The following is a 57,671-nucleotide window of genomic DNA, read 5'->3' as shown; positions in this document are numbered from 1 at the left end:
GTGGCTTGTGTGCTCGCGCCGTTGTTGCAGGTTCGCGTTGAGCAGCGTTTCGCCAGCCACCCTCTGTTCGTAGCGGGCGCCGCATTGTGGCCGGTGGCCGGCTTTCTATTGTCGTTCGCGCTGATTGCCAGCCGCGAGACAGTTCCTTTTCTTTACTTCCAGTTCTGAGGTCAGTGGCCATGACTGCTCCGTCTGCTGTACCGCCTCCGCCCAGCGAACTGGCCGTGCGCACCTGTGGCGTGGCGGGAATCACGCTGGTGGCTTTCATCGGCGTCGGATTGCTGGCCTCGTGCATGCTGCTGGCCAGCGGCAAGGTCGAGTTGCTGCCCAACCCCCTGACCCTCGATGCAGCGCTGCATGGCGAGGTGACTCACAAACTGGCCAAGCAGCTGTCAGGGACTTTTCTGGCGCAGCGCGCAGCGAATATCGAGCGTGGCGCAAGCTGGTTGCTGTTTCACGACACCGGTCCGCGGGTCCGGCAGGGGTGTCCGGGCTGGCTGTTCCTGACCGATGAATTCAGGCTCAATCGCGACGCGCAGGCCAATGCGCAACACAAGGCGCAGGCGGTCATCGATGTGCAACGCAGCCTGAAAAAGCGCGGCATCGACCTGCTGGTCGCCGTGGTGCCAGACAAAAGCCGCATTGCTGCAGCCCAACTGTGCGGGCTTTATCGCCCCGAGGTGCAGCAGGCCCGTGTTGTGCAATGGACCAACAGCCTGAAGGACGCCGGTGTCGATACGCTGGACCTGACCACTACCCTGCAACCGCTGGGTGACACAGCCTACCTGCGTACCGACACACACTGGAGCGAAAGCGGTGCCAACGCGGCCGCCAGAGCGCTGGCACTGCACCTGAGCAAAGCCGGCTTTCAGGCCACTCCGCAACGGCAGTTTCAAACCAGCACCGCCCCGATTGCCGAGCGCCCCGGTGATCTGGTGCGTTTAGCGGGTCTCGACTGGCTACCGCTGTCGTTGCAACCCGCGCCGCAAAGCGTAGCCGCCACGCAAGTCACCGAGCTTGCCAGTGAAGCAGCGTCAGGCGGCGACAACCTCGACGACCTGTTTGGCGACAGCAACCTGCCCAGCATCGCCTTGATCGGCACATCGTTCTCACGCAATTCGGGCTTTACCGGTTTTCTACAGCGCGAACTCGGCGCACCGATCGGCAGCTTCGCCAGGGACGGCGGCGAGTTCTCGGGTGCAGCCAACGTCTATTTCGACAACCCGGCCTTTCGCCAGACCCCGCCAAAGCTGCTGATCTGGGAAATCCCGGAGCGGGATCTGCAAACGGTTTATGAGGTGATCAACCTTCGGCCATAACGCTATCAAATTCGCACCTGACGCTATCGAACAACTGGCTGCCCTGTATCAATCTCATTTCAAACGCGGATCAACCACAAACTCCAGCTCCTTGGCAGTTGCCACAACGGCCAGGAATTCCGGGTGCTGGACGTTGAGCAGGTAATTCGATTCACGCGGGATGATCACGCTGGGCACGGCCAGTGCCAGGCTCTGACCCGAGGCAAGCCAGTCGTCGCCGAACGAGGCTGTTGCCGGTGGTGCGGGCTCTTCGCGCCAGTCGGGAGGCAGGGTGTCCGGCCGTGCATTGAGGATGTGCTCTTCGCCAATCCGCAGCTCAAGCATCGCGTAATGCCGGGCCACGCCAGCGTTGCCCAGGTGCACCAGCACTTCCAGCAGCGCCAGCGATTCGCTGCCTGCGCAGTACACACAGGCGTTGCCTTTGCTGTTCCAGCGTCCGCCATAGAGCTTGGCGCCTTCACCGTCGAACGCCTGAGCCAGCCATTTGCGCTTTACCAGTCGATAGACTGCAATCACGCCACGACACCGTGTTCCAGCCGACCGATCAGGTCGAGCACTGCCTGCGCCTCGGCCGAGGTAGCGAGCATTTCCAGCGGCCTGCGATTACCCAGCCCATAGACCGGGTTGGCCAGCCACAGACGGGTCGCTTCGGCATCGTCTTCGAACAGGTCCAGCGCCGCTTTGTAAACCGCTGCCAGGCGGAACAGACGATCGCTTTCCTCGGCATTGAAGCGGCGCACCTTGAGGCGTCGCTGCAAGGTGGCGGGAGCGATGCCCAGATGCTCGGCCAGGGTCGAGCGGTTCAGGTCGGTGTAATGCGCCAGACGCTCGAATACTTCATACGGCAAACCGTCGTGCAGCGCCGAGTACAGGCGCGTGCCACGGGCCGGAATACCCAGATGCTGCCAGAAATCGTCCTGCCGGGGCAGGGCCGGATGGTAGTCGCTTATGGGCAGAGACATGGACACACCTGTCTATCGAGTGATTACTATTAAATCTATCACTTGATAATAGGCTGGTTTGGGTGGTCGCGGTAGTGATTTGCAGCAACAGAAAGCGACTTAAATTACAGAAACTGCAAACATCGCCGACTTAAGGCTATAGGTTTAGTTTGAATGTTGCTGAGCGAGCGTTATAGGCTCAGTGTCAGTCGATTTCGATAGTGCTGTCGAACGTATACGTGCTGTCCGCCGTTGTCAGCCTGATTTTTTTGCAGTGAGAACCACACGATGTCCACGCTTGCACTATTGATATGCGATGACTCGAACATGGCGCGAAAGCAGCTGTTGCGCGCCCTGCCTGCTGATTGGGATGTATCGGTAACGCTCGCTACCCAGGGGCAGGAAGGTCTTGAGGCCATCCGTAAAGGCCAGGGCCAGGTGGTGCTGCTCGACCTGACCATGCCGGTGATGGACGGTTACCAGACCTTGACGGCAATTCGTGCCGAAAACCTCGACGCCAAGGTGATTGTGGTGTCGGGTGACGTGCAGGACGAAGCGGTGCGCCGGGTCATGGAGCTGGGCGCGCTGGCGTTTCTGAAAAAACCTGCCGACCCGGACGAACTCAAGAGCACGCTGGAACGCCTGGGCCTGCTGGGCAAGCCGGCCGCGTCACCCGTTGCGCTGCCGGCCCTCAACAATAAGGGTGGGGTGATCAGCTTTCAGGATGCCTTCCGCGAAACCATCAACGTTGCCATGGGCCGTGCTGCGGCGTTGCTGGCCAAGGTGCTGGGCGTGTTCGTGCAGTTGCCGGTGCCCAACGTCAACATGCTCGAAGTCGGCGAATTGCACATGGCGTTGGCCGATGCCCATGCTGATCAGCGTCTGACGGCGGTGTGTCAGGGCTACATCGGTGGCGGCATTGCAGGTGAAGCGCTGCTGATTTTCCATGACTCGGAAATATCCGGCATGTCGAAACTGATGGGCGACGATAACTCCGACAGCTCCAACATGGAGATGCTTCTGGACCTGTCCACGATCCTGATCGGTGCCTGCCTGAGCGGTATTGCCGAGCAGATCGACATCGCGTTTTCGCAAGGCCATCCACAGTTGCTGGGCGCGCAGGGTGGCATCGACGAGCTTATCCGCATCAATCAGCAACGCTGGAAAAAGACCCTGGCGGTTGAAATCAGTTACAGCGTAGAAGGCCACAACATTCATTTCGATCTGTTGATGCTGTTCACCGAAGATTCGGTCGAGCTGCTTACCAAAAAACTCGCCTACATGATGAGCTGACCCATGAGCAACGCTATCGAAATCAACGAGCTTCATTGGTTGCTGGCCGTCACGCAGAACATTGACGTAGGCATTGTGGTGCTGGACCTGAACTATCGGGTGACGGTCTGGAATACTTTCATGGAAAACCGCTCTGGCGTGGTGCCTTATGTGGCCATCGACAAGACCTTCTTCGAGTTGTTTCCGGAGGTCAACCGCCAATGGCTGAGCAAGAAAATCGATAACGTCGTGACCCTTGGCACACCGGCATTCACCATCTGGGAACAGCGGCCGTATCTGGTGCGCTTCAAGAATTACCAGCCGATTACCGGGCACGAAGAGTTCATGTACCAGAACACCACGCTGTTTCCGCTGCGTTCAACCACCGGGGCGATCAGCCATGTGTGCCTGGTGATCTATGACGTCACCGACGTGGCAGCCAACCGCAATCAATTGCAGGCAGCCAATGACAAGCTGCAGCAACTGTCGGGTGCTGAACAAAAGTAAACGGCTGTCTGGCTCGTTGGGGCAGCAAAACCGCACTGCGGGCTTGATCCCGCTCGTGCTAGGATCGCGATTTTTCCGCTGACGCTCAGGGACATCATGCGACCTCAAGCCACCCTCACTGTTTTGCCTGTCGAGCGCCCGCTGGTCGGGCGCGTCAGCCCGCCGGGCTCCAAGTCGATCACCAACCGCGCATTGTTGCTGGCCGGGCTGGCCAAAGGCACCAGCCGCCTGACCGGCGCGCTGAAGAGTGACGACACCCGCGTGATGTCCGAAGCACTGCGTCTGATGGGCGTGCAGGTCGACGAGCCGGATGACAGCACCTTCGTGGTCACCAGCAGCGGCCACTGGCAGGCACCGCAGCAGGCACTGTTTCTCGGTAACGCCGGAACCGCAACGCGCTTTCTGACCGCTGCACTGGCCAACTTCGAAGGCGACTTTGTGGTCGATGGCGACGAGTACATGCGCAAGCGCCCGATCGGCCCGCTGGTCGATGCCTTGCAGCGCATGGGTGTGGAGGTCAGTGCGCCCAGTGGCTGCCCGCCGGTGGCGATCAAGGGCAAAGGCGGTCTGGAAGCCGGACGTATTGAAATCGATGGCAACCTGTCCAGCCAGTACGTGTCAGCGTTGCTGATGGCCGGAGCCTGCGGCAAGGGCCCGGTCGAAGTCGCCTTGACCGGCAGCGAGATTGGCGCACGTGGTTACGTCGACCTGACCCTGGCGGCCATGCAGGCCTTCGGCGCCGAGGTTCAGGCCATCGGCGAAACCGCCTGGAAAGTCTCGGCCACTGGTTATCGCGCTACGGACTTCCATATCGAACCGGATGCATCGGCGGCCACCTACCTGTGGGCCGCCCAAGCATTGACCGAGGGCGATATCGACCTCGGCGTGGCCAGCGACGCATTCACTCAGCCTGATGCCCTGGCCAGTCAGATCATCGCAAGCTTCCCGAACATGCCTGCCGTGATCGACGGTTCGCAAATGCAGGACGCGATTCCGACGCTGGCGGTACTCGCCGCCTTCAACCGTCAGCCAGTGCGCTTTGTCGGCATCGCCAACCTGCGGGTCAAGGAATGTGACCGTATTTCAGCACTGTCCCACGGCCTGTGTGCCATCGCGCCGGGCCTTGCTGTAGAGGAGGGCGACGATCTGCTGGTGCACGCCAACCCGGCGCTGGCAGGCACCACGGTAGACGCATTGATTGACACCCACTCCGACCATCGCATCGCCATGTGTTTTGCGCTGGCAGGCTTGAAGATTGCCGGTATTCGCATTCTCGACCCCGATTGCGTCGGCAAGACCTACCCGGGTTACTGGGATGCACTGGCTTCGCTGGGGGTGCGTGTTCAGCGCTGAGAGCAGCTATGGAGCCGTTTTTCAGATCCCGAAGAACGGCTGCATCATCCGCGCCAGCAGCCCGTGAAAGCGCAGCCTTGATTCTGTCGCCAGTACGCAGATGCATTCCCGGTCAGGGTAAGCGATGGGCTGGTGCTGGATGTGGCTGTCCAGATCGGCCACATCATTGAGCGCGAACGCTCCCTGTATGTCGTGATACGCGCCCTTGAGCACCATAGTCATCTCGCCGCTTTCATGGCTGTGCACCGGCATGCTGACGCCGGGGGCGATTTTCAGCAGCATCAGGTTGCCTTGTTCAATACCTTGCGCACGTACTCGTTGCACGCCAGGAACCAGTGTCTTCCACTTCAGTGTGCTCAGTTGCCGACCGAAATGCGCGTGCATGCAGACAGGCAGCAAGTCCGGGTCCTGATTGGCTGCCGGCGTCGAATACATTGCCGGCTCAGCGCCCGTTTGCCGTTCATCGAGGCGCGCCAGCATTGCTGACCTGCCCTTGAGCGGCACCACGCTGCTGGTGTGCTGCTGCATCAATACACCGCCAATCTCTTCGGCTTGCCTGAGTCGCGCACGGCACTCGGCACAGCGTTCAAGGTGCGCCGCAGTCACCACCGCAAGGACCTGCGACAGCGCCCCTGCTGCATAGCTGACCAGCGTCGCGTCATCCGGATGATGTCGTGGGCTCATCATGATTCCTCTATCCGCGAACGCAATTTTTGAAACGCCAGGCGCAGGCACGATTTCACCGTGCCCAGTGGCATACCAAGGCGTTCGGAAATTTCCCGATGGCTGAGCGCTTCAAAATAAGACATTCGCAATACCCGGGCCTGATCGGTGGGCAGGTTCTGAATGGCAATGTTCAGTTGTTGCTCCTGGCGCTGGCTGTAATCGAGCGTTCGATCTACCGGGGCCTCCAGGCGCTCGAGTTGTTCCAGCGAATTCTGCACCTGCACCCAGCCGCGGTCCTTGCGCACGCTGTCGATGTACAGGTTGCGGGCGATGCGAAACAGCCATGTCCCCAGGCTGGCCTTGGTCGGGTCGAAGGAATCGGCCTTGTGCCACAGCTTGAGCAGCACTTCCTGCACCAATTCTTCGGCTTGCCCCTCAGGCACATTCAGCCCGGTCAGATAACGTAACAGGCGCGGCGCGAAGTGATCGTAGATGCGCATGAAGCTTTCGCGGTCCCTCTGGCGGGCCACGGCGGCGACTTCATCAATCCAAAGTCGGGTTATTGTCGATTCGCTGTGAGGGGGGGACAAGTGACAGAAGGTCCTGAGACTGGCAGTAGTGCGCATGATCCACCTTCTGATCACCATTGTCTGGTTTTGGTTCGCAATGCAGAGGTGTTACGCAACGGGATGGGGAGTGGATCACAGGATATGACGAGCGGCGTGGAGGAATTTTACAGGTGCTGCCATGACAATGACCACGGGCCAGTCATGCAGACAGTCGCTGTCATTTCTGCCAGTAGCGCTATGAGCAGCTGGCTGCTTAACCTGTGATCTGGATGCTATCAAGGTCAGGGAGACCATTATGGACACTCACGTTGCACGTGCTTCATCTACGCTGGCCAAGCTGGCGTGTGTACTGCTGGTTATCATTTGTATGGGGCTTCTTTTTGCACCTTGGCGAGCTCAGGCTGAGGCTGTAAATCTGGTTACCTGTACAGGAACCCATACTACAAACTGGTCGCCAGGATTGACCAACACCAGTAAGACGATTGTTGTATCGACGACGAGCAGTTGGAACCCGTGTGTTTCGCTCTCATTCCCTTTGGTTACCAGCGCTTCGTCCAGCGAAAGCTTCCAGTCTACGTTTTCCTGCAAGTCGTTACTGCTACCAACGTCCAGCAGAACATGGGTCATTAGCTGGAGCGATGGAGTCACCAGCACTTACAAATTCAACGCGACGATCAATAATATTGGTACTTTGAACACGACCATTGTTGGTGTCGGGACAATTGTGGATGGCCGTTATAAAGGCGCCAATGCGACAAGTACATTTTTACTTGGCAATCTTCAGTCAACGTTGGACAACAGCTGCGACACCGACACCGGCGTTACCCTCGTCAGCGGTCTTTCAACACTGTTGATTACCCCGTAACGAAAGGCATGGAGCATGCACGCATAAAGCCTGCTACAAGGGCTTGTAGTGCAGACTGACCCTCAACTCCATCGACTCGCCTTGCCGCAACAGCTTCAAACCAGGATGCCCAGGCAAATGATGGGCATTCACCGGGTGGCTGACCGGCTCGAAGCAGAAGAAACCCAACCCCGGTGGGCAGAACACCAGAAAGTAGTCGCTGCCAGTGGCCTGACAGTGCAGTTCATAGCCCAGGTCCGGCTGGCTGATGATGCTGTGGCCGTCCCAGCCGGTGAAACCGTTGTCCAGTCGTGCTTCAGGCAGCGTATTGCTGTGCCGGAAGTCCCACTCGGCGGGTAAGTCCTGCAACTCGGCAGGCAAGCCAGCGTCGTCGCACATCCATACCTGCGCAGCCTTGGCCTGCAAGCGTGTGTGGGGCGTGCGCGGCAGGTAAGGGTGCAAGCCCAGCCCGTGCCAGGCGGCACGACTTTCCAGGTGGGTGGTGGTCAGTTCGATGCTCAGCTTGCCGTCTTGCAGGGTGTAGCGCAGTTGCGCGCGGTAGGCGAACGGCGTCTGGCTGTCGAGTTGCAGGCAGACCTGCTCTGCGGTCTGCTCGATAACACTCCAGACCTGTTGCCAGGCGCTGCCATGAATCGGCAATGGGTCGTTGGCGCTGTTGGCGGCCAGTGCGAGCCAGCCATCCGGCGTGTCGAAACCGCCGTTGCCTATCCGGTTAGACCAGGGTGCCAGCGGGTAGCAGGCCAGTCGGCGAGGTGTACCGGCAGCCAGTGCCAGTTCGTCGCTCGGGCGCAGCAGGGGGTGCCCGCTGGCCAATACGGTCCAGTTGACGATACTGCCACCGATGTCGGGAGCCAGAGTGAGGCGGGTCAGGCCATCTTCAAGGGTCAGTACGTTCGCGGGCATGATGCAAAACCTTCTTGGATGATGGGCTGGATGGTTGAGAGGCAGATGGCGTGGCGCGCCGCCAGGTCAGCAGGACGATACCGCTGACGACGATCAGCCCGCCGATGACCTGGCCGCTGCTGAGTAACTGATCAAGAATCAGCCAGCCGAACAGCAGGCTCGCCACCGGCTCGATGTTCATCACCGGCGCATTGCGGGCGATGTCCAGCCGCGCCATGCAGATGAACAGCAGCGAAAAGCCCAACCCGTAGAGCACCACCAGACTGGCCAGCGCAGTCCAGCCGATGCGGCTTGACGGCAGATCCACGCCACCGGGCAACAGGCCACTGGCACCGGCCAGCGCAGCCGCCGCGAACACCACGACCATGGTCAGCATACTGCGCACAGTGCCGCGCATGCTGGCCAGTTTGTTGTCGGTGATCCATAGCGCAAAGGCGAACACCACCGCTGCGGTAAACGCATAGGCGATACCTTCCAGCCACTGCGGTTCGCTGCTGCCAGGGTTTGACAGCCGCTGCGGCACATCCAGCGCCAGCGTCAGGCCGAACAGAATCAACGCCATCAGGCCTGCGGCACGTCGTGTGGGCCTTGCGCCGCCCAGTGCCCAGGTCAACAGCGCCAGCAGAATCGGCGAGACGTTGACCACCAGCAATGCCAGAGCCACCGGAATACGTGCTACCGCCGAATAAATGCAAAAACTCTGAGTCGCGATCAGCAAGCCCAGAAGCAATTGCCAGCGCCAGGTGCTGGCAGGAAGACTGAGCTTTTCACGTTGCCAGAGCACCAGACTGACCAGCACCAGCAGGGTGACGCCGGAGCGGCAGAGAATGGCCAGCAGCAAGCCGGTGTCATGATCGAAAGCGATGCGTGCCGCAATGTGGTTGCCGGCAAACGAACAGGCCAGCAATGCCAGGATCAGCACGGCAATGTGGCGGGGGAACAGGGCAGGGGCAGACATACGCAACCAGCCTCCTTGGCTGGACAACAGAGGTGCATACCGGAGCGGTTTCAAGCGCTCCGGTAGCGTTGCAACTGATGACGTTAAAGCACGACGCTCGGCAGCCACAACGAGATGGCGGGAATGTAGGTGACCAGCATCAACACCAAAAACAGCGCGACGTAGAACGGCAGCAAAGCTTTCACGGTGGCTTCGATAGTGACTTTGCCCACCGCGGCACCGACGAACAGCACCGCACCCACCGGCGGTGTTATGAGCCCGATCCCCAGATTGACCAGCATGATCATGCCGAAATGCACTGGGTCAACGCCGACACCGACGATGACCGGCAACAGGATCGGAGTCAGGATCAGAATCAGCGGGGCCATGTCCATCACAGTGCCCAGCAGCAGCAACATGACGTTGATGCACATCAGGATCACGTAGCGGTTGTCCGAAAGGGTCAGGAACGCCGTGGTGATCTTCATCGGGATTTCCATCAGCGTCAGGATGTACCCGAAGCTGGCGGCAAAACCGATGAGGATCATCACGATGGAAATGGTCCGTGCGGCCCGGTGCATCAGCTTGGGCAGATCGCGCCACTTGTAGTCGCGATAGATGAACATGGTGACGAAGAACGCCCAGAGCACGGCAATGGCGGCCGACTCGGTGGCGGTGAAAATACCCGACAGAATGCCGCCGAGAATGATGACCATGGCCATCATGCCCCAGAGCGCTTCACCGGCAATTTTCAGCGCCTTGCGCAGCGGAATCACTTCACCCTTGGGGTAATTGCGCTTGCGCGCGAAAATCATGCACAGGCCCATCATCACTGCGCTGAGCAACAGACCCGGCATGATCCCGGCCATGAACAGCGAAGCAATCGATACCGTACCGCCTGCCGCCAGCGAATAGAGCACCGAGTTATGGCTGGGTGGCGTCAGCAAGGCCTGAACCGAGCCGCTGACGGTCACTGCCGTCGAGAAGTCCCGAGGATAGCCGTTGCGTTCCATTTCCGGGATCAGCACTGAGCCTACCGAAGCGGTATCGGCCACCGAGGAACCCGAAATCGCGCCGAAGAAAGTGGATGCCACAATGTTGACCAGCGACAGCCCACCGCGCACGAAACCCACCAGCACAGCAGCAAAGGCGACCAGCCGTCGTGACATGCCGCCTTCGGCCATGATTGCCCCGGCCAGCACGAAGAATGGAATCGCCAGCAGCGAAAACTTGTTCACGCCGCCTGCAATCTGAATCATCAGCGCATCGGCCGGAATATCGATCCACCAAGCGCCTATCAGGGCCGAAAGCCCCAGCGCATAGGCGACAGGCATGCCGATGAGGATCAATGCGATGAAGCTGCCCAGCAGTATAAAAGCGTCCATTTATGCGGCACCTTCGCTTTCTTCAATGACATCGAAGCGCATCACCGCGCGATGACTCTGGTCGCCCAGAAACAGTCTTTCCAATACGAAAATCAGGGTTACGATGCCGCCGATGGGGATTGGCAGGTAAGTGATGCCGACCCTCAGAAACGGTAGCTCGCCGACAAACTGATTCCACGTGGTAGCGCACAGCTTGAAGCCCTTGAAGATCATGAACAGGGCCACGATTGCCATCAGGATCTGCACGACCACCGAGGCGCTGCGACGCACCTGTTGCGGCATACGGTCCACGGCCATCGAAACGGCCATATGTGCACCGGCGCGGTAACTGGCGGCAGCGCCGAAGAAGGTAAATACCACCATCAGCAAAATGGCCGTGGGTTCCGGCCAGCTGGAGCCGCTGCCGAGTATGTAACGGGCAAAGATGCCCCAAGGGATGATCAGGGTCATGATCAGCACCGACAGACCGGCAATGCCGATGCAGACCCGATAAATCGTGTCGTTGATGCGCAATAGCGTATTTTTCATTGGGCTCACCACTGCGGCGGCGAACGAGCTTTCACTCATTCGCGCAGCATAATCGGACAGGCTTATTGGGCCGCTTGGGTGCCGGGTGCAGCCAGTGCCGGATTGGTCTGGACCGCTTCGATGCGGCTGATCAAATCCTTGTAAGGCGCACCGAATTTGTCACGCACCGGCTGGGTGGCGTCGTAGAAGGCTTTCTTCTGCTCCGGCGTCAGGGTGATGAACTCCACGCCTGCTGCCTTGAGTTTGGTTTCTGCGTCGGCCGAAGACTTGTCCCACAGCGCGCGCTCTTCCATCTGAGCTTCACGCGCGAGCTTTTTCACCAGCGCCTGTTGTTCCGGCTTGAGCTTCTCCCAGGTAGCTTTCGCCATCACGATGGGCTCGGGCAGAATCAAGTGCTCGGTAATCGTGAAGAACTTCGCGTTCTGGTAGTGGTTGTGCTGGAAATAGGTCGGCGGGTTGTTTTCCGCGCCATCGATTACGCCGGTTTGCAGGGCGCTGAAGATTTCGCCAGTGGCCATGGCGATACCGTTACCGCCCATGTCGTTGATGGTTTCGATGAATACCGGGTTGCCCTGAACACGGATCTTCATGCCTTTGAGGTCGGAAATCTGGCGTACCGGTTTCTTCGTGTACAGGTTGCGGGTGCCGCCATCCATCCAGGCCAGTGCGACCATGTTGAATTGCGAGTTGGTGATCTTGTCGAGAATTTCCTGGCCGATCTCGCCGTCGATAATCGTGCGCATGTGCGCTTGATCACGGAACACGAACGGCAGGTTGAAGACGTTGACGTCCGGCACGACCGGGCCGACGATGCCCAGGCTGACACGGGTCATCTGCACGGCACCACTCTGGACCTGTTCAACGACTTCCTTCTCGGAGCCGAGCACGCCGCCAGCGTACATCTTGAAGGTAATCTCGCCCTTGGATTGCTCTTCGAGTTTCTTGCCCATGTTCTGTTCCGCCACGACCGGCGCGTAGCCTGCGGGGTGAACCTCGGCGAACTTGATTTTGACTTCTGCCTGAGCCATGCCTGACACGCAGAAGGCCAACGGAAGTGCAGCGATGAGAAGCTTGCGTTTGAAATCCATGGATATCTCCGATTTTGTTATTTTTGGTCGAGCTATGGGATTTTCGTTGGGCACTGTCAGCCCTGAAACTCGGGTTCCTTCAGGCCTTTGACACCAGGGCGCAAAGCGAACAGACCACCGGCGAATGGCTGGTCGCTGATATCGCCACCCGGGCGAATGGACGTTACGAACAAGGTATCGAGATTGGGGCCGCCAAAAGCGCACATGGCCGGTTTTTTAACCGGCACGACCAGCGAGCGGTCGAGTTTGCCGTTGGGTGTAAAACGGTGGATCAGGCCCGCGTCATTGCCGCAAATCCAGTAGCAGCCATCGGTGTCGATTGCTGCACCGTCAGGGCGGCCCAGGTGGTGGTTCATGTCCACGAACAGGCGACGGTTGTGCGGCGTGCCGCTATCGGTGTCGTAATCGAAAGCCCAGATCTTCTGCACGCTGGGATGCGAGTCGGACAGGTACATGGTCTTGCCGTCCGGGCTGAACGCCAGGCCGTTGGGGACAATGAAGTCCTTCAAATGTGCATCGAGTGTCTTCTGCCCGGCGCTGTAGCGATACATCGCACCTACCACTGCGCCTGCTGCCATGTCCATCAGCATGGTGCCGGCCCAGAAGCGTCCTTGCCGGTCGCATCGGCCATCGTTGAAGCGCATGCCTGTCTGTGCATGTTCGACGCTTGCCAGAAGAGTACTGATCAGGCTGCCGTCTTCGCAGGGCTGCAGATGATAAATGCCGTCTTCCATCCCCGCAATCCAGCCGCCGCGGCTGTCGGCTGCGATGCAGGCCAGCATCTGCGGCGCTTTCCAGCTGCGTACGCTGCCATCGGCGAGGCTCCAGCGCAGTAAGGTGCCCTTTGGAATATCCACCCAGTACAACGCTTGGTCATGTGCACTCCAGACCGGGCTTTCGCCAGTGGCGTTTTGTGCATCTACAATCAGTTCGGCATCCATGACAGGTCGTATCTCCAACGTTCTGCAACCAGAGTTCTGTAGTCGGAAGGGGCTGTTTATTGATCGCCGAAGGGGCCGGAGGCCACAAACGCACCGCCCTGATAAACCATCGCCGGGTCGTCAGCCGCAGGCTCCGGTTGGGCTTCAACCTTGGCGCGGAAAATTTCCGAGCTGTCTTTGGGGGTGTAGTCCAGTTTGCTGGCGAAGCGGTTGTCCCACCATACGGTCTTGTTGTCCGAAACACCGTAGACCACGGTATGACCGACGTCTGGCGTGTACAGGGAGCGCTCGATCAACTGGGTCAGGTCGCCAAAGCTCAGCCAGGTGCTCATCATTCGACGGTTCTGCGGTTCAGGGAACGACGAGCCGATGCGGATGCTGACGGTTTGGATGCCGTAACGATCGAAGTAGAAGCTGGCCATGTCTTCGCCGTAGGACTTGGACAGACCGTAGTAGCTGTCCGGGCGGCGCGGGGAGTGCGCGTCGATGGTTTCGGTCTGCTTGTAGAAACCGATCACGTGGTTGGAACTGGCGAAGATCACACGTTTCACGCCATGACGACGGGCCGCTTCATAGATGTGGAACACACCGCAGATGTTGGCACCGAGGATTTCCTCGAACGGCCGTTCGACTGACACACCGCCGAAGTGCACTATCGCGTCCACACCTTCGATCAGGCGGTATACGGCGTCCTTGTCAGCCAGATCGCAGACCTGAACTTCTTCACTGTCATCTACCGCCGGTGCCATCTCGGCAATGTCGGACAGGCGTAGCACGTTTGCGTAGGGGCGCAGTGTTTCGCGCAATACCTTGCCCAGGCCACCTGCCGCGCCGGTCAGCAGGAGGCGATTGAAGGGAATTTGAGTGGTATGAGCCGATGCCATGAGAAAAGTCCCGATTGTTATTTTTGTCATCTGTTGTCGTATGACTTGCCGAATTATCGGCACCGCATACGCTGATTGTCAACGCGGCCAAAGTATAAAAACGACCTGTGTGCCCGCCTGTGCAGACACATTTGTAACAAGGCAAAACCTGCTCCTGTAGATGGGCTTTCAGGCAGGCTTTGCCACAGGTTTTACAGCAGCGAAATAGGGTAGCTGATGAACACGCGGTTCTCGTCGAACTCGTTGGTGCTGAAGTCGCGACGCAGGCTGGAGTTGCGCCATTTGACGTTCAGGTTCTTGAGCGCACCGCTTTGTACGGTATACGCCAGTTCAGATTCTCGTCCCCATTCCTTGCCGTCGGTGATGTTGCCGGTATGCACATTGTCGCCGCTGATATAGCGGTTCATCAGGGTCAGGCCGGGTACGCCGAGCACTGCGAAGTTATAGTCATGGCGTAACTGCCAGGACTTCTCCTTGGCGTTGTCGTAACTGGAGTTGTAACTGTCGTTGGCCAGCGTGCCGCCGCTGGTGCCGTTGACGCGCATCCACGCCGTATCGCCGGTGAGCTTTTGCAGGCCGACATAGAACGTGCTGCCGCCATAGCGCGCCGAGAGCAATGCGTAAGCGGTCTTGTTGTCGAGATCGCCGGCCAGTTTGTTTCCATCTTCCTTGCCGATGAAGTAACCCAGGTTGGCCCCCAGGGTCCAGTCGCCGACCGGCTGGCTGTGCAGCAGGTTGAAAAACTGCTGCTGGTAGATGTCCTGCAGCTCCGAGTACCAGACACCTACCTGGGTACGCTTGTCGTTGAAGACATACTCGCCGCCGCCGAAGTTGAAGCGATCGGACGTGAACGCGCCTCGGCCGTTCATCGACATGTCTTCCATGCTTGCATCGTTGCGCGGGCTATTGCCGCGGAATTGCCCGCCATACAGCGTCAGGCCGTCGATTTCCTTGGACGTCACCTGGCCACCGCGGAAGGTCTGCGGCAACGAACGACCGTCATCGGAGCGCAGAATCGGCAGCACCGGCATCCATTCACCGACTTTCAGTTCGGTTTTGGAAACCCGCGCCTTGCCTGCAACGCCGAGACGGCCGAAATCATCGGCCGGGCGACCGTCGCTGTGGATCGGCAGCAACTGAGTGCCCCCTGTGCCTTTGCCACCATCGAGCTTGAGCGAATACAGGCCCAGCACGTCAACCCCGAAACCGACCACACCCTGGGTGAAGCCCGACTTGGCGTCGAGAATAAAGCTTTGTGTCCATTCCTCGGCTTTGCTCTGCGGAGCTGCGCTGTTGGGAAAGGCCGGGTTGGTGAAGTTGCGGTTGAAGTACGCATTACGCAGCGTAAGTGTGGCTTTGGTATCGTCGACGAAACCCTCTGCCATGCCGAGCATCGGGAAAATCAGTGTCATGCCGCCAATACCCAGCAGGATGCGTGAGCGGGAAGTGTGAGATGTCATTATTGTTTTGCTCCCTTGTTTATCGAAACCGTCCTCTTTTCTGGCCGCGCGCAAGCAGCAGCCGACACCTTTGAGGATTACGTGATGCCTGTTGCCAGGCATGGCCTCGACCGACAGACGGCCGAGTACCGTTCGCCATGTATCAGCGAATGTTATGAATCTGAAAGGATGTCGGGTGCTGCGAAACTGTCGGAACAGATGAGGCTTCGATAATCGGTGGAGCAGACGTACAGACGAGAGTTTTCATGGTTGGCCCAGTCTTGTTTTTATTTTTGGCGTTATAGGTTGTCGTACAACCGCGGTGATATTTGCAGCGCGGCCTCGGTTTGTCAACGCGCTGTTAGTCGAGGTTTACCGATTCACCTGATTTTTAACCCCTCGTAAGGCAGTGAATGATTTGGACTGAACGCTGTGTGCAACCGGGCAGTCCACCTCATAACCCCATTATTTTTTTGGAGCTGCTGCATGAATCGTTTCACCCAGAAAGTTGTTGTCGTGACCGGGGCTGGTTCCGGGATCGGCGAAGCCACCGCCAAGCGTTTTGCCCAGGAAGGTGCAAGCGTTGTACTGGTCGGCCGTAATCGCGACAAACTCGACAAAGTGGCCACGCAGCTGGCGGGCGAAGGGCATTTGGTCCGTGCTACCGATGTGGCGGACCCCAGCGATGTGGAAGCGCTGTTCAAGGAAGTCGCCACGCATTTCGGCCGTCTGGATGTATTGGTCAACAACGCCGGTATCGTCAAATCCGGCAAAGTGACGGAGTTGGGCGTAGACGACTGGAAAGAACTGATGTCAGTGGATCTGGATGGCGTGTTCTATTGCACCCGTACCGCCATGCCGGCGCTGATCGCCAGCAAAGGCAACATCATCAACGTCTCGTCGGTTTCCGGCCTGGGCGGCGACTGGGGCATGAGCTTCTACAACGCGGCCAAAGGCGCAATCACCAATTTCACCCGCGCGCTGGCGATGGACCACGGTGCCGACGGTGTGCGCGTCAACGCCGTCTGCCCGTCACTGACTCGCAGCGAACTGACTGAAGACATGCTTGGCGACAAGGCACTGATGGCCAAATTCATGGAGCGCATCCCGCTGGGGCGTCCAGGCGAAGCTGAAGATGTCGGCGATGTCATTGCCTTCCTGGCAAGTGAAGACGCACGTTTCGTGACCGGCGTGAATTTGCCGGTGGATGGCGGATTGTCCGCGTCCAACGGACAGCCGCCGCAGGCGTGACTGTCAGGAGTGCTGAAACAATCAAGCCCGGTAAAGACCGGGCTTGATGTCAACGCAGGGTGATCAGATACGGAAGTGGCTGACCATCGTTTGCAACTGCCCGCCAAGGCGTGCCAGTTCGAAGCTGGAGGCAGCGGTTTCCTCGCTGGCCGAGGCGGTCTGCTCGGAGACATCGCGCACGTTGACGATGCTGCGGCTGATTTCTTCAGCGGCGGCGATCTGCTAACTACTTGGAGGCTCTAAGCGCAGGGTGCGGTTTATCCAAACCTTGAGCGCCTTGAAATCAAGGCTGCAACGGGCGGGTAAAGTAGACGAAAGCGACAGGTAAGTTGACACGCACCGGTAAGTCAACGGCCAAAAGCCTACCTTGCTTGGTAATTCGGGTTCATTTTGGATATGCTTCTTGGCCACTAGGTTTCGCTAGCGCACGGTAACGACTACATGATGGGCCACCGTAACGGCTGCATTGCTAAGCGGTCAGACAAAAGCTCAGCGAAGCCGGCTTCCAAGAGTCAGAGTGCTCGAGGGCCTTTCGTTCATTTTTAGGTCGTGGCGGTGAGTTGCAGGCGCACCAGACGCAAGCCTAATAGCCAGAAGCGAGCCATGTCGCAACCAATAAAAATCGCCGAGCTTTTCGCAAGCCTGCCCTTTCAGGTCGGTGCGGAGTATGCTTACAGCCAGCCAATTATAGGGCTTGACGTACCGGGCATCAGTGCTATTTACGGTCTCCATCTCGCCATCTGGCAATTGCGCGATCAGGATCTGCAAAACGATTTCCCGCTCGACACGCTTGATGGAAGGTGCCGCTTTCTAGCTTGGTGTGTGTTACATGGCCGCCGTGAATATGCAGCTCTTCGTCAGTTGACACCGTTCTGGAAAACACTCTCTCAACCTGCCCGCGTGCCTTACAGCGAATGGTCCGGTGGTATTTCGCGCTTCCTGCAACTGTTAATTCATGGGCGCAGCGATCTTGGCATCGATTCTGAACTGAAGACCTCTGATGCACAGCGTGATGCACTTTTTTGGTTTTTCGGGTCTGGTGGCTGGCAGGATCTGGCGATGAGCTGGCAGGATGTACCCGGTTGGCAACGACGCTTTCTGCTGGATCAACCTGATCTGCTCAAAAGCCGTTTCGCACGCCTGCTGTTAGAGAAACGGCCAGACCTGCAGGCTATATTCCGGCAAGATACTGCGGCAGGCCTCGCGGGATTCAAGGGCTGGCTTGACCAAAATGCCCCGCATGAAACGGGACTGCCATTGCTGCAGAAAATCCCGCTCCAGGCATGGCCTGAACACACCGCCCAGTCATTCCAACACAGCAATGAGAGCTTCGGCGTAAACCTGATCGGCTATGCCTTCGGCGAGCTGGGTATCGGCGAGGACGTCCGCATGGCCGCGCATGCTTGCCAGGCTGCAGGCATACCCTTCTGCGTCATCGATTTCGCCCCAGGCAGTAACGTACGCCAGCAGGATCGCAGCATCGCGCAGTGGATAACAGACACCCCTCGCTATGGCATCAATATCGTTTGTCTTACCGCTATGGAGCATCTAAGGCTCTTTCTTACATGCGGTGCCGAACTATTTCGCGGTCGCTACACCATCGGCTACTGGCCATGGGAACTGCACAACTGGCCAGCCAATTGGGAGCACTGCTTCAACCTTATCGACGAGGCCTGGGCATCGAGCCGACATATCGAACAGGCCATGCAACGTGCCAGCCCGGTTCCGGTGCGTTGGATGCCGATGGCCGTTCGCCTGCCCGACGAAGTCGATACCACCAACGCACTGCGCCAGCGAGCACGTTTTGGCCTGCCGCAGGATAAAACACTGTTCGTGTTTTCCTTCGACGGAAACTCCTTTATCTCTCGCAAGAATCCGCTCGGCGTTGTCGAAGCTTTTCTGCGAGCTTTTACCAGCGCAGATCAACAAGTCGGTCTGGTCATCAAGTGCATGCGCCCTGACCCAAAAAACTCGATCTGGAGGCAAATCCAATCTATCGCCCAGAATGACTCGCGTATCTTCATCATCGATGCGATGCTTGAAAAAAACGATGTCTTGGAGCTGTACCGTGCCTGTGATTGCTTTGTATCCTTGCACCGTGCCGAGGGGTTTGGGCGGGGCATTGCCGAAGCCTTGTTACTCGGCTTAGAGGTCATCGCCACGGATTACGGCGGAAATACTGATTTCTGTCGTGCGGCGGGCGCGCGGCTTGTTCCTTTCCGCTTGCAAGTTCTAGAACCGGATGAATATATCGAGGCGGTGGGTCAATTCTGGGCAGAGCCGGATATCGGCGCAGCAGCGCAGGCCATGATTGACGTCGCCAATCGGCTATCCGATGAAAATGGATGTTCACCTTTGGCACATGGGCAGCGTTTTAACGAAATTTTCTCTACTGCTGCCATTGGGGCGGTTTACCGCCGCCGAATAGCCGACTTGATCGAACTCAAGCGGCAACCATAGTGAATCAACATCATGATGCGTTTCATCCGGGTATGCTATCCGTCGGCAATGGCATCCTTCTGCCGATAGCAGCCATCATGACGGTCGGGCCAGCAGGGGCTGCACAGGCCGTGCGAGATGGCAAGCTACAAGACGTAGCGATGCTCGGTGCTGCGAATGTAACAGAGGGCGAAAAGCAGCGCGGCTTACTTAAAAAATCCATAGGTCTCTGGGAAATATCCAGAGATGAAAAAACCTTAAACAGTCAGGCTGCATATAAATTGAGGTCCAGTCCGGAACCTACCTGGATGAAGACGAAAGCGCTAGAGTTTGTGACTCTTACGGAAGAAGAAGATGACGGAAAGTATTAAGTACTCGATAGATAAGTTTACGAAAAGAACTCTAGATGGCTGGATATTTTCGCCTGACACTCCAGGGAAATATAAAGAGATAGGCATAACGACCAGTAACAGAAAGATGAAAGTGACGGCGAACAAATATCGGGCCGATCTGGAACAGTCAAAAATAGGAAGTGGCGATCACTCGTTTAACATCGTTTTTCACCCTGAGCTTTCGGAGGATGAATACCTGTCTGCAGAGATTATGGAAATCAGCACAGGAACCAGTCTCCAAAGTGCTGATCAGATTTCAGCACAGAGATTGGCCACAAAAAAAACAATCTACTTAGAAGTTTCAGATCTGATTAACTTTCTGCGGCACGAAAAAAGAGTGACCGGGATACAGCGTCTGGTGTCACAGTTGTGCCAGTCGATAATTGAAGAAGATCGCAAAAATAACTACAAGTTCTGCACGCTCCTGTCAGAGGCAGATAACAACCTCTACGAAATAGAGCGAGATGCGTTCAAGGGGCTCATTGGCGCGGTGTTGGGTGACATCAAAGGCGATGGGTTAACGCCGCTAATAAATCTGGCCACAAGCAATACCGTTCCGGTCAATATAGCCGATGGGGATATGTTGTTCGGTACCGGGGCGTCGTTCAGCTTTCAGAACTACACATTGGCCATAAAAAAGTTAAAGTTTGAAAAACAAATAAAGTATGGCACCATTGTTTATGATCTTATACCGTACCACAGCAGAAGCACGCTGCCACCCGAACTCTCTGTACGTTTTTCACTTTGGCTGTCAGAGATAGTTTCACTCTCGGATATACTGGTCTCGATATCTGAATACACTAAAAAAGAACTCGATCGTTTCATACTCGATAAAAATATCGTGCCTAACGAATCACAGAGCACCTTCATACCCTTAGGCTCGCACCCGTCAATAAAGTCCTCAAACAGCAAAATACAGAGCAGGTATTTTATCGAGGACGAGTTCTGCATATTTGTGTCCACCATCGAAACGAGAAAAAATCACGCTGCACTTATAAAGGCTTGGGAAAAGCTGCTTGACAAAAAACCACCACAATTGATTATTGTTGGGAAAAGCGGCTGGGGCTTCCATGAAGTACAGGCTCTGGTTCAAGATAATAAAGAGCTTTTCAGGAAAGTAACATTTATTCATGATGCTTCTGACAGTGACTTGGAGTGGCTGTATTCAAATTGCTTGTTTACCGTGTATCCCAGCCTGTATGAAGGGTGGGGGCTGCCGGTAACGGAAAGCCTCACAAGAGGAAAATTCTGTATTTGCTCAAATACTACCTCGTTGCCTGAGGCAGGCGGTATCTACGCTGATTACTTTGACCCCAGAGACGTTAATGATATAGCGAGCAAGGTACTTTACTATATTGAAAACAGGTCGGAAATAAAAGCAAGAGAAGCCCTTATAAAGAGCTCCTACAGGCCTAGAACCTGGCAAGACTACGCATTGGACCTGGATAATTTGCTGGACGCTACCCATCAGAGCGATGACATAAAAGCGGTGGATACCTCCTTGAAAGGTGGGATGATTTACCGTTTTTCCAACGTGGTCAGTTCGAAGGAAAGCTTTTTTGACTACATTATTCATCGTTCAACAGCTTACTCCATCCTGAGTCAGGGAGACTGGTTTGTTCCAGAAAGCTGCGGTCGCTGGTTGCAGGGGAATTACGGAGCAGTCAGGATACAAACTTCCCAGCCACAACAAAAAGTAGCGGTTTACATAAAGTACTGGCTGCCCCCAAACCTGGATTCGATTAGTTTTGAGATAGCTCAAAATAAAGAATATAACGACCTCATGGTGCTTAAGGACAGCGAGATAGCAGGCCATAAACTTATTAAGATAAATGCGGTTTCCGACCAGACCGGGTGTCTGCAAATAGAGTTCATCAGAAGAAGCCACAAGAAAAATCAGCACCCAGAGCCACGAGATCTTTTTCTGAGCCTGATCTCTGTGGCCATAGCACATGATCTTGGGGAGCGGATTGACATCCTTGAAGGCCTGCTTCTATGAGGCCTAAACGCAGAGTTCTGGGCACCGTGACGTCAAAATAGCCTAGGCGCAGGATGCGGCAGATATTTAGCTTTCGCTCCCCGAGCCTTAAGGGGAGCTGCGGTGTTAAGGATGCTGTCGAAGATAGGGGGGTGTAAGCTCCGCCTCCCTATCGTTGAAATCAGGCAAACTATAACGGGTACGCGAATTAAATGAAGAAATCAATAGCAATTTCTGATGATGTGGTTTTTTTTATACACATACCGAAGTGCGCAGGTACTTCGCTAGGATCTTTTTTTAATAAAATGCTAAGGCCTGGCGGCCATTTTTTCTGGCACGGTCACGACGGTGATATAAATAAGCTGGCTGACGAAGACGCATTTTTCTCCAGCGACAGTAATGAGGGGATCAAATTTATCGGCGGGCACTTCACAGTGGGTGCAGTCAATAAAATAATCTCAGATGCTCAGGTGCCTAATCCAACAATATGTTCGGTCATACGAGATCCTCTTGAGCAGGTTGAATCATATTTTCACTGGATTACTTCAGAGTCTGCTATAAAGGGAGTCGAACATCCGCTCTATGAACACTGCAAAGCGATGACGCCAGAGGCGTTCTTCTGTGATGAAAAAACCCTCGCTGAGGTTAGCAACATACAGTCAAAATACCTGCTGGGTGTGGACTGCGGTGCACGTCATAGTCACGACATCGAAAGTTTATCGCTAAGCCTGATTTCTCAGAGGAGTTTTTATATAGCTGACGTGTCAGAATCCGACTTACTTATTTCCAGGATGGCCGAGCTTCTGCTTACAAATGATTCTAACAGTCAGCAGGTCATTCTCGCCCCGAGAGAGAATGTATCAGGAGCCAGAACATGCAAATTCAATGAGGCAACCATAGATACTATTAAAGAGTTGTGTTGGGCTGATATTATTCTGTATGAGACATTAAATATATCCTACAAGAACGCCGCTAATAGTATTTTTTTCTGAAATACCTCCACCTGAGCATGTTCTATCCACTTACCGCTAATACGCGGTAGGTTGAAGATATCATCGTATTTTGCGCCAAACGCTTCGTCGACTACCCCTAGGGTTTTCAGCTCCTTAACGGCGCGCCACTGAGCCACCCGCGTGGCGACGCCGAGTACCATCAAAAAGCGGCTTGATCAGGGCCCGCCCTCGCCGCAGAGGGCGACTACCAGTGCGGTAAAGCGCACCGGGTCATCATCAACTGCGGGTGGGTGGCTCACCCAACGCGCGCAGCAAGGTTTCTACACAGGCTTGCAGGCTGTTCTCGCCCGGAAACAGATGCACGTCGGGACTGATAGGTTCCTCGTAGCTGCTGTCAATGCCGGTAAAGTCTTTTAGTTCGCCTCGGCGCGCCTTGGCGTACAGCCCTTTGACGTCGCGCCGTTCGCATTCTTGCAGCGGCGTATCGACGAAGACCTCGATGAAACTGTCCTCCGAGAATAGTGCACGCACTCTATCTCTATCAGCGCGGAACGGTGAAATGAAGGCGGTCACTACAATCATTCCAGCGTCCACCATCAATTTGGCCACTTCACCTACGCGGCGGATATTCTCCGCACGACCTTCGGCAGTCATGCCTAGATCCTTGTTTAGCCCTTGGCGCACATTGTCGCCGTCAAGCAGATAAGTATGCCGTCCAGCTTTGTGCAGAGACAGTTCCAGCGAATTGGCGATTGTCGACTTGCCCGAGCCGGACAGCCCGGTCAGCCAGATACACCGCGGGCGCTGGTTGAGGCTGGCTGCGCGCATGGTTTGGTCAACCTGGGTATGGTGCCAGATCACCTCCGCTTTACTATTGTGCTCGCGGCGTTCGTAGACGATGCCGTCCCTCCAGGGCCCAACTTCCGGAAGCGAGACTGAACTCGGCGCAGCACATAAAATAAAGAACGGATTTACAAGAGTGTCGGTGCGCTGAATGCAACTTAGAGGCTCCAATGTGGGCCAAGCCAGTACCTGACCGCCTGCTGCACTGACCACCGCATGTGCCGCCGCCGTATCCCACTCGCTGGTCGGTCCGATACGTGGATATACGTCGGGAGCACCCTCTGCAACCAGGCATAGTTTTAGCGAGGTGCTTATGCTGCTTAATTCAGAATGACGCATGCCAGCCATGAACGCATCGAACTCCACCGAGACATATGAACGACCGTCGATGACCCGATAGACAGGCTCGTCCGCAGGCGGTACAGCTACATGAATGGGTTGCACGTCGCCATCGGCTGCGGCCTTGAAGGCACCGAGACCACGTGATCCCCAATAACTAACGCACAGCGCTGGCGCGTGTACCACGCCTAGTACGGGCTCGCCATGCTCAATCAGAGCAATGTTGACGGTGAAGGCGTCGTTTTTCGTGCTGAGTTCTTTCGTACCATCTAGCGGTGTAATCAGCCAGTAGCGCGACCACCGGCGTCGGAGTTCACTGTCCATCCGGGCCGACGACTCTGAGAGCACAGGGATTTCCGGGGTCAGCGTCTTCAGCTCCGTGAGGATATGCCTGTGAGCAAGCTGATCGCCCTCAGTCAGCGAACTATTGTTATGTTCGCTTTGGACGACGCATCCATGCGGATAGACGCACATTATGATTCGGCCGGCGCCCTCGGCGATTCGGCGGATAAGTTGGATGTCGATCATGGTACTCGCTGTAATTCCCTTAAGAAGCGGTTAACAAGAAGTCAGGTTGCACTCCTTTCCACATCCGCCCTGAATGCCATCAAGCGTATCTAGCAGTCCCAGACGGCTGTGTTTGCGGAAACGTAGCCACTCGCACTTGATTTCGGTCAGAGGATTCAATGGACTGCACTGTATAGCAGTTTTAAAATGCCTATGCATAAATCGCCCGTTCTAACGGTCGCTTAGCATCAGGCAGATTGATTTGAGCATTGTCATCACGCCCGTTAACGATCATCCTCAAGCCTACAAACCCCCACCGCTCAAAAACTCTTCGCGGCTAATCAATGCTGGGCACACCTCTTCAAGGAGGGGGGCTGAAGCGACATCGAGGTCGGGTCCGTCAGCAAAATGCTTGCCTGCAGCTCTTCAATACTGGGCGTTAAACATTCACGAAATATGTCAAAACGTCGCAGTGGACTCGTTTTAGAGGCAGATGTGGCGTGACTGTCAGGAGTGCAGAAACAATCAAGCCCGGTAAAGACCGGGCTTGATGTCAACGCTGGGTTATCAGATCCGGAAGTGGCTGACCATCGTTTGCAACTGCCCGCCAAGGCGTGCCAGTTCGACGCTGGAGGCAGCGGTTTCCTCGCTGGCCGAGGCGGTTTGCTCGGACACATCGCGGACGTTAACGATGCTGCGGCTGATTTCCTCAGCTACGGCACTCTGCTCCTCGGCTGCGGCAGCGATCTGCTGGTTCATTGCCTGAATGTTGGAGACCGTCTGGGTAATACTGCCCAGCGATGTACCCGCCTGACGGCTGAGCTGTACGCTGCTGACGGTCAGTTCGCGGCTGCTGAGCATGATGCTGGACACCTGACGCGTGCCGCTTTGCAGGGCTGCAACCAGTGTTTCAATCTCGACTGTGGACTGCTGCGTGCGTTGTGCCAGGCCGCGGACTTCGTCGGCAACCACGGCAAAACCACGTCCGGCTTCTCCGGCGCGGGCCGCTTCGATGGCTGCGTTGAGGGCCAGCAGGTTGGTTTGTTCGGCCACAGCCTTGATGACGTCCATGACCTTGCCGATCTTGTCGCTTTCCTGCTCCAGCTGGTTCATGGCATCGGCCGAGCGACCCACTTCGTTGGCCAGACGCTCGATCTGCACAATCGCTTCGCCCACGACTTTGTCACCGTCACGCGCTTCGCGGTCGGCGTTGGACGCTGCCTGCGAGGCCTGTTCGGCGTTACGAGCCACTTCTGCAACCGTTGCCGACATCTCATGCATGGCGGTGGCCACCTGGTCGGTTTCGACTTTCTGGCTGTTGACGCCGGCGCTGGTCTGCTCGGTAACCGCTGACAGCTCTTCGGCGGCACTGGCAATCTGCACAACGCTGTCGCGGATACCGCCAATCAGCTCGCGCAAGGTGCTGCCCATGCGTTGAATGCCTTGCTGCAGAACGCCCAACTCGTCACGACGAGTGACTGCCAGGGTCTGGGTCAGGTCACCTGATGCAATACGGTCGACCACTGCCAGAGTTTCCTGCAATGGACGGGTAATCTGCCGGGTGATGATCACCGCTGCAATCATGCCCAGAATAATTGCCAGCAGCGTACAGGTGATCTGCGTGGTGCGAGCCTGTGCGCTTTCCTGATCGCGGCGATCCAGTTGCAGTTGGTACATGGCTTCGCTGATCTTGACGATATCCTGGCCCTGTACGGTCATCTCCTTACGAGCCTGAGCGATGTCGGCAGTTGCGGCCTTGAAGCTCTGCAGGGCTTTGCGGTACGCGGCCAACGAGGTTTCCAGCTGCTTGAGCTGATCAGCCTGGGTGCCGCTGAACGTCGTTTTCAGCGTGTCCAGATCCTTGATGGCAGAATCCAGCCTTGCAACGGCGGTCTGTTCAGTTTCTGCCGTAGGGTTGGTGGTGTAGCCACGCACCTCATAACGCGCGAGCCTGAGGTTTTCCTTTGCATCGGTGACGATCTGGTATTGCTCGAACCGATTGGCATCGGCAGGGTCCATTTTTTTCACTTCAGCCTGAAGCAGCTCAAACACATCAATGCTTTTGCCGGCATTCGTGCTCAGCTCATCACGCGCCACAATGCTGGCCTTGTACCCGCCGCGCATGTTGTTCAGCGATTTCTGGTAGTCAGCGATCACCACTCCCAGTTGCTCGAGCATTTTCACGTTTTCGGGACTTTTGAACGAGGTCAGCAGCTTTTGCTGATAGTTCTTGAAGCCGTCCAGCGAGACCTGAACGGTCTCTGCGACTTTCTCGTCGCCGTCAGCGACCATGTATTGCAGACGGGTCACACGCAGTTTGGTCAACTGGGAGTTGAGCGAAGTAATGTCACTCATCCAGTTGCTGCGATTGATCAGTCCGCTCATGCTGGTCCAGCCAGTCAGCGCAAGAATCGCAGTAAAAACAAGTACTAGACCGAAACCGAGGGCCAGCTTCATATTGACGCTGATGTTTGCAAACCAGCTACTCATTGAATTCTCCAACAACAGCCATTTAAAAGCAGTAGAGCCCCTGAAAGGCATGGCATACAGGTCAGGGGGGAAGGGGGTGGTATACAGACACTATCGGCAGGTGGTGGCCAAGCTGAAATAAAAAAAAGAAAAAGTTTCAAAACGCTTGAAATACTTTTTCAGGCCCTATCGTTCACGGCAATGCACCGCTATAAAGAATCGCTGAAAAGACTGAAATAGAGCGCCGCCTCTCATAGGGTGCGGCAAAATATTGTCTATGCTCGCGACAGTGGAAACCTTACCCGCTTCAGGTTCATTGCTTTTGCAGTGCGTGACATTTTTACGTCACAAGTTGTTCTGGCATCTGAGCCTTCTTCCCGTCACGTTGAGATGCCTTGTCATGAATTTGAAGTTTCGTCATAAAATTCTTCTGGCTGCGGCCGGTGTTGTGGTGTTGGCCTTTGCCTTGTTCACCCTTTACAACGACTACCTGCAACGCACCACCATCAATCAGAACCTTGAGTCCTCGGTGGGCCAGGCGGGTCAGTTGACGGCCAGCAGCGTGCAGAACTGGCTGAGCGGACGCATTCTGGTGCTGGAAAACCTCACCCAGAACGTAGCCTTCCAAGGGGTCAATTCCGACCTGAGCGGACTGGTGTCGCAGTCTTCGCTGGTGTCGACCTTTCAGTTCACCTACGTCGGTGACAGCAAAGGTGTGTTCACCCAGCGGCCCAATGTCGATATGCCGGCTGGCTACGATCCACGTCAGCGGCCCTGGTACAAGTCCACCGTCGACGCCGGCAAAACCATTCTCAGCCCGCCTTATCTGGCTTCCGTGGGCGGCCTGGTGGTGACTATCGCCAGCCCGGTCAAGACTGCAGGCCAGATAACTGGCGTGGCTGGCGGTGACCTGAGCCTGGACACGCTGGTCAAGATCATCAACTCGGTGGAGTTCGGCGGGCTCGGTTACGCCTTTCTGGTCAGTGGGGACGGGCAGATCATTGTCAGCCCGGACAAGGAACAGGTGATGAAAAACCTCAAGGACGTCTACCCGGGCCAGCCCCTCAGTCTGGATGCGCGCCTGCGTGAGGTCACGCTCAATGGTCAGCAGAGGTTGCTGTCGTTTACCCCGATCACCGGGCTGCCTTCGGCCGACTGGTACATTGGTCTGTCGATCGACAAGGACAAGGCTTATGCACCGTTGAGCCAGTTCCGCAGCTCGGCGATGGTCGCCGTACTGATTGCGGTGGCCGTGATTGCCTTGCTGTTGAGCCTGCTGATCCGTGCGCTGATGCGGCCGCTGACCGACATGGGTCGTGCGATGCAGGACATCGCCCAAGGCGAGGGTGATCTGACCCGTCGTCTAAGCATTCAGGGCAAGGACGAGTTTGCCGAGCTGGGTGGCTCGTTCAATCAGTTCGTGGAGCGCGTGCACGCGTCCATCGCTGAGGTCTCCTCCGCAACACTGCAGGTGCATGACCTGTCGCAGCGAGTGGTCAATTCCTCCAACTCTTCAATCGTCGGCTTTGACGAGCAGAGCGCCCGTACCAACAGCGTTGCCGCTGCGATCAACGAACTGGGCGCGGCCACTCAGGAGATTGCCCGCAACGCCTCGGACGCTTCGATTCAGGCCAGTGAGGCCCGCACCCAGGCTGAAGACGGTCAGGTGGTGGTCGAAAAAACCATCCACGCCATGAGTACGTTGTCCGCCAAAATCAGCGACTCGTGCACGCAGATCGAGCAGCTTAACGCCAGTACCGACAACATCGGCCACATTCTGGACGTGATCAAAGGCATCTCGCAGCAAACCAACCTGCTGGCGCTCAACGCTGCCATCGAAGCGGCCCGTGCAGGTGAAGCCGGACGTGGTTTTGCCGTGGTTGCCGACGAGGTGCGCAACCTTGCTCATCGCACGCAGACATCGGCTGATGAAATTCACAAGATGATCGGCGGGCTGCAAACCGGGTCTCAGCATGCCGTGCTCAACATGAATGAAAGCCAGGTGTCGAGTCAGGAAAGTGTCGAAGTTGCCAATCAGGCGGGCAGTCGTCTGCGCGATGTAACGCGCCGCATTGGTGATATCGATGGCATGAACCAGTCGGTTGCCGCTGCCACGGAAGAGCAGACCGCGGTTGTGGAAACACTCAATATCGATATCAACCAGATCAACACACTTAATCAGCAAGGTGTGGCCAACCTTAATGAAACCCTCAAGGATTGTGCCGCGCTTTCGCAACAAGCCGGTCGTTTGAAGCAACTGGTCGACAGTTTCAAGATCTGACCGTACATCCAGTAACAGAGGTCGGACCCTTTATACGGGGTCCGACTATAAAAGCCTGCTCGATGGCAGGCTTTTTTTCACAGATCTTTTTTAACCTCTTTATCGACATGCTTGTCAGCCTTGTGACGTTCCTTGTCATCGTGCTTTGCACCTTTGTCGACCTCGTCAGCATCATGCTTGACGCCCTTGTCCACTTCTTTGGCGTCATGATCAACACCCTTATCCAGCTCACGGTTATCGTGTCGGACGCCCTTTTCCAACTCACTCTCTGCAAAGGCCGCGGGCGCCACAGCGCCAGCGAGGAAGAGAGCGGCAGTCATTGAGAGTACGAGTTTGCGCATGCTTTGCTCCTTGTGAAAAATGCTGGCCCTTCATGAACCATCAATTTCCAGCATAGACCAGACAGACGACGTTGAGGGCTGTGATTCAGCTTCGCAAGCCAAGAAGTTTAAGCACCGTCAGTCCGCATAAACATTCGGACTGTAGCTTCATTGCATCCTCGGCAATGCTATTGGTTTCAATCGACGAAATAGCCCTCCTTCAAAGTTTGATTTATTTTGGAAACGGCTCATCTGCCAATGGCGCAGCTTTCAAGGTGGCCCCATACTGATGGGCCTTACACTTACACGTGCTCTCACATTTTCCCTTGAGGCTAAAATGACTCTACCTCGTCCGATTGTCTCGACGGGCAATGCCGGATTTGACTCGATCCTTAAGGGTGGTCTGCCGAACAACAGGCTTTATTTACTCGAGGGTACGCCTGGAGCAGGCAAGACAACGCTGGGTCTCCAGTTCTTGCTCGATGGGGTGAAGGCCGGTGAGTCCGTGTTGTACATCACGCTTTCAGAAACCAGCGAAGAGCTTGAAAGCGTCGCTCACTCACATGGCTGGTCATTGGACGGCATTGATTTGTTCGAGTTTTCCTCAACAGAGGAAGTACTGGGCGATGAGTACGAGCAGTCTATTCTGCATCCGTGGGAGGCGGAGCTGGGCGATACCATCAAGCTTATTCAGCAGCGAGTCGATAAACTTCAGCCCAGGCGGCTAGTATTCGACAGCCTCTCCGAGATGCGGCTTCTGGCTCAGGATCCTCTGCGTTATCGTCGCCAAGTGTTGGCGCTCAAGCAATATTTTGCAGGTCGGGATATCACGGTCCTGCTTGTGGACGATCTCACGGCTTCCACGGGGGAACGCGATAACCATCTGCATAGCTTATGCCACGGTGTGATCACGCTTGAGAGGCTGACACTGGATTTCGGTGCCGCCCGCAGGCGACTTCAGGTGCAAAAGTTACGAGGCGTTGACTTTGTCGCAGGCTTTCACGACTTCACTATTCGCAGGGGCGGATTGGAGGTGTATCCGAGGTTGATTGCGGCCACTCACCATGTCCCATTCAAAGCGGAGCCTGTGCCTAGCGGTGTCAAGGAGCTGGACGACTTGTTGGTCGGTGGCCCGCTCAGGGGAACCAGTACCTTGGTCACAGGGCCTGCTGGCTCTGGAAAGACCACCGTTACCCTTGCCTATCTGGCGGCAGCCTGCGCACGAGGTGAAAAATGCACCATCTACGAATTCGATGAGCGCATTGCTACTTTGATCTCCCGGGCAGACAGCATGGGCATGGAGTTAAGTCGCCACGTATCGAGCGGTCAGTTGATCATCCAGCAAATCGATCCTGCCGAGATTTCTCCCGGGGAATTTGCGTGGCGGGTTCGCACAGAGGTCGAAGAGCGCAGTAGTACCATGATCGTTGTCGATAGCCTTAACGGCTATATGGCGGCGATGCCACAGGAACAGCAATTGATCTTGCAGATGCACGAGTTGCTTTCATACCTGAGCCAACTGGGCGTCGTTACGTTCTTGATCAATCCTCAGCATGGTCTGGTAGGGTCGATGTCAACCAACCTGAATATTTCCTATGTCGCGGACTCTGTCATCCTCATTCGCTTCTTCGAGGCGCAAGGGCGTTTGCGCAAGGCCATCTCTGTTCTGAAACATCGCACCGGAGCCCATGAGGACGCGATTCGCGAACTCCGGATTGATTCCAGGGGTATTCGCGTCGGTGCGCCATTAGTCGATTTCCGCGGCGTGTTGACGGGTACTCCAGAGTACTTCGGTGCCAACCTTCCGCTGATGGAAGAGCGCAAGCGTGGCGACTGAGCAATTCTCTGAACGCAAAACCCTGATGATTGTGGCTCCCTTCAAGGGAGATGCAATCAGCCTCGGTAAACTGCTTGGCGATATTTACCCCGTTCAAGCTCACCACGACCTGGCCTCGCTTTCAATCGCTCTGGGTGAAAGCACTGGTCTGGTGATACTCACGGAGGAGAGCCTTTCGGGGGATGTGCTGAGTTTCGGAAACGCTTTGGACCGGCAACCGGGCTGGTCGGAGATCCCCGTCATCTTGCTCGCGTCGAATAAAGGTCGTTCTGGGCGAGACACCGAGATGGCCAGGCGCAGGCTGCCAAAATCGGCAGGACATGTGATCGTCCTGGAGCGCCCTCTCAGCTCGTCCTCGTTATTGAGCGCGATCGCCGCGGCCTGGCGAGCCCGTGAGCGTCAGTTCGAGATGCGGCAAAGTCTCACTCAATTGGCTGAAGAAAGAACCCGGTTGCAGATCCTGCTCGAAAATATTCCGGTTGGAGTCTGCTTCATGGACACACAAGGGACCTCCCTGGTGAGCAATCCTTTGTATCGCCAATATGTGCCGGAGAATGTGATTCCTTCCAGACAGACAGATGGCGCTGCAAGGTGGGTAGGGCTCGATGCGCAAGGTCAGCGCCTGGAGCCCGACATGTTCCCTGGTGCCAGAGCTCTGAGAGGCGATGCGGCAACCGGCGTGGACTTTTATCATCGCCGGGATGCAGGTCGGGAATCATGGATGCGTGTCAGTGCTGTACCTCTGTATGACGAAAAACACCACATAATTGGTGCGGCCTCCGTCATCGTTGATATCAACGATGAAAAACAGGCTGAGCTGAATTTGCGCAGGTTCAATGAAGAGCTAGAGATTCAAGTCAAAGCCAGAACGCAAGAGCTGAACGCTGCTGTTGAGCAGCTCAAGGCCGAGAGTGAAGAGCGAGCCCGCGCCGAAGAGCAGTTACGACAGTCCTTGAAGATGGAAGCCGTAGGTCAATTGACCGGCGGAATCGCCCACGACTTCAATAACATGTTGACCGGGGTAATTGGCTCGCTCGACCTGATCAAGCTCCGAATGGCCAGTGGGAGACTGGAAGGCGTTGAGCGATTCATGGACGCCGCACTCATTTCAGCCCAAAGGGCCGCGTCACTCACGGATAGATTGCTCGCATTCTCCCGACGCCAGTCCCTGGATGAAAAAGCAGTATCGGTCAATAACCTCATCACTGCTCTTGCCGACCTGCTCCAGAAAACCGTTACTGAAAAAATTATTATCAAGTTCGATTTGAGCCCCGAAGATCCCTGGGTTTTTGCAGACGCCAACCAATTGGAGAACGCCGTACTCAACTTGGTGATCAACGCAAGAGACGCCATGCCGCATGGCGGTGGTTTAACCATTGCTACATGCGTGGAGCAGGAAGCCCAGGACGAGCCTTTGCGGCATGTATGTGTGCAGGTGCGCGACACAGGGCATGGCATCCCCAAGGATATGCTGGACAAGGTAACCGAGCCCTTCTTCACGACCAAACCTATTGGTCAAGGCACAGGCTTGGGACTGTCGATGGTTTACGGGTTTGCCAATCAAAGCAATGGACGTCTTTCAATCGAAAGCACAACCGGAGTCGGGACGACTGTTTCAATCTGCTTGCCCAAATATAAGCAGGTTGAATCGGACCCACCGTTTACGTCCTCGGAATTCAGCACGGGTCAGGGTCAGGTTATTCTTCTGGTCGAAGATGACGACTCTGTGCGCTTGATCAACCAAGAGGTTCTCGAAGAGCTTGGATATCGGGTTCACGTCGCACGTGACGGTGAAGAGGCCTTGAGGGTTTTTAACGACCTGGAAAAGATCGACTTTCTGCTCACGGATGTCGGATTGCCAGGAATGAATGGTCGTCAACTGGCCGAAATTCTCCAACAACTCAGTCCGCGTCTGCCGGTTTTATTTCTCACGGGGTATGCGGAAGGTGCGTTGACCAGGGCTGATTTTCTCGGCCCCTATATGCAGCTTCTGACGAAGCCCTTCACACTGGAGTCGCTTGCCATCAGGGTGGCGAGCATGCTGGAAGGCGATGTGAGTGCGGTTCTGGAGTAGGCGTTCCGGTATACGTCCAGTCGGTGAATATGCCTCGTGTCGTTAGCCTGTTACCCACTTCCTGGGTCAATTTTTATTGAAGCATTGGAGAGGGCATACACGGGAGCGATGGTCGGGGGTAGACCCGGATGGAAGCCAGAAACAAGAAAGCCCGCACGAGGCGGGCTTCTTGTTGAATGACAGGCTTCAGCTGAAATCTGTCATTCTGTACTTGGTGGCTACACAGGGACTTGAACCCCGGACCCCAGCATTATGAATGCTATGCTCTAACCAACTGAGCTATGTAGCCAAGTGGCGCGCATTATTCTCGGAGAACGCATGTGTGTCAAGCGTTGTTGTGAAAAATAATTGCGTGCGATCAACCGGTTAGCTGGCTGACCTCGCAAAAGGCAGGTTTTTCGGGCTTTTACCGGAGCAGGGTGTCCAGCAACTCCAGATCATCGAATTCTTCTACCCGCTCCAGCATCTCTGCCATGTCGCGCTGATCCCTGAGCCAGGCTTTAAGGCTTTTCGGGTCAGTCAGTGCGTCCAGTTCATCCTGCGCGTCGTCGAGGTGTTCACGTATGGCCTTGAGCTGCTTCGCACATTTTGCATTGACCGTCTTGGGTCTGATGTCCTCATAGGGGTCCATCAGGAATTGTTCCCGGATCAGCATTTTGCGGTCGTGGATCTCGTCTTCCAGCTCTCTGAGTTGTTCGCTCAGGATACGGTTGAAGTGCTTCAGGCGTTTGTCAGTGATGTTATCGATATGCGTCTGGTCGATCTGCTCGATCTCCATTTGCATTTGCAGCAGCGCCAGCAGGTTGTCATTTTCGTACGCTTCGTTGACCCGTTGCATGAGCGCCGTTTTCCGCTCGCGCTCATCGGCATCCTGCTCGCGGTCCGGGTGCAAGGCGCTGGCCAGTCTGCGGTAGATTTCGCGCAATGACTGGCTGCCTTCCGCCTCTTCCTGTTCACGGCGAATTTCGCTGGCAGTGGGCTTCTTCGGCTGTTGGGTGCTTTGCGCCTGTTCGGCCTGCTCGCGCAGTTTCTCTTCAATGTGCTGGGTCACATCATCTATGGAGTTCAGGTCGACATCGTCTCCCAGTTCCACGCCCAGCTCTTCTTCCAGCGAGGACTTGAACAGCTGGTTTTGCAGGCGCTCATCCTCGTCGTAATCGCTGCCGGTGTATTTGAGGTAGAGCTGCTTCAGTTCTTCATCGTGTTCGCCGCCCATGAGCGACATCGTCATGACACAGATGATTTCCAGCAACGTGGCTCTGTCTTTCTTGCTCAGACGGAACTGATCGAAGGCCCCGTCGAGCAGGCGCAGCTTGGTAATTTCGTTTTCGGCCTGCTCGCTGATCATCGGGACCACTTCTTCGACCCAGAGCTTTTCGCAGGTTGTTGAAATAACGAGCCATTGCTGCAGAAGTTTGCGCCTGGTTTCGAGCTTTTCCATCAACGTGTTGAATTTCTTCTGACCGGCGCTCAATTGAGGCCTGGACGGTTGCGCGACGATACGCGGTGAGGCGGGCGGTGTGGTCATGGCAAGACCTCCTTGACGAGGGGAGCGCTAAGACGGGGTCAATCGGTTTGCCGAAGTTTACGTTTCCAGTGCCCTGTTCGGGATGAATATTGTGCTGCCCTGAAAGAACGTTCCCAGCCTTGTGTACGGTCCGGTTCTTGCTTCAGTGTCGGCGGTACGTCAATTGCTGCGCCATAGGGTACGAAAACCCATCATCGGCCGTGCTTTTCGTACCAATGTGAGGCGACACGTATCGCCATTGAAACAAGAACATGGCATTTTGCTGTTAGCGTTTTTTAAAAAAAGCATCGCCTCTGTTTGCTCAGATCCGGCAGGTGTTCACGGGGAGTCGCAGGACATGAACAGTCTTTTGTCACCAGGCATGCGCCTGATGGGACATTTTGGTTTCGCTCGCAAGTTTCAGGTCTTGTTCCTGCTGTTCATGTTGCCGTTGGCGGGCAGCGCATGGGTCATCACCAAGGAGTACAGCAACAAGCTTGATGTCATTTCCGGCGAGCAATCGGGCGTGCGTCAGTTGCTGGCACTTGATGATCTGAATATTGAACTGGCTGCCCAGCGCGACCATGCCGCTCGCTGGAAGGCTGCCGACATTCTGCGCGAGCCGACCCCGGCCGCGAAAGCTGCGATGGCCAACGTCGATGCAGGCATCCCGCGTATCAGCAAAGCCCTGGAAGGCGTTGATGCCGCATTGAAGCGCGAAAACGCGCCTGCCGACACGATGACCCGTTTCAAGGCGCTTCAGGCGGCAGTCACCGGTCTGGACACTGCGTCATTGCGTACAGTGGGCTGGTGGCCCGATGGTTATGAGCGCTTCACGACGGTGTTGAACCTGGTTCAGGCGCTGCGCGAGCAAATCGCAATGGACAGCGGGTTGATTCTCGACCCCTGGCTTGAAACCTACATGCTCATGCAGCTTTCCACCCAGCAAGTACCGGACCTGATCGAGCGTATCGGCCGCCTGTCGAGTGTGGGGCAAACGTCGGTGGCGTCGGGTCAGTTCAGCCTGCAGAGCCGCTTGCAGATGCGCGATCTGCGCGGTCGTATCGATGATTCCAAGGATCAGATGCAGAAGGCTGCCAGCCTGCTGTTATCCAAGCTCCCCGAACAGTTGCAGCCTTGGGCCGACAAGTACGCTGCGGTCAAACAAGTGCTGGAAACCGAACTGAAGGTCATTGATGACGGGGTTTTCGGCGGTAGTATCAAACTCAAGCCGGAAGAGTTTGAAAAGAGCATCGACACCTTGACCGGCAGCACGGCAGGTCTGCGCAGGCAGTCGCTTGATGCGCTCAACGGCCGTCTCGATTACTACCATGAAACCTCCAATATGGAGTTCATCCCGATGGCGGTGATCTTCTGTGTTCTGGTGATCATGGCCATCTATCTGTTCGCCTGCCTGCAATCCTCGATTCGCAACAGCGCCAGCGGCATTACCACGCTGGCTGAATCGCTGCGTGACGGCAATCTGTGTGTCGAAGTGGCCGTGCAGGGGCGTGACGAGCTTGCCGCTATCAGCAGGGCGCTCAATGTCGCGGTTGTGCAGCTGCGTAACAGTCTGCTGGGCGTCAATCAAGAAACCGTGCGTGTCGGCGATGCAGTGCTGACGCTGAATGCTCAGTCCAGCGGGACGCTGACCGAGGTCGAAGACCAGCAACAGCAGATCAGCCAGATCGCTGCGGCAGCAACCGAGCTGGCCGCTACTTCTCAAGGTGTGGCCAGAAGCTGTGAGCAGGCATCTGAAAGCGCAAGGCATACCCGGCGTATTGCCGAGCAAAGCAGCCAGGACAGCCAGCGCACCACCGATAGCATCCAGCAGCTCAATGAGCGTCTGACCGAAACCGCCGCCGCCCTGGGCCGGGTCAGCGAGCAGGGCCAACAGATTCAATCGGTGGTGGACGCTATTCGCGGTATCGCCGAGCAGACCAACCTGCTGGCGCTCAACGCGGCGATCGAAGCGGCGCGGGCAGGTGAGCAAGGGCGCGGGTTCGCGGTGGTTGCCGATGAAGTGCGCAGTCTGTCGCAACGCACGCAGGCCTCGACCGCTCAGATCGCCGGGACGGTCGACAGCTTGCGCTCCACCGTGACTCAGGCGGTGAACCTGATGGAAGCTGCCTGCGGACAAGCCGTCAACGATGCGCAGTCGGTAACCGGCCTGGGTGTTCGTCTGGGCGAAATCGCCACGGCAGTGCAGGGCGTTACCGATACGCTGGCGCAAATATCGACGGCCGTGGAAGAACAGGCATCGACCGCCGACGAGGTCAGCAGCAACATCCAGCAGGTCGATCAGGCAGCCGGGCGTTTGCTTGAAGGTGCGCGAGCGGTCAATCAGGCAGCGGATACCCTGAGCCAGGGCAGTCGGGCTTTGAATGACAATACGGCGCGATTCCGGCTGGGGTGATGCTTCACGCTATCTCAATGAAAAGCCCCGCTGGTGGGGCTTTTCATTGAATGGCGCGCGAGGCATTCACTTCAGCAGGTCTTGATAAACCTGTACGGTCGATGCGCACATTCGCTCGGCAGTGAACAGTTGCTGGAACCGTGCAAAAGCGTTTTCCCCGAAACCTGAAGCTTCGTCCGGGGCTTCCCACAAGCGACGCATCGCTTCGCGCAAGGCCAGCGGATTTTCTGGTGGTACTGCCAGCCCGGTTTCTTCGTCAATGTTCACGTAGGTAGTACCCGTGCCAATCTCGCAGGAGATCATCGGCTTGCCGTACATCGATGCTTCAAGCAGCGAGATACCGAACGCTTCCGAGCGCAGATGGGAAGGGAAGACCAGCGCGTAACACATCTGTAGCAGGCACGCCTTGTCTTCATCATCCAGTCGGCCGAGAAACAGCACGTTGCGTAACTGCAACTTCTCGGCCTGCGCCTTGAGCTCTGCCTCCTGAGGCCCGCCACCCAGAATAACCACCGGGTAATCAACGCCCTCCAGAGCACTGAGCAGCGTATGGAGGCCTTTGTAATAACGCAGCATACCGACGAACAGGAAGAACCTGGCGGGCACACGCTGCTGCCATTCTGCTCGTTTCTGAGTCGGGACCAGCGGATACGCCGACTGATCCAGTCCGTAAGGAACCACCACAGTCTTGTCAGCGAAAGGCTTCAGGGTTTCGCTGGTCCGCAGGTAATTGGGCGAGGCCACCAAAATGCGGTCCATGCGCTTGAGAAACTGGTTCATCAACGGGCCGTACAGCTTCAGCAATGTGCGCTGTTTGATGATGTCCGAGTGATAACTGAGCACTGTCGGTCGGCCATGGCTGGTGGCGAAATGCACCAGATCCATCAATGGCCACGGAAAATGGAAGTGAACCAGATCAGCCTCTGCGGCCATTTCCCTGAATTGGCTGAAGACCCTGGCGGAAAAGCCGGTAGACGCCAGATTGAAGTTCTCCTTTACCCGCGTGACCTGATGGTCGCCGACCTGCAGGCGAGCGGGGGAGGGTGACGGACTTAGCGTCAGCACCTGACTTTCCACATCGAAAGCCCGGCAGCCTTGTGCGAGCTGGAAAATGACCTGTTCTATCCCGCCGGTAGTGTCCGGGTAGTAGGTTTTGAAGAAGTGAAGAACCTTGATCATCGTCTGCCTGATTCAGCCATGCGTGCTGAGTCTTTCACCACGGGCTTTAAGGGTGTTTAAAAAGGAAAGGCCTGTCTACCAGGTAGACAGGCCTTATTTTGTAACGGCCCACCAATCAAGCGGAGGGCAACATCCAGCTCAGGGTTTCCCGAAGCGGCGGGGTCTGCCAGTCGTGGACCAACGCGCGCAGGCGAGCGTTGTTCCCACACAGGGTTTTGACCTCATTGGCCCGGACGAACGCAGGGTTTACCTGAACGTCGATATCCTGGCCAGTGATCTCCCTGCACATGTCGATCACCTCACGCAGCGAGTGCGTTACACCGGAACTGACGTTGATCGTCTGCCCCAGCGGGCGGGCTTCCAGCAGGCCGCGATAGGCACTGACAACCGCACGCACATCGCTGAAGTCACGCCACACATCAAGGTTGCCCAGCTCGATAGTGCTGGCCTTGCGTGTGAAGTGCGAAACGATCTTGGGCAACAGAAAGTTTTCTGCCTGCCCGACGCCGGTGTAATTGAACGGCCTGGCAATGACGATGGGCAATTTGGCGTGCCAAAGGCTGGCCATATACTCCATCGCCAGTTTGCTCACGGCGTAGTCATTGGCCGGTGCAGGCTGAGTTGTTTCATCCAGCATGCCGGATGAAGCATTGCCATAGACATTGGCACTGCTCGCCAGCAACACGCAGTCAGGCACCTTGCCGCAGGCATCAATCGCTTCAAGCAGGTTGCGGGTGCCTATCAGGTTGACCTGATAGAACGCGTCCGCTGCGCCATGCCCGACGAACGCCAGCGCCGCAAGATGCACGACGATATCCGGCTGAGTGTCTGCCAGCAGCGTGCGAAGACCGGCCACGTCTGCCAGATCCACTTGATAGTAGCCAGGGCTGTCGGAAGGCTGACTGCCGACACCCAGGACTTCACAGCCCTGGGCGGCAAGCTCGGCCGCCATGAAGCGGCCCGTGAAGCCGTTGATTCCGGTGATCAGGGCGCGCTTGCCGGCAATACTCATCAGAACGAAAAGCCTTTTTCATTACGACGCAGATCCGCTTCAACCATCATGCGGCACAGCTCTTCCAGGTTGGTCTTGGGCTCCCAGCCCAGAACGTCCTTGGCTTTCGCAGGGTTACCGATCAGCAGTTCCACCTCGGTAGGGCGGTAGAACTTCGGATTGACCGAAACCAGCACTTTGCCAGTTGCTGCACAGATGCCTTTTTCCGACTCGGCTTCGCCTTCCCACTTGATGGTCACGCCAGTGGCCTTGAACGCCATGCTGACGAAGTCACGCACGGTTTCGGTGCGGTTGGTTGCCAGTACAAAAGTATCCGGCTCGTCAGCCTGCAGCATGCGCCACATGCCTTCGACGTATTCCTTGGCAAAACCCCAGTCGCGCTTGGCGTCCATGTTGCCCAGTTCGAACGACTCGATCAGGCCCAGTTTGATCTTGGCAACCGAATCGGTGATCTTGCGGGTCACGAACTCACGGCCGCGCAGTGGCGACTCGTGGTTGAACAGAATGCCGCTGGTGGCGAAGATGTCGTACGACTCGCGGTAGTTGATGGTCATCCAGTGTGCGTAGAGCTTGGCCACGCCGTACGGGCTGCGTGGGTAGAAAGGTGTGCTCTCTACTTGCGGAATAGCCTGAACCTTGCCGAACATCTCGGAGGTCGAGGCCTGGTAGAAGCGGATCTTCGTGTTGACGATACGGATGGCTTCCAGCAGGTTGACCGCGCCAATGCCGGTGATTTCGGCAGTGGTCAACGGCTGTTCGAACGACACACCCACGAAGCTTTGTGCCGCGAGGTTGTAGACCTCGGTAGCGCCCGTGGTTTGCAGCAAGCGAATGCTGGCAGACAGGTCAGTCAGGTCATACTCGACGAGATGCAGATTAGGGTTGTTCTGAATCCCGAGCTCTTCGATACGCCAGAAATTGACAGAGCTGGTACGGCGGTAGGTGCCGTAAACGGTATAGCCTTTTTCGAGCAGCAGCTCAGCCAGGTAAGCGCCGTCTTGACCAGTAATGCCGGTAATGATTGCTTTCATGCTATGTCTTTTAACTCCATCGAGGAACGGGGCCCCAGGTTATTCTCGAGGCTTGTACTGTATGTCTGGTGTGCAATGATACAGGTTAGAAAGCCTATATACGACTGTTTCACCCATAGATCCTTAGCTTTCAAGAGCGAGTTATCCGCGATCCCGAGTGTCTGGCGGTGCAATCGCTATGGCCATGAGGCATCATTGGGAGTCTTCAATCTCCGTGATTTTTCAAGCCAGCGCAGGCTTGCCCGAAAATAGCTGATTTTTCGATGCTTTCCACCGTTATACCCGGCTGGGCTTCATGAACAATTCAACTATAAAGCGGGGATTTGTAGACTAGACGGTGACTATTCCAGCGAAGGCGATATAGTGCGCCCCCAGAAACCTTTTCTGCTTTTTACGTATCGCGGCTTCTTAAGCCTCTCACAGGGCGAGCCTCGATTGAGGCCTTGAGTAACGTTGCGCGAAACGGAAACACTCAGGGTAAGCACGACTTCACCCTTTTCAGGAGTCATCAATGTTGGAGCTGTTCAGAAGCCTTTGGGGTTACCGGGGATTCGTCTTTTCATCTATACGCAATGAGTTTTCCGCACGATTCTCCCGCAGCCGCCTGGGTGGCCTGTGGATGATTATCAACCCGCTGGCACAGGTTGCGATCTACGCGCTGGTTCTCTCCAACGTTCTGGCTGCCAAACTACCTGGCATCGACAACAAGTATGCCTACGCGGTCTACCTGATGGCCGGTATGCTGGCCTGGAGCTATTTTTCTGAGATCATCGGTCGCTGTCTGACACTGTTCATCGATCAGGGCAACCTGATGAAAAAGATGCGCTTTCCGCGTATTACATTGCCGGTGATTGTCGCGGGTTCATGCCTGCTCAACTACGTACTGCTGTTGGCCGCCATCTTGCTGGTCTTCGCAGCGTTGGGACAATGGCCGCACTGGCAAATGTTGTGGCTGATTCCGCTGACCATCGTGATCACTGCGCTTGCTGTAGGTCTGGGGCTGATTCTAGGCGTGTTGAACGTATTCATACGCGACGTCGGTCAGGTCATTCCCATTCTGCTGCAGGTATGGTTCTGGTTTACCCCGATTGTCTACCCGCTCAACATCATCCCTGAGCAATTCAAGAGTGTCATGGGTATCAATCCCATGTTTCCGATCGTCAGCGCCTATCACGATGTTCTGGTTTATGCGCGAGCGCCTGATCTGCAAAGTATGGCCGTCACTGCCTCTGTTGCTGTTGGGTTGATGCTGTTGGGCCTCTTCATGTTTCGCCGGGCGGCGCCGGAAATGGTGGATGTACTATGAGCCTGCTAAGTGTCAATAATCTGGGTAAGGCCTATCGCGTCTATGCCTCCGAGTTTCAGCGTATCGCTCGCTGGTTTGGGCTGAGTACCAAGCCCAAAGAGGAACATTGGGTTCTCAAACATATAAGCTTTTCGATTCACCCGGGTGAGGCTATAGGCATTGTCGGACAGAACGGCGCGGGCAAGTCGACACTGTTGAAAATGATAACTGGCACCCTGCAGCCGACTGAAGGCAATGTGCAGGTCAATGGACGCATCGCTGCGATTCTTGAGCTGGGAATGGGTTTTACCCCTGATCTGACTGGCCGTCAGAATGTGTATCATGCGGCAGGCCTCATGGGCTTCAATGCCGACCAGATAGATACCGTTATCAGCGAGATCGAAGCCTTTGCGGAGATCGGAAGCTATTTCGATGAGCCGGTGCGCACCTATTCGAGTGGTATGCAGATGCGTGTGGCATTTGCCGTCGCTACTGCCATCAGGCCTGAGATCCTTATTGTCGACGAGGCCTTGTCGGTAGGTGACAGTTATTTTCAGCACAAAAGCTTTGACCGCATACGCGAGTTTCAAAAGCAAGGCACAACCCTGTTGATCGTGTCGCACGACCGTGGGTCCATTCAGGCATTATGTAATCGAGCGATCCTTCTTGAAAAAGGCACCGTCATCAAGGATGGCAAGCCCGAAGAGGTCATGGACTTTTACAATGCTTTGATCGCTGAAAAAGAAAACGCCACCGTGCAGACTCGAGAGCTGGAGGAGGGTGTTGTGCAGACGCGGTCAGGTAGCGGCGAGGCCACAATAGGCCCCGTTACTTTGCATAACGCTGCGGGCGAACGCATTGAATATGTGTCTGTTGGTGAGCCGGTTTCATTGCGTATTAACGCTCAAGTGAATAGCGCTATCCCCGAGTTGGTGGTGGGTTACCTGGTCAAGGACCGACTTGGGCAGCCGGTGTATGGCACCAACACTCACCACATGGGGTGCAAGGTTGTTGATCTACAGGCGGGCGAGTCGCTGGACTACGTGTTCAGCTTTGCGGCCAACCTCGGTCCGGGCTCTTACTCGATTGCGGTAGCGCTCCATACAACAGACAGTCATTTATCACGCAACTATGAATGGGTGGACCTGACGCTTGTGTTTAATGTAGTCAATATTTCGCAAAGCGAGTTTGTAGGACTGGCTTGGCTGCCGCCTGTTGTGGAGTGCAATCGATGACCCTTCCTTTCTATCGCGCCTTTGAAGACCGCCATCGTGGTTCCCGTGAGTTGATTCGCGAGCGGCAACAGGCATTCTTTCCGTTCATTCAGCCTCTCGAAAGACTGTATCCAGCGTCCAAGGCTCTGGATCTTGGCTGTGGTCGCGGAGAATGGCTCGAAATCTTGATTCAGACAGGCTTCGCTCCGCTCGGTATCGATATGGATAATGGCATGCTCGACGCCTGCATCGAACGCGGTTTGCCCGTTGAACTTGATGATGCACTGAGTGCGCTAAAAAAGATGCCTGACGAAAGCCAGGCACTTGTTTCAGGTTTTCATATTGCAGAGCACATACCCTTCAAGGATCTGAAAGTCCTGGTTGCAGAAGCACTGCGAGTTTTGAAGCCGGCAGGACTATTGATTCTGGAGACGCCCAACGCAGAAAATCTGGTAGTGGGCACGCAACATTTCTATCTTGATCCGACCCATGAACGCCCGATTCCGCACTTGTTACTGGATTTTCTGATCGAGTTCTCTGGGTTCAGTCGTTCGAAGCTGATGCGCCTTCACGAACCTACGGTATTGGCAGAGGGTGGTCCCGTCGATCTGATGGACGTTTTGGGGGGGGCTAGCCCTGATTATGCGATTGTCGCTCAAAAAACGGCATCAGATGAACAGCTCGAACGTTTTGATAATGCGTTTTCGACGGACTATGGCCTTCCGCTCAATACGCTTGCCAAGCGATATGATGAGCAGACCTTGAGTCGACTGCAGGAGATTGAACAGCGCAATCAGAACCTGGAAGCTCTTTTAAAACAGCTAACGATTCAGAGCGAGCAAGCCAAGCACGACATCGAACATGCCGTGCAGCACAGCGAGCAATTGGAAGTCGTCGTTCATGAGCTTGGAGGGCGTACTGATATAAATTACGCACGAATGGAAGCTCAACTGCAAGCGCTTCACGAACGTATGAATACCCAACTTCAAGAACATCGTACGTACATGGACGCGCAGTTACGAGAGATTGGCTTGCGCGCTGATCTTGCGGAGTCGCGCTACCACACTGTGCAGTTGTTGCAGGATGATACGTTCCATCATTTAAAGCAGGCAGAGGATCGTACTGATGAAGCCTTGGCCACCATAGGGCAGCTCCAGACCAGGATTGAACTCCTGACTCGGGATTCTTTAACTGATGGACAGGCAGAGCAGGCTCAGGCGCAAGCGCAACTTGACGATTTGAATGCACGTTTGAATGCGTCGCTGGGCAATGCACATCACTGGTGGTTGCGCGCTACAGCCTATGAGCAGCAGTTGAATGCGGTACACCGGAGCACGTCTTGGCGCCTTACTGCACCGCTGCGGTTCATCGCGCGCTGCATTTACTGGCCGTTCCGCCGCAGTCGTCCTACGCTCGGCCAGGCACTACGTCGCACCGTTCCACATGCGCGGCTGTGGCTGGCACGTAGACCAGCAATCGAACGTCCAGTCCTCGCTGTCTTGAAATCCAGTCCTTGGCTTCACGCCAAGCTGAGTGGAATGCATCAGGCGACTGTGAACCCGGCACCTGAAACCATTATCAGCGATCCACCGCACGGCGTGATTGATCACGCACCACTGACCCAGCGAGGCCGCACCATCGAGAATGCCCTCAGGGAAGCTATGATTAGAGGGCAAGAATAATGCGCATCGTAATTGACATGCAGGGCGCACAAACAGAAAGCCGGTTCCGCGGTATTGGTCGTTATAGTCTTTCTCTGGCGATGGGTATTGTGCGCAATCGTGGTGACCACGAGGTTTACCTGGTCCTCAACGGTATGCTTAGCGAAAGTATTGAAAGCATCCGCGCAGCGTTTGTCGGCTTTCTGCCGCAGAGTCATATACGTGTATGGTATGCCCAAGGGCCGGTATCTGATATGGATCCGGCCAATGGTGTCAGGAGGGATGTGGCGCAGCGGATTCGGCAAGCCTGCATCAGCGACTTGAAGCCGGATGTAGTGCATGTCACTAGTGCGGTCGAAGGGTATGGCGACGATGCGGTCATTGGCAGCCCTCTCCTGGACACGACATCGTTGGTCAGCTCGACACTGTATGATCTGATCCCCTTCGTTAGTCCGGAGAAGTACTTAGACAACAACCCCGTCTACAAAAAGCATTATCTGAATAAGGTTGAGGACTTCAAACACTACGGTCTTCTGCTTTCTATTTCGGAGTTTGCGAAGGAAGAGGCGCTGTCTCTGCTACCGCTTGATGACTCCAGGGTCGTCAATGTGTCGACAGCCGCAGACGATGTTTTTCAGCCGGTTGCTTTGAGTATTGATGAGCGCGCCGATCTTGAAAAAAAGTTCGGCCTGCGAGAGAGGTTTGTGCTTTATTCCGGCGGAGCTGACGAGCGCAAGAACCTGCCACAACTGATCAGAGCGTTTTCAATGATCAAGGCGGAGCAGAGCGACATTCAGTTAGTCTTTGCAGGAAAAATGCCAGATTTCCATGTAAACACTTATCTGGCACTCGCCGAAGAACTTGGCCTGAGCCCAAATGATGTGGTGCTAACGGGCTATGTCACTGACGCTGAGCTGGTGGCGTTATATAGCTCATGTCAGGTGTACGTATTTCCGTCTTGGCATGAAGGTTTTGGTTTGCCACCGCTCGAGGCGATGAAGTGTGGTGCGCCGGTAATAGGTGCCAATACCTCTAGCGTGCCAGAAGTCATCGGTTGGCATGACGCGACGTTTGATCCGTTCGACGTCAAGGCGATTGCCGAGAAAATCCGTACCGTACTCGCCGATGACTCGTTCCGAAATACCCTTGTCAGCCATGGTCTGCAGCGTGCCGAGAAGTTCTCATGGGACCGTACTGGCATTGCCTCGGTCCAGGCATTCGAACAGGCTCTGGCCAATTTCAGACGTTCGGCGGACAGAATTTCGCCGGAAAAAGATAGTGCATTGGCTCTGGTTGACGCCTTGGCCGCGACAGGGCACTTGGGCTCTGGAGATCTGGATATCTCGCGCCTTGCCAAAGCCATTGATTTTTCTTTGCAGGGCCCCGCAGATAAACCAACGCTGTTCGTTGATATCTCGGAATTGTGCAAACATGACGGCAAGAGCGGAATACAGCGAGTTGTACGCAGCATCCTGGCCGAATGGCTGAACCACGCTCCTGAGGGCTATGTTATCAAGCCGGTTTATACGAAGGCAGGTGAGCCTTTTTACCGGTATGCAGCGCAGTTTACGACATTGTTTCTGGGTAAGGAGGCCAGTGAAGCAGAAGAGGACGAAGTCATCAGCTACCGTGCGGGTGATACCTACCTTTGCCTCGATCTGTTGATGGATGTTCTGCCACATAAGCAGACTTATCTGGATACGATGCAGGCCCACGGGGTCAACATCTTCTTCGTTGTCTACGATCTTCTGATTCTTCAACTGCCGCACTGTTTTGTTGACAGTCTGCAGGCGCATTACGTGAAGTGGATTCACGCAGTTGCCCAGTATGATGGCGCGATGTGTATATCTCATGCGGTTGCAGACGAAATGCGCGAGTGGCTGGAGCACAATGCTCCCGCGCGTACTCGCCCTTTCCGCATAGGCGCTTTCCATCTAGGCGCCGATATTGACCAATCAATGCCGTCGACCGGCTTTCCGGAAAATCCCGCACTTCGCATAGAGTCGCTTGAGCCGTTCCCGCACTTTCTCATGGTGGGTACACTTGAGCCCCGTAAGGGACACGCACAGACGCTGGACGCGTTTGAGTTGCTATGGGCGGCAGGTGTCAAGGCTAATCTGATCATCGTTGGCAAGCATGGCTGGCTGGTGGATGATCTGGCGGCGCGGCTGATGAGCCATGAGCAACTGGGCAAGCAATTGCTGTGGCTGGACGGGGTAAGTGATGAGTACCTCGAGCATCTCTATAACCATTCAGATTGCCTGATAGCAGCTTCCTACGGTGAAGGCTTTGGTCTGCCATTGATTGAAGCAGCGCAATACAAGCTGCCGATCATCGCGAGAGACTTGCCTGTATTTCGCGAGGTGGCGGGTGAGTTTGCTTGGTATTTCAATGGCGCGAGTGCACAGGACGTCGCCGATAGCCTGACTGAGTGGTTGACTCTTTTCGAGCAGAAGCAACATCCACAGTCCGGCGAGATGCCTTGGCTTACCTGGAAAGGTAGCGCGCAGCAGCTCATTGGCGAGATAGAAAAGTACGCTTTTTGAAACGCTATTCTTGGCTCAAGTTCTGATGTGCTGCAGGAGTAGTCCTGTGGCCTGAAAATGGTGTGAGATTTAGGTTGTTTTGCTTGCTCTTAGGCTTTCATCTGGACCTTGTACGACGTGGCGTGTGTTGTCGTTTGGTCTGGTTGTAACGTCGTGTTGCTTGCTAGATAGGCCTAAAAACCCTATCATTCCGGCCTATTTTTTGGGCGATTTCTGCGCGTTAATCAGCGTTTGTCAGCGTCAAAACCTTCCATACGGTAGTGAACAGCGTGATACCTAATTTAATACGAAGAATCGCCAACCTCGCTTACAGAATTACCCGAGGGATATTTCCCTTATCACTCATCTCATTCCTGATCGTTGGATCACTTGGTGTTCTGGTACACATGAGTGTTCTCAAAACACTCATGCTGACCTCGACGGACAGCTTCCGGTACGCCAACGCGGGAGCAATGATCGTTGCTGCCAGCTTCAACTATCTGATGAACAACAAGTCGACCTACCGTGAGACAAGCCTGGCCGGCAAGCGAATCATTGCTGGGTATTTGATCTATCTGACGATCACTTCTCTTGGGCTGGGTTTGAGCTTGCTGATTTCTGGAGAGGTTTACGACCGGATACAGATGCCTATGATTTCCGCGCTGTGTGGCATCGTGGTGGGTTCGCTCTGGAATTATTTCATGTCCTATAACTTCGTTTGGAAAATGCTGTCTCCAAAACCCAAACCAATTGAACAGAATTAAGCAAAAATAATGAAAAAATTGATTTTTTTTGCCACCTACAATGAGGCAGGCAACGTAACGTCCATGATCGAGCGGATCACCGCTGCCGCACCCGATGCGGATATCCTTGTGGTCGATGACAGCAGCAAGGACGGCACCCTTGATATTCTGGCCACCTTGGCCAGGCCAAGCCTGAAAGTGATCGTACGTCCCGGAAAACTTGGTTTGGGTACTGCGCATCTTTTGGCGTGGAAGTATGCGATTTTTCATTCATACGACATTCTTGTCACCATGGATGGCGACCACTCCCACGACCCCGCTGACATCCCGAAGCTGATTGGCGCTCTTGATGCGACCACTGATCTGGTCATCGGCTCTCGTTACGCTGAAGGCGGAAAGTGTGATTACACAGGCTATCGTCTGCGTGTCAGTCAGGCAGCAAACAAAGCCGCCAGGCTATTGCTGGGCATCAAGTTGACCGAGTTCACTACCTCTTTTCGCGCGTTTCGCGTCAGCCGGTTGAATGCAATCGACTTCGACACGCTGGTCGTGGGTGGCTACTCATTCTTCCTCGCGGTGATTGTTCAGGCTTATCGACATGGTCTGAAACTATCTGAACGTCCGATCCACTTCCATGAGCGCAATGCTGGTGTGTCGAAGATTCCTCCACTGGAAATCTTCCGCGGCATCGCTAATTTGCTCAGGCTGACGGCAATCAGTCACTTCACCAAGATTTCTCCTGCTGTGAACAACGTGATAATGAAATGCGAGAAGTGCCAATGTGAATTCTCGCTGATCAAAGTAGATCAGCCGAACTCAAAAGATATCAAGGACGACGTTTGTCTGAGCTGCGGTAACCGTCAGCATGGTGCGAAAAGCGCATGACAGGTACCTCTACCAGTGATGATCGTCGCAAGCTGCTTCTGGGTGTCCTGCTTATAGTAATGTCTGGAGTCATAGCGGGTGCGGTATTCCCGCTTACCCAGGCGTTAGCCGGCTTTCAGGATGGCGATGGGATCCTGACCTCACTGATGTCGACCCAGAAGTTGACCTGGTATTTCTGGGGCCAGGACCGCCTGCTGAATTTCATACCCGCACTGGCCTCGCCATTTACAGATGTGGAGACCAATTTGAGGGTGCAGGTTTTCTTTCGCAGCCTGTTCGCGTATCTGTCCCCGTTGGGCATATTGATCTTCTTCAACAGGAGCCCGAAGTTTCTGCTGGTCGCAATTGCAATTACCAACGTCATATTGCTGGCCTGCCTGAGCCAATACGCTCATTTCAATTTCTATGTTCAGCACAATACGTTCGGTACATCGCTGGTCATGCTGGCCTTCGCTTACGCACTGACCTACTCAAAACTACCAAAGCCTGTTATTGCTGCCATTGCATTGTTTGTGTGCAGTGTCGCTTACGCCACTAACTATGCGTTACTGACCTACGCGATCCCCGCGATCTTTCTGCTTGGCGTCTTGAGGTGGCCTTCCTGGAAACGATACCTTTCCTTTTTTGTCATCAATTGCCTGGCGGTTCTGATCGCGCGCTATCATAGCCAGACCTATGGCGTGGCACCTACTGAGCTAGGTCTTTTGATATCGCTTCAGGCCGTCATTGATGCCCTGCATGTCATTTATCAGAATCTTAAACTTGGCGCATTTCTGCTGTTCCTCGCTATCACATTCGTTTGTTATCAGATATCGGCAGAGAAAAAGTTTCTTGAATTAAGCGGCGTGTTGTGCGTAGCGTTGGCCATCGTTGTACTGTTGGCCAACACACTATGGGTTCAAATGAACCTACATAACATACGTTATTTCCTGACCAGCGAACTCATCATCGCCAGTGTGTTCGGTTTTGTCATCACCCGTACACTCATGCTGGGTCGGTACAAGTACGCACTGCTCATCCCGGGGCTTGCACTGGTGTACTGTGTATTTTTTCCTCTGGGTGGTTTCACAGCGACTTATAAAGAGCTGGTTGGTGCACCATGGCGCTCAAATTCCAGTGCCGTGGCCAATGTGGCTGTGGAAGAAAAAGCCGAGGTCATTGCTGGTGCTTTCTGGGACGTCTGGCCCGCTGTATTCGAAACCAAGCATCTGCAGCCTGATTTGCCGGTCTATGGCGCTGCGTTTCGTGGCGGAGTCCTCAGAGATGACTTCCTGGCAACGACAAAGGGCAAGGGCGAATTTACGGCGCTTTGCTTCTTCGACACCACTGAGCTTTGCGTAAACGAAATCGTTGGTAACTTCGGTGTCACAGGTGATAACCAACTGATTGTCAAGAAGGCCGAGCCTATCGTTGTAGGTGAGAAAAAACTGCTCAAAATGGTGCTTGAAGTCAACTGACTCCAGATGTAACTCCTGTCAGCAGCGCTAAACAGCGAAAGGGCGCGATACCGTTAAAAACGGTATCGCGCCCTTTACCGATCTTGCATCTCGACCCGCCAGATTCAGATCAGAAGACCTTTTCCTTCAGCACATTCTTCAAATACTGGCCGTAGCCATTCTTGATCAACGGCTGTGCAAGCTTTTCAAGCTGCGCACCATCAATCCAGCCCGCGCGGTAGCAGATCTCTTCCGGGCAGGCGACCTTCAAGCCCTGGCGCCTTTCCAGCGTGGCGATGTATTGGCCGGCCTCTAGCAGGCTGTCATGCGTGCCGGTGTCCAGCCAGGCATAGCCACGGCCCATGATCTCGACGTGAAGTTGCTTCTGCTCCAGGTACAGCGTGTTGAGATCGGTGATCTCCAGCTCGCCGCGTGGGGAGGGCTTCAACTGACGGGCCAGATCGACCACCTGATTGTCGTAGAAGTACAAGCCGGTGACGGCGTAGTTCGACTTGGCAACCTGCGGCTTCTCCTCCAGCGACAGCACTCGGCCGCTGTCATCGAATTCGGCTACACCATAACGCTCGGGGTCCTGCACGTGATATGCGAAGACCGAGGCACCCGACTCACGGTTGCTGGCATTGAGCAGCAGCGACTGGAAGTCATGGCCGTAGAAAATGTTGTCGCCCAGTACCAGCGCCGATGCATCGTTGCCGATGAAGTCTGCGCCTATGGTGAACGCCTGAGCCAGGCCATCCGGGCTTGGCTGTACGGCGTAGGTCAGGTTCAGACCCCATTGGCTGCCGTCGCCCAGCAGCTGCGAGAAGCGTGGCGTGTCCTGTGGTGTGGAGATGATCAGAATATCGCGTATCCCGGCCAGCAGCAGCGTGCTCAGCGGGTAATAGATCATCGGCTTGTCGTACACAGGTAGCAGCTGTTTAGAGACAGCGAGTGTGGCCGGGTGCAAACGAGTACCCGAGCCACCGGCGAGAATAATTCCTTTACGAGCCATGAGAGTCCTTAGCGCTGGATTTCGTCCAGCATGCGTTGTGCGCCTTGTTGCCAAGACGGCATCTTTAATTGAAAAGCAGTTTCGAGTTTAGCCAAAGCCAGCCGCGAATTGCGCGGGCGCGGTGCCGGCACTGGATACGCTTCTGTAGGGATAGCGCCGATCTGGTCGGGCCCTACCTTCAATGCCACGCCATTACGTGCGGCGTGTTCCAGAACGAGCTGTGCAAAGCCGTACCATGACGTCTCACCAGCAGCAGCCAAGTGATAGATACCTGCCAAGGCTGCCGGGTTTTGAACAGCGCGCACTCGATGCAGAATCTGCGCAGTGACATCGGCGATCAGTTCGGCGCCGGTGGGGGCGCCGTATTGGTCTGCTACCACGTTCAACGAGTCACGTTCGGTGGCCAGGCGCAGCATGGTCTTGGCAAAGTTATGGCCGCGTGCCGCATACACCCAACTGGTGCGCAGTATCAATGCCTTGGCACCACTGGCCTGAATCGCCTGCTCGCCCATCAGCTTGCTGCGGCCGTAGACCGACAACGGACCGGTTGGCGCGCTTTCCTGCCATTGTTCTTCACCACTCCCATCAAACACATAGTCAGTGGAGTAGTGAATCAGCCATGCGCCCAGTGCGGCAGCCTCTCTAGCCAAGACGCCCGGAGCTTCGCCGTTGATCAACATCGCCAGGTCCGGCTCGCTCTCGGCCTTGTCCACGGCCGTATAGGCCGCTGCGTTGACGATCATATCAGGCGCCAGCGCACGAACCGTGGCGGCCAGGCGTTCCAGATCGGCCAGATCACCGCACAGGCCATCGGCACCCTGACGATCCAGCGCAATCACCTCGCCCAGCGGCGCCAGAGCGCGCTGCAGTTCCCAACCAACCTGCCCATTCTTGCCCAGCAGCAGAATCTTCATGCGTCGCTGACCTCATACTGTTGCACGATCCAGTCACGGTAACTTGCATCCATGACGCCACCTACCCATTTCTGATTGGCCAGATACCATTCCACGGTCTTGCGAATTCTGGTGTCAAAGGTTTCCGCAGGCTTCCAGCCCAGCTCGCGTCCAATCTTGCGCGCATGATCGCATAGCGACGGTCATGGCCATGGCGATGGGTCACATATGTGATCAGCTCTGCGTAAGCGCTGACCGGCTGGCCGGTCTTCTGATTGATGACCTCAAGCCCGGCGGCTGGAGCCAGTTCATCGAGCAAGGCACACAGGGTCTGGACAATATCGATATTGGCCTTCTCGTTCCAGCCGCCATATTGTAAGTCTAGCCTAGCGCATCGACTTCCAGAGCACGGCGAATACCGCAGTGGTGATCTTCTACGTACAACCAGTGTCGGAACTGTTGGCCATCACCTTAGACCGGTAGCGCCTTGCACAACCTGAAGGCTAGGCTTGCAAATACTCATAAGATCTCTTGAGTTAAGTGCCTACGCGTCGTAACTGCCTATGTCTTGGCGGAATCGCCAAGCCCCCGTAAGGCCCGCTCAAATAATCCAGGCTCAGCGCCGGGTGATAGTACGGGTCGCTTTGGCCTGATTGGGACCAGCGTTCGATAAAGCTTTGTTGTTCGCGTTGACCACGGGCTTGCTTTTCCGGAGTCTGGTCTTTGCCGCGGCTGGCCGATTCGGCGTGGATGAGTTCGGCAAATGGCGTCCATATGATATTCAAGCCTTGTTGTCGAATACGCAGGCACAGATCCACGTCATTGAAAGCCACCGGGAAAGCCTGTTCATCCAGGCCTTGCAGCGTATCGAAGACCGATTTGCGCAACAGCAGGCATGCCGCCGTAACCGCGCTTTGGCGTCGTGTGATCTGATTCATCCCCAGGTAGCCGGGGTCGCGTTGTTCCAGGTGGTTGCCAGTGTGCGCGGCCAGTCCATTGACACCGACCACCACGCCGCCGTGCTGCACCATGCGGTTGGGCCACAGCAGTTTGGCTCCCACTGCGCCGACGTTCGGACGCAGCAGTTGGGTGACCATTTCCTTTAGCCAGTCGGCCGCTATGATTTCGATGTCGTTGTTGACCAGCCCGATCAGTTCACCGGAGGCATGGGTGGCGGCGTAATTGTTGATGGCCGAATAATTGAAAGGGTGAGGGTAGGGCAGAACCTTCACACCGCGCCCAGACAACTCTTGCAGATAAATCAGGGTTTGCGGGTCGCTGGACTGGTTATCGACAACGATGATTTCCAGGTCAGGATAATCAGTCGCGGTCAGCAGGCCTTCGATACAGGTGCGCAGCAACCCGAGTTGGTCGCGGGTTGGAACGATCAGGCTGACGCGGGGCAGGGTGGCCGGCAAGGGCCACTGCGTACGCAACAGCGCCGGGAAGTTCGGCAGTTGTGTGACGCTGGCACCTGATGCGAGGCTTTCGCTCAACCAGGCGATGGCGTTCAGACGCTGGGCTGATGGCTCGACCTGCTCGGGGCTGGCCGGGGCGAATTGGCTGCGGTGGTAGAGCACCTGCGGCAGATGCGCCACCATAGCCTGACCGGTTTCGCTGGCCAGAGCGATGGCCGCGCTCAACTGATGCCAATCAAGAGTTCGCTGGCCATCAGTGGCGGCTATCAGCGCCAGGGCCTTGTCGATGATCGCAGCGCCGAAGATCGCACCGGGGGTGAAGATATCGGCCCCCATAAACAGGTCGATGTCCCATACCGGTTTCAACCACGGTAGGCTACGCTCGCCTTGCGGACCATCGCGATCACAATCTGCATAACCCCACGCACAGCCATCGTCGAGCAGAGCACTCAGGTGTTCCAGTGCGTGCATTTCCAAGTGATCGCCGGCCATCAGCGGGACCACTGCGTCGCAGCCGGCTTCAAGTAACTGCTTGATTGCGGGCAGCAGGTCAGCGGCGTCTGTTTTGACCAACTGATGAGGCGCTGTGGGCTGAGCGTTCAGGCTTGCGAGGCTGATGGCTTCGAGCGTGCTGTTGCCATCACTTATTAACAGCAAACCGATCCTGCATTGCTGCGGTTGATCGTCTTTTGGCGCAGCAGGACGGAACCGTTCAAACCATTCGGGATAATTATGAAAGCCTGCGCTTTTCGGCAGACGCATTGCCTGATCCGCTGCAATCCGGGTAAGCAATGCCAGATTTTGCTCGGTGGGCGCGCGCTCATGCTGCTTGAGCAGACCCTCCAGCCCGTCGTGCCAGCAGCACAGGGTTATCGGGCTGCCGGAAAGCGTATGGCCGAGGTCATTTTCGATGTCCAGTGTATGTGGCTTGCCATCAGCCAGTTCCCAAGGCAGATCAAAACTGAAACCGTGATCGCTCGTTGCTCGATAGACCAGCGCCTGGTGATGAACATTGCACGTAGCTTGACCAAGTACCCGCCTGCCCTCACGCACGGTGATTTGCACATGCCGCTGCGGTGCATCCGGGTCCCAAGACCAGCCGCCGAGCCTCAGGCCACCGCTGTGCCAGACCTGAGACGCGATGGGCGCCGGCTCTGCGCTGGGCGTGGTCGGTAATTGCAGGTCGCCAGCAAGCCAGTAGTCACTGTTGGCCACCCGGGCGCTGATGTGCTTTGCATTATCCAGCCAGCCTTGGCGCAGCTGTACACCAAAGCCATGGAATGGATCATCCGCACCGGCACGGGGATGAAACTGGTCGGCCCGGACCAGTGAAACGCAGGCGCCGTCGATGTAGACCTCGACAACCAGATGTTCATCCGCATGCAGGGTATCGAGCGCCCAGCCTTGCAGTACATCGCCATACAGGCCGGTGATGGCACCATTGAATCGTGTATTACCGGAGGGCTGAGCTGTCGGGTCGGAGTTGACCGGTGTGTGTTCTGAGATCATGTCCGACTCAATGAAATAGGCAGTGTGTTGATCGGTAATGCTCCGGCTTCCTGGGCGAGCGGCCCTGGCATGGCGTACAGCGGCAGACCCAGTTCGACAGCCAGGTCCGCAGCGCGCCAGGATGCGCCTGGGCTACGCTCCACGCTCAAGGCAGCGGTGCATCCGGCAAGCAGGACGGAGTCGGCCTGGCTCAGGCCTTGCGTGATGGGTAATGCATGAATTGCGCCAGTGGCGAGAAAGGGTTTGACCCACGGGCCGTCCTCTGCAACAAGCAATACCAGAGATTGGTTTTCGTATGTGATGCGTCTGCCCAGTTCCAGCCACTGTTTGGCGATGTCAGGGTCTGAAAGGCGATCGGCAATCAGCAGGGTGGTTGGTACAGAATCATTTTTCGGCAGCGCTTGAGGGGCTGACCTGATCAAAATATTGGCCTGGGGCAGGGCGTCGGCGTAACGCTCGCGCAGGGCCCGCCACGGCAACTCGATGCTCTGCGCCTTGCGTGCGAAATGCGGCCAGTCGAAGCGGCTGTCTGGCGTGAGTAACACGTCATCGCGGCAAACGATTCGGTAAGGTTTATCCAGTTGTTCGGCCAGTGCGCAGAGCGCTTCAGGGCAATTGGCGAGATTCTGATAGATCAGTTCCTCCAATGGCAGGCTGCGCAGGTCGTGCAGCAGTTGCTCGGTGTCGGCAGGCAGTTCGTAATCAAGGCTGAACGCCAGCGGCAGCACGTTGGCCTGCAGCGTTGCCTGCGCATGCTGGCCCTTGTTGCGCCACGTGAGGCTTAAAGGCGCTTGCGATGCTGTGCTGTTGGCGATATGCAACTGCCGTAATGCCGGTGTCGACAACTGCTCGGGCAGTTGCACTAAGCGCGCGCGTTGCAGAGCCTGACGAGCGGGCCTGATGGGGTCGCGCAGGCAGAAGTTTTCATAGCGCGATGACGCGTCCGGGTAGCGACGCTTGAGGATGGCGTTATTGTGCGCCACCCGCAGCGCCTTTTCGGCGCCGAATGAAATGCCACCCTGGTGCGCAACGAACACATTCGGCGCTCCGACATGACGCCAACCCAGGCCGCGCGCTCTCAGGCACCAGTCAGTTTCCTCACCATAACCGCGCAGCAGTTCGACTTCATCCAGATAACCCACGCTGTCCAGAGCGCTGCGTTTGATGTACAGGCAAAAGCCGCAGCCGGTTTCGAGCTCCATGGCCGGACTGCCAGTCATTCGCGCCAGATCGTCCAGACGGGCCTGTTCTGCTGCGCTGGGCATCGGATGGCTGAATCGGCTTTCAGGAAAGCTCATCAACTCGCCGTTATTGGTGAACGGGGTGACCGAGGCAATGGTCTCGTCGGCATAGGCAGTCGTGCGCAGCCGGTCCAGCCAGTCACCCTGCACACGGGTGTCGGCATTCAACCAGACCACATCCTGCTTGGGGCTTAACGCCATCGCGCGGTTCATGCTGCGGATGAAGCCCAGGTTGATGGGATTCTGCACCAGAGTAATTTTGCCCTTGCCCGCGAGAACCTTAAGGGCTTTGCGCAGCGCGGGAACCGGTGTTGTGTCTTCGATCACCACCAGGCGATGAGGTGTGCGAGTGCGTTTGCGCGCTTCCAGTGCACTGTTGATGCACTCGAGGGTTTCTTCCAGGCCGTCGTAAACAGGAATGAGTACATCCACCGGCTGCTTGTCACCAACCTTCAACGCCGCAGGTGGAGCAACGAAAACCGGCATCGCTGACAGTGGGCTGCCCAGCAGCGCGGTGCCGTTATCGAAGCGCACATGCACGGCAGGGGTGGCATTGGGCACCTTGATGCGAATACCGCCGTGAGCCGCAGGCAATCCTGCCGCTGTCAGTAACGGGTGCGGGGCGCTGGCAACCATGCTGATCAAGTGACCGTTGGCCTCCAGTTGCAACGACACAGGCGTCTGCACATTGTGCAAGTCGATGGCCCAGCCGTGGATCTCCTGCACATCAGGCAGGTAACGGACCACGCCGAGCGTGCCTGGCAATCCGGTCTGCGCAGCCAGCAGTTTGAGTACCAGAGCGAGTTCGTTGGCAGCGGTAATATCAGGAAGGTGCGCGAGAATGATGCGGCGCAAGTCTTCAGGTGTTTCCGACAGGCTGCGTGCCTGCCAGAGCATCATGCGTAGCGAAGCGTCGGCAGGCAGTTTTTGCCAGGCATTACTCATGTAACGGTTGGCTAGTAACGGCTGACCCTGGGCAATGATGCTGCGCCCGAGCAGGGCGTGAATGTCCGCACGCAAAGGAAACGCGTGCGCGGCGTTGAGCAAATAAATAAAGGCAAGCTTTGGATCTTGCGGCAGGACCTCGATACCTTTCCAGACCAGTGCTTCCGGACGGTATTCAGGGGTCTGCAGCGCACACTCGAGTGCCACGGTGGCAAGGTCGTGCTCATCGGCCTGGCGGTGGCGGTGAAACATATCCATGAGCGTTTCTCGCCCACGGTCGAGGTGTCTGGACATAAGCTGGCGTGTTCACTTTAAAAATAAAAGAGGGGCGACCCGAAAGTCGCCCCTTTTTGCATACGACCCGGCCTTGCGGCCGGGCGTATTTGTTACAACGACGGGGCTGGTTACACCGCGCCGTGCAGCACGATAACGTTGTCGTTATGTGCTACTGCCTCTGGAGAACCTACGATGCCGATAGC

46 protein-coding genes, 1 tRNA gene and 5 pseudogenes (2 of these 52 cut by a window edge) are annotated in these 57,671 nt (G+C 55.9%); 24 read left to right on the top strand and 28 right to left on the bottom strand.

The annotated features are described in order from the left end of the window. Window positions 1-168: the final stretch of an MBOAT family protein gene (locus RYC18_RS12860; RefSeq protein ID WP_316886213.1), read on the top strand. Its footprint begins 1,248 nt before the window's first position; only the last 168 of its 1,416 coding nucleotides appear in the window; its start codon lies beyond the left edge, outside the window; it ends in the stop codon at window positions 166-168. 11 nt (window positions 169-179) lie between these two features. Further along, on the top strand, window positions 180-1,319 hold the full coding sequence (locus RYC18_RS12855) for an alginate O-acetyltransferase AlgX-related protein (protein ID WP_316886199.1): 1,140 nt from the start codon (window positions 180-182) through the stop codon (window positions 1,317-1,319). Between the two features lie 54 nt (window positions 1,320-1,373). Here RYC18_RS12855 and RYC18_RS12850 read toward each other — a convergent pair whose 3' ends face one another. Further along, entirely contained in the window at window positions 1,374-1,835 is a 462-nt protein-coding gene (locus RYC18_RS12850; protein ID WP_005746504.1) for an RES family NAD+ phosphorylase, read from the bottom strand. Further along, the gene (locus tag RYC18_RS12845; protein ID WP_004663867.1) at window positions 1,832-2,281 is read right to left on the bottom strand and encodes a DUF2384 domain-containing protein; all 450 of its coding nucleotides are present in this window, start codon (window positions 2,279-2,281) and stop codon (window positions 1,832-1,834) included. Before RYC18_RS12845 ends, RYC18_RS12850 begins: the two co-directional genes overlap by 4 nt. Window positions 2,282-2,548: 267 nt before the next feature. Here RYC18_RS12845 and RYC18_RS12840 point away from each other — a divergent pair, with 267 nt between their 5' ends. From RYC18_RS12840 to aroA, 3 genes are all read left to right on the top strand, one after another. Continuing rightward, on the top strand, window positions 2,549-3,553 hold the full coding sequence (locus RYC18_RS12840) for a response regulator (protein WP_057404075.1): 1,005 nt from the start codon (window positions 2,549-2,551) through the stop codon (window positions 3,551-3,553). 3 nt (window positions 3,554-3,556) lie between these two features. Continuing rightward, window positions 3,557-4,039, top strand: a complete 483-nt coding sequence (locus RYC18_RS12835) for a PAS domain-containing protein (protein WP_002556144.1) — start codon at window positions 3,557-3,559, stop codon at window positions 4,037-4,039. Between the two features lie 96 nt (window positions 4,040-4,135). Beyond that, a complete protein-coding gene (gene aroA, locus RYC18_RS12830; RefSeq protein WP_005746506.1) occupies window positions 4,136-5,392 on the top strand; it encodes a 3-phosphoshikimate 1-carboxyvinyltransferase in 1,257 nt (418 codons plus the stop codon). 21 nt (window positions 5,393-5,413) lie between these two features. On the opposite strand, the gene RYC18_RS12825 is transcribed toward aroA, so the two are convergent. Both RYC18_RS12825 and RYC18_RS12820 read right to left on the bottom strand, forming a co-directional pair. Then, the gene (locus tag RYC18_RS12825) at window positions 5,414-6,076 is read right to left on the bottom strand and encodes a ChrR family anti-sigma-E factor (RefSeq protein WP_005733971.1); all 663 of its coding nucleotides are present in this window, start codon (window positions 6,074-6,076) and stop codon (window positions 5,414-5,416) included. Then, a complete protein-coding gene (locus RYC18_RS12820; RefSeq protein ID WP_004642487.1) occupies window positions 6,076-6,588 on the bottom strand; it encodes a sigma-70 family RNA polymerase sigma factor in 513 nt (170 codons plus the stop codon). The genes RYC18_RS12825 and RYC18_RS12820 overlap by 1 nt, the downstream gene beginning before the upstream one ends. Before the next feature lie 334 nt (window positions 6,589-6,922). On the opposite strand from RYC18_RS12820, the gene RYC18_RS12815 reads away from it, so the two are divergent. Further along, window positions 6,923-7,492 carry a hypothetical protein gene (locus RYC18_RS12815; RefSeq protein WP_162181468.1) on the top strand — a complete coding sequence of 190 codons (570 nt, stop codon included), beginning with the start codon at window positions 6,923-6,925 and terminating at the stop codon, window positions 7,490-7,492. Window positions 7,493-7,525: 33 nt separating this feature from the next. On the opposite strand, the gene RYC18_RS12810 is transcribed toward RYC18_RS12815, so the two are convergent. The 8 genes from RYC18_RS12810 to RYC18_RS12775 form a co-directional block, all read right to left on the bottom strand. After that, entirely contained in the window at window positions 7,526-8,395 is an 870-nt protein-coding gene (locus tag RYC18_RS12810; RefSeq protein WP_010192706.1) for an aldose 1-epimerase, read from the bottom strand. After that, a complete protein-coding gene (locus tag RYC18_RS12805) occupies window positions 8,370-9,353 on the bottom strand; it encodes an EamA family transporter (protein WP_005733974.1) in 984 nt (327 codons plus the stop codon). Before RYC18_RS12805 ends, RYC18_RS12810 begins: the two co-directional genes overlap by 26 nt. Window positions 9,354-9,436: 83 nt before the next feature. After that, window positions 9,437-10,717 (bottom strand): TRAP transporter large permease, encoded by a 1,281-nt coding sequence (locus tag RYC18_RS12800; protein ID WP_005746510.1) that lies wholly within the window; start codon window positions 10,715-10,717, stop codon window positions 9,437-9,439. After that, window positions 10,718-11,245 (bottom strand): TRAP transporter small permease, encoded by a 528-nt coding sequence (locus tag RYC18_RS12795; RefSeq protein ID WP_004655425.1) that lies wholly within the window; start codon window positions 11,243-11,245, stop codon window positions 10,718-10,720. A gap of 62 nt (window positions 11,246-11,307) precedes the next feature. Continuing rightward, window positions 11,308-12,333 (bottom strand): TRAP transporter substrate-binding protein, encoded by a 1,026-nt coding sequence (locus tag RYC18_RS12790; protein ID WP_005746511.1) that lies wholly within the window; start codon window positions 12,331-12,333, stop codon window positions 11,308-11,310. Window positions 12,334-12,389: 56 nt separating this feature from the next. Continuing rightward, window positions 12,390-13,274, bottom strand: a complete 885-nt coding sequence (locus RYC18_RS12785; RefSeq protein ID WP_316886198.1) for a glucurono-1,5-lactonase — start codon at window positions 13,272-13,274, stop codon at window positions 12,390-12,392. Between the two features lie 56 nt (window positions 13,275-13,330). Beyond that, window positions 13,331-14,158 carry an NAD(P)-dependent oxidoreductase gene (locus RYC18_RS12780; protein WP_316886197.1) on the bottom strand — a complete coding sequence of 276 codons (828 nt, stop codon included), beginning with the start codon at window positions 14,156-14,158 and terminating at the stop codon, window positions 13,331-13,333. Window positions 14,159-14,349: 191 nt separating this feature from the next. Further along, complete coding sequence (locus RYC18_RS12775) at window positions 14,350-15,618, bottom strand: OprD family porin (protein ID WP_054098882.1); 1,269 nt, start codon at window positions 15,616-15,618, stop codon at window positions 14,350-14,352. Between the two features lie 465 nt (window positions 15,619-16,083). On the opposite strand from RYC18_RS12775, the gene RYC18_RS12770 reads away from it, so the two are divergent. Further along, on the top strand, window positions 16,084-16,848 hold the full coding sequence (locus tag RYC18_RS12770) for an SDR family NAD(P)-dependent oxidoreductase (protein ID WP_005746516.1): 765 nt from the start codon (window positions 16,084-16,086) through the stop codon (window positions 16,846-16,848). Window positions 16,849-16,911: 63 nt separating this feature from the next. On the opposite strand, the pseudogene RYC18_RS26505 reads toward RYC18_RS12770, so the two are convergent. Next, window positions 16,912-17,070, bottom strand: a pseudogene (locus tag RYC18_RS26505) (hypothetical protein); the annotation flags it as partial. Window positions 17,071-17,451: 381 nt separating this feature from the next. On the opposite strand from RYC18_RS26505, the gene RYC18_RS12765 reads away from it, so the two are divergent. The 4 genes from RYC18_RS12765 to RYC18_RS12750 all read left to right on the top strand — a co-directional run bounded on the left by RYC18_RS12765 (window position 17,452) and on the right by RYC18_RS12750 (window position 22,649). After that, window positions 17,452-19,308, top strand: a complete 1,857-nt coding sequence (locus tag RYC18_RS12765; protein WP_316886196.1) for a glycosyltransferase — start codon at window positions 17,452-17,454, stop codon at window positions 19,306-19,308. After that, the gene (locus RYC18_RS12760) at window positions 19,308-19,658 is read left to right on the top strand and encodes a hypothetical protein (RefSeq protein WP_316886195.1); all 351 of its coding nucleotides are present in this window, start codon (window positions 19,308-19,310) and stop codon (window positions 19,656-19,658) included. Before RYC18_RS12765 ends, RYC18_RS12760 begins: the two co-directional genes overlap by 1 nt. Further along, window positions 19,642-21,678, top strand: coding sequence for a glycosyltransferase family 1 protein (locus RYC18_RS12755; protein WP_316886194.1), 2,037 nt, complete (start codon window positions 19,642-19,644; stop codon window positions 21,676-21,678). Before RYC18_RS12760 ends, RYC18_RS12755 begins: the two co-directional genes overlap by 17 nt. A gap of 191 nt (window positions 21,679-21,869) precedes the next feature. Then, window positions 21,870-22,649: a hypothetical protein gene (locus RYC18_RS12750; protein ID WP_316886193.1), complete on the top strand. Its 780-nt coding sequence runs from the start codon at window positions 21,870-21,872 to the stop codon at window positions 22,647-22,649. 237 nt (window positions 22,650-22,886) lie between these two features. On the opposite strand, the gene cysC is transcribed toward RYC18_RS12750, so the two are convergent. Beyond that, complete coding sequence (gene cysC / locus RYC18_RS12745; protein ID WP_316886192.1) at window positions 22,887-24,320, bottom strand: adenylyl-sulfate kinase; 1,434 nt, start codon at window positions 24,318-24,320, stop codon at window positions 22,887-22,889. Window positions 24,321-24,561: 241 nt separating this feature from the next. On the opposite strand from cysC, the pseudogene RYC18_RS12740 reads away from it, so the two are divergent. Continuing rightward, window positions 24,562-24,746: pseudogene (locus tag RYC18_RS12740) on the top strand (hypothetical protein); the annotation flags it as partial. Window positions 24,747-24,866: 120 nt separating this feature from the next. Here RYC18_RS12740 and RYC18_RS26500 read toward each other — a convergent pair. Beyond that, the gene (locus tag RYC18_RS26500) at window positions 24,867-25,571 is read right to left on the bottom strand and encodes a methyl-accepting chemotaxis protein (protein WP_369812070.1); all 705 of its coding nucleotides are present in this window, start codon (window positions 25,569-25,571) and stop codon (window positions 24,867-24,869) included. Window positions 25,572-25,769: 198 nt separating this feature from the next. Beyond that, window positions 25,770-26,654: pseudogene (locus RYC18_RS26495) on the bottom strand (methyl-accepting chemotaxis protein); the annotation flags it as partial. A gap of 391 nt (window positions 26,655-27,045) precedes the next feature. Between RYC18_RS26495 and RYC18_RS26490 the strand changes: the two are divergent. Together RYC18_RS26490 and RYC18_RS26485 are read left to right on the top strand one after the other, a co-directional pair. After that, a pseudogene (locus RYC18_RS26490) lies at window positions 27,046-28,143 on the top strand (cache domain-containing protein); the annotation flags it as partial. Window positions 28,144-28,188: 45 nt separating this feature from the next. Beyond that, window positions 28,189-29,049, top strand: coding sequence for a methyl-accepting chemotaxis protein (locus RYC18_RS26485; RefSeq protein ID WP_369812069.1), 861 nt, complete (start codon window positions 28,189-28,191; stop codon window positions 29,047-29,049). A gap of 77 nt (window positions 29,050-29,126) precedes the next feature. On the opposite strand, the gene RYC18_RS12725 is transcribed toward RYC18_RS26485, so the two are convergent. Continuing rightward, the gene (locus RYC18_RS12725) at window positions 29,127-29,390 is read right to left on the bottom strand and encodes a hypothetical protein (RefSeq protein ID WP_005747060.1); all 264 of its coding nucleotides are present in this window, start codon (window positions 29,388-29,390) and stop codon (window positions 29,127-29,129) included. Between the two features lie 268 nt (window positions 29,391-29,658). Here RYC18_RS12725 and RYC18_RS12720 point away from each other — a divergent pair, with 268 nt between their 5' ends. Further along, window positions 29,659-31,206 (top strand): ATPase domain-containing protein, encoded by a 1,548-nt coding sequence (locus RYC18_RS12720; RefSeq protein WP_410478364.1) that lies wholly within the window; start codon window positions 29,659-29,661, stop codon window positions 31,204-31,206. Further along, window positions 31,196-33,280: an ATP-binding protein gene (locus RYC18_RS12715; protein WP_005747063.1), complete on the top strand. Its 2,085-nt coding sequence runs from the start codon at window positions 31,196-31,198 to the stop codon at window positions 33,278-33,280. Before RYC18_RS12720 ends, RYC18_RS12715 begins: the two co-directional genes overlap by 11 nt. Window positions 33,281-33,492: 212 nt before the next feature. Here RYC18_RS12715 and RYC18_RS12710 read toward each other — a convergent pair. Further along, window positions 33,493-33,569, bottom strand: a tRNA-Met gene (locus tag RYC18_RS12710). A 117-nt stretch (window positions 33,570-33,686) separates the two neighbouring features. Beyond that, window positions 33,687-34,808: a J domain-containing protein gene (locus tag RYC18_RS12705; RefSeq protein WP_316886190.1), complete on the bottom strand. Its 1,122-nt coding sequence runs from the start codon at window positions 34,806-34,808 to the stop codon at window positions 33,687-33,689. A gap of 337 nt (window positions 34,809-35,145) precedes the next feature. On the opposite strand from RYC18_RS12705, the gene RYC18_RS12700 reads away from it, so the two are divergent. After that, on the top strand, window positions 35,146-37,203 hold the full coding sequence (locus RYC18_RS12700) for a methyl-accepting chemotaxis protein (RefSeq protein ID WP_316886189.1): 2,058 nt from the start codon (window positions 35,146-35,148) through the stop codon (window positions 37,201-37,203). A gap of 66 nt (window positions 37,204-37,269) precedes the next feature. Here the strand turns inward: RYC18_RS12700 and RYC18_RS12695 are convergent, their stop codons facing one another. The 3 genes from RYC18_RS12695 to gmd form a co-directional block, all read right to left on the bottom strand. Continuing rightward, on the bottom strand, window positions 37,270-38,382 hold the full coding sequence (locus tag RYC18_RS12695) for a glycosyltransferase family 4 protein (protein ID WP_316886188.1): 1,113 nt from the start codon (window positions 38,380-38,382) through the stop codon (window positions 37,270-37,272). Window positions 38,383-38,497: 115 nt separating this feature from the next. Further along, a complete protein-coding gene (locus RYC18_RS12690; protein ID WP_316886187.1) occupies window positions 38,498-39,394 on the bottom strand; it encodes a GDP-mannose 4,6-dehydratase in 897 nt (298 codons plus the stop codon). Continuing rightward, window positions 39,394-40,425 (bottom strand): GDP-mannose 4,6-dehydratase, encoded by a 1,032-nt coding sequence (gene gmd / locus RYC18_RS12685; protein ID WP_316886186.1) that lies wholly within the window; start codon window positions 40,423-40,425, stop codon window positions 39,394-39,396. The genes RYC18_RS12690 and gmd overlap by 1 nt, the downstream gene beginning before the upstream one ends. Before the next feature lie 511 nt (window positions 40,426-40,936). Here gmd and RYC18_RS12680 point away from each other — a divergent pair. The 7 genes from RYC18_RS12680 (at window position 40,937) to RYC18_RS12650 (ending at window position 50,195) form a co-directional block, all read left to right on the top strand. Further along, a complete protein-coding gene (locus RYC18_RS12680; protein WP_316886185.1) occupies window positions 40,937-41,731 on the top strand; it encodes an ABC transporter permease in 795 nt (264 codons plus the stop codon). Next, entirely contained in the window at window positions 41,728-42,945 is a 1,218-nt protein-coding gene (locus RYC18_RS12675; protein WP_058445634.1) for an ABC transporter ATP-binding protein, read from the top strand. Before RYC18_RS12680 ends, RYC18_RS12675 begins: the two co-directional genes overlap by 4 nt. Further along, window positions 42,942-44,606, top strand: coding sequence for a class I SAM-dependent methyltransferase (locus RYC18_RS12670; protein WP_316886184.1), 1,665 nt, complete (start codon window positions 42,942-42,944; stop codon window positions 44,604-44,606). The genes RYC18_RS12675 and RYC18_RS12670 overlap by 4 nt, the downstream gene beginning before the upstream one ends. Next, window positions 44,606-47,131 (top strand): glycosyltransferase family 1 protein, encoded by a 2,526-nt coding sequence (locus RYC18_RS12665; RefSeq protein ID WP_316886183.1) that lies wholly within the window; start codon window positions 44,606-44,608, stop codon window positions 47,129-47,131. Before RYC18_RS12670 ends, RYC18_RS12665 begins: the two co-directional genes overlap by 1 nt. A 260-nt stretch (window positions 47,132-47,391) precedes the next feature. Continuing rightward, window positions 47,392-47,874, top strand: coding sequence for a GtrA family protein (locus RYC18_RS12660; RefSeq protein WP_072365454.1), 483 nt, complete (start codon window positions 47,392-47,394; stop codon window positions 47,872-47,874). Between the two features lie 9 nt (window positions 47,875-47,883). Continuing rightward, a complete protein-coding gene (locus RYC18_RS12655; RefSeq protein WP_072365457.1) occupies window positions 47,884-48,738 on the top strand; it encodes a polyprenol monophosphomannose synthase in 855 nt (284 codons plus the stop codon). Next, window positions 48,735-50,195, top strand: coding sequence for a hypothetical protein (locus RYC18_RS12650; protein ID WP_316886182.1), 1,461 nt, complete (start codon window positions 48,735-48,737; stop codon window positions 50,193-50,195). Before RYC18_RS12655 ends, RYC18_RS12650 begins: the two co-directional genes overlap by 4 nt. A 109-nt stretch (window positions 50,196-50,304) precedes the next feature. Here RYC18_RS12650 and rfbA read toward each other — a convergent pair whose 3' ends face one another. The 6 genes and pseudogenes from rfbA to RYC18_RS12620 all read right to left on the bottom strand — a co-directional run. After that, complete coding sequence (gene rfbA / locus RYC18_RS12645) at window positions 50,305-51,186, bottom strand: glucose-1-phosphate thymidylyltransferase RfbA (RefSeq protein ID WP_096136867.1); 882 nt, start codon at window positions 51,184-51,186, stop codon at window positions 50,305-50,307. An 8-nt stretch (window positions 51,187-51,194) separates the two neighbouring features. Beyond that, window positions 51,195-52,100 (bottom strand): dTDP-4-dehydrorhamnose reductase, encoded by a 906-nt coding sequence (gene rfbD / locus RYC18_RS12640; RefSeq protein WP_248671305.1) that lies wholly within the window; start codon window positions 52,098-52,100, stop codon window positions 51,195-51,197. Next, a pseudogene (locus tag RYC18_RS12635) lies at window positions 52,097-52,568 on the bottom strand (GDP-mannose 4,6-dehydratase); the annotation flags it as partial. The gene rfbD and the pseudogene RYC18_RS12635, both read right to left, overlap by 4 nt. A gap of 47 nt (window positions 52,569-52,615) precedes the next feature. After that, window positions 52,616-55,006: a glycosyltransferase family 2 protein gene (locus tag RYC18_RS12630; RefSeq protein ID WP_316886181.1), complete on the bottom strand. Its 2,391-nt coding sequence runs from the start codon at window positions 55,004-55,006 to the stop codon at window positions 52,616-52,618. Next, window positions 55,003-57,450 carry a glycosyltransferase family 2 protein gene (locus tag RYC18_RS12625; protein WP_316886180.1) on the bottom strand — a complete coding sequence of 816 codons (2,448 nt, stop codon included), beginning with the start codon at window positions 57,448-57,450 and terminating at the stop codon, window positions 55,003-55,005. Before RYC18_RS12625 ends, RYC18_RS12630 begins: the two co-directional genes overlap by 4 nt. Before the next feature lie 146 nt (window positions 57,451-57,596). After that, on the bottom strand, window positions 57,597-57,671 hold the 3' portion of the coding sequence (locus RYC18_RS12620) for a DUF4214 domain-containing protein (RefSeq protein WP_316886179.1). The gene runs 1,386 nt beyond the window's last position; only the last 75 of its 1,461 coding nucleotides appear in the window; the start codon falls outside the window, past its right edge; the stop codon is at window positions 57,597-57,599.

Source organism: Pseudomonas syringae group sp. 247E2 (assembly GCF_032587795.1).
Taxonomy (GTDB): domain Bacteria; phylum Pseudomonadota; class Gammaproteobacteria; order Pseudomonadales; family Pseudomonadaceae; genus Aquipseudomonas; species Aquipseudomonas amygdali.
Note: the sequence above shows the minus strand (reverse complement) of the source record. Positions and strands in the feature narration are given on the sequence as shown.

Bases quoted from the DNA above. Each gene is read 5' to 3' on its own strand.
- RYC18_RS12855 (WP_316886199.1), top strand. From the start codon at position 180: ATGACTGCTCCGTCTGCTGTACCGCCTCCGCCCAGCGAACTGGCCGTG.
- RYC18_RS12845 (WP_004663867.1), bottom strand. From the start codon at position 2,281: ATGTCTCTGCCCATAAGCGACTACCATCCGGCCCTGCCCCGGCAGGAC.
- RYC18_RS12840 (WP_057404075.1), top strand. From the start codon at position 2,549: ATGTCCACGCTTGCACTATTGATATGCGATGACTCGAACATGGCGCGA.
- RYC18_RS12835 (WP_002556144.1), top strand. From the start codon at position 3,557: ATGAGCAACGCTATCGAAATCAACGAGCTTCATTGGTTGCTGGCCGTC.
- aroA (WP_005746506.1), top strand. From the start codon at position 4,136: ATGCGACCTCAAGCCACCCTCACTGTTTTGCCTGTCGAGCGCCCGCTG.
- RYC18_RS12825 (WP_005733971.1), bottom strand. From the start codon at position 6,076: ATGAGCCCACGACATCATCCGGATGACGCGACGCTGGTCAGCTATGCA.
- RYC18_RS12815 (WP_162181468.1), top strand. From the start codon at position 6,923: ATGGACACTCACGTTGCACGTGCTTCATCTACGCTGGCCAAGCTGGCG.
- RYC18_RS12810 (WP_010192706.1), bottom strand. From the start codon at position 8,395: ATGCCCGCGAACGTACTGACCCTTGAAGATGGCCTGACCCGCCTCACT.
- RYC18_RS12805 (WP_005733974.1), bottom strand. From the start codon at position 9,353: ATGTCTGCCCCTGCCCTGTTCCCCCGCCACATTGCCGTGCTGATCCTG.
- RYC18_RS12800 (WP_005746510.1), bottom strand. From the start codon at position 10,717: ATGGACGCTTTTATACTGCTGGGCAGCTTCATCGCATTGATCCTCATC.
- RYC18_RS12795 (WP_004655425.1), bottom strand. From the start codon at position 11,245: ATGAAAAATACGCTATTGCGCATCAACGACACGATTTATCGGGTCTGC.
- RYC18_RS12790 (WP_005746511.1), bottom strand. From the start codon at position 12,333: ATGGATTTCAAACGCAAGCTTCTCATCGCTGCACTTCCGTTGGCCTTC.
- RYC18_RS12785 (WP_316886198.1), bottom strand. From the start codon at position 13,274: ATGGATGCCGAACTGATTGTAGATGCACAAAACGCCACTGGCGAAAGC.
- RYC18_RS12780 (WP_316886197.1), bottom strand. From the start codon at position 14,158: ATGGCATCGGCTCATACCACTCAAATTCCCTTCAATCGCCTCCTGCTG.
- RYC18_RS12775 (WP_054098882.1), bottom strand. From the start codon at position 15,618: ATGACATCTCACACTTCCCGCTCACGCATCCTGCTGGGTATTGGCGGC.
- RYC18_RS12770 (WP_005746516.1), top strand. From the start codon at position 16,084: ATGAATCGTTTCACCCAGAAAGTTGTTGTCGTGACCGGGGCTGGTTCC.
- RYC18_RS12765 (WP_316886196.1), top strand. From the start codon at position 17,452: ATGTCGCAACCAATAAAAATCGCCGAGCTTTTCGCAAGCCTGCCCTTT.
- RYC18_RS12755 (WP_316886194.1), top strand. From the start codon at position 19,642: ATGACGGAAAGTATTAAGTACTCGATAGATAAGTTTACGAAAAGAACT.
- RYC18_RS12750 (WP_316886193.1), top strand. From the start codon at position 21,870: ATGAAGAAATCAATAGCAATTTCTGATGATGTGGTTTTTTTTATACAC.
- cysC (WP_316886192.1), bottom strand. From the start codon at position 24,320: ATGATCGACATCCAACTTATCCGCCGAATCGCCGAGGGCGCCGGCCGA.
- RYC18_RS26500 (WP_369812070.1), bottom strand. From the start codon at position 25,571: ATGTCGGCAACGGTTGCAGAAGTGGCTCGTAACGCCGAACAGGCCTCG.
- RYC18_RS12725 (WP_005747060.1), bottom strand. From the start codon at position 29,390: ATGCGCAAACTCGTACTCTCAATGACTGCCGCTCTCTTCCTCGCTGGC.
- RYC18_RS12720 (WP_410478364.1), top strand. From the start codon at position 29,659: ATGGGCCTTACACTTACACGTGCTCTCACATTTTCCCTTGAGGCTAAA.
- RYC18_RS12705 (WP_316886190.1), bottom strand. From the start codon at position 34,808: ATGACCACACCGCCCGCCTCACCGCGTATCGTCGCGCAACCGTCCAGG.
- RYC18_RS12700 (WP_316886189.1), top strand. From the start codon at position 35,146: ATGAACAGTCTTTTGTCACCAGGCATGCGCCTGATGGGACATTTTGGT.
- RYC18_RS12695 (WP_316886188.1), bottom strand. From the start codon at position 38,382: ATGATCAAGGTTCTTCACTTCTTCAAAACCTACTACCCGGACACTACC.
- RYC18_RS12690 (WP_316886187.1), bottom strand. From the start codon at position 39,394: ATGAGTATTGCCGGCAAGCGCGCCCTGATCACCGGAATCAACGGCTTC.
- gmd (WP_316886186.1), bottom strand. From the start codon at position 40,425: ATGAAAGCAATCATTACCGGCATTACTGGTCAAGACGGCGCTTACCTG.
- RYC18_RS12680 (WP_316886185.1), top strand. From the start codon at position 40,937: ATGTTGGAGCTGTTCAGAAGCCTTTGGGGTTACCGGGGATTCGTCTTT.
- RYC18_RS12675 (WP_058445634.1), top strand. From the start codon at position 41,728: ATGAGCCTGCTAAGTGTCAATAATCTGGGTAAGGCCTATCGCGTCTAT.
- RYC18_RS12670 (WP_316886184.1), top strand. From the start codon at position 42,942: ATGACCCTTCCTTTCTATCGCGCCTTTGAAGACCGCCATCGTGGTTCC.
- RYC18_RS12665 (WP_316886183.1), top strand. From the start codon at position 44,606: ATGCGCATCGTAATTGACATGCAGGGCGCACAAACAGAAAGCCGGTTC.
- RYC18_RS12655 (WP_072365457.1), top strand. From the start codon at position 47,884: ATGAAAAAATTGATTTTTTTTGCCACCTACAATGAGGCAGGCAACGTA.
- RYC18_RS12650 (WP_316886182.1), top strand. From the start codon at position 48,735: ATGACAGGTACCTCTACCAGTGATGATCGTCGCAAGCTGCTTCTGGGT.
- rfbA (WP_096136867.1), bottom strand. From the start codon at position 51,186: ATGGCTCGTAAAGGAATTATTCTCGCCGGTGGCTCGGGTACTCGTTTG.
- rfbD (WP_248671305.1), bottom strand. From the start codon at position 52,100: ATGAAGATTCTGCTGCTGGGCAAGAATGGGCAGGTTGGTTGGGAACTG.
- RYC18_RS12630 (WP_316886181.1), bottom strand. From the start codon at position 55,006: ATGATCTCAGAACACACACCGGTCAACTCCGACCCGACAGCTCAGCCC.
- RYC18_RS12625 (WP_316886180.1), bottom strand. From the start codon at position 57,450: ATGGATATGTTTCACCGCCACCGCCAGGCCGATGAGCACGACCTTGCC.